The 57,671-nt window shown below is 73.1% G+C and carries 47 protein-coding genes and 1 pseudogene (1 of these 48 running past the window's edge); 22 read left to right on the top strand and 26 right to left on the bottom strand.

Going from position 1 to position 57,671, the window contains the following annotated elements:
* The 3 genes from ABVB68_RS04465 to ABVB68_RS04455 all read left to right on the top strand — a co-directional run.
* Positions 1-1,093: the 3' portion of an aminopeptidase P family protein gene (locus tag ABVB68_RS04465; protein ID WP_353599524.1), read on the top strand. Its footprint begins 35 nt before the window's first position; 1,093 of the gene's 1,128 nt are visible here — the last part of the coding sequence; its start codon lies beyond the left edge, outside the window; the stop codon is at positions 1,091-1,093.
* Between the two features lie 65 nt (positions 1,094-1,158).
* Positions 1,159-2,094 (top strand): phosphotransferase family protein, encoded by a 936-nt coding sequence (locus ABVB68_RS04460; protein WP_353599523.1) that lies wholly within the window; start codon positions 1,159-1,161, stop codon positions 2,092-2,094.
* Between the two features lie 469 nt (positions 2,095-2,563).
* On the top strand, positions 2,564-3,838 hold the full coding sequence (locus tag ABVB68_RS04455; RefSeq protein WP_353599522.1) for an APC family permease: 1,275 nt from the start codon (positions 2,564-2,566) through the stop codon (positions 3,836-3,838).
* Positions 3,839-3,969: 131 nt separating this feature from the next.
* On the opposite strand, the gene treZ is transcribed toward ABVB68_RS04455, so the two are convergent.
* The gene (gene treZ / locus ABVB68_RS04450) at positions 3,970-5,715 is read right to left on the bottom strand and encodes a malto-oligosyltrehalose trehalohydrolase (protein ID WP_353599521.1); all 1,746 of its coding nucleotides are present in this window, start codon (positions 5,713-5,715) and stop codon (positions 3,970-3,972) included.
* A 175-nt stretch (positions 5,716-5,890) separates the two neighbouring features.
* Between treZ and ABVB68_RS04445 the strand changes: the two genes are divergently transcribed.
* Positions 5,891-6,442, top strand: coding sequence for an FHA domain-containing protein (locus tag ABVB68_RS04445; RefSeq protein ID WP_353599520.1), 552 nt, complete (start codon positions 5,891-5,893; stop codon positions 6,440-6,442).
* 134 nt (positions 6,443-6,576) lie between these two features.
* The gene (locus ABVB68_RS04440) at positions 6,577-6,990 is read left to right on the top strand and encodes an SSI family serine proteinase inhibitor (protein ID WP_353599519.1); all 414 of its coding nucleotides are present in this window, start codon (positions 6,577-6,579) and stop codon (positions 6,988-6,990) included.
* Positions 6,991-7,392: 402 nt separating this feature from the next.
* Here the strand turns inward: ABVB68_RS04440 and ABVB68_RS04435 are convergent, their stop codons facing one another.
* The 4 genes and pseudogenes from ABVB68_RS04435 to glgX form a co-directional block, all read right to left on the bottom strand.
* Entirely contained in the window at positions 7,393-8,643 is a 1,251-nt protein-coding gene (locus ABVB68_RS04435) for a M14 family zinc carboxypeptidase (RefSeq protein ID WP_353599518.1), read from the bottom strand.
* 138 nt (positions 8,644-8,781) lie between these two features.
* A pseudogene (locus tag ABVB68_RS04430) lies at positions 8,782-8,922 on the bottom strand (hypothetical protein); the annotation flags it as partial.
* Positions 8,923-9,355: 433 nt separating this feature from the next.
* Positions 9,356-11,725, bottom strand: a complete 2,370-nt coding sequence (gene treY, locus ABVB68_RS04425) for a malto-oligosyltrehalose synthase (protein ID WP_353599517.1) — start codon at positions 11,723-11,725, stop codon at positions 9,356-9,358.
* Positions 11,726-11,905: 180 nt separating this feature from the next.
* Entirely contained in the window at positions 11,906-14,014 is a 2,109-nt protein-coding gene (gene glgX / locus ABVB68_RS04420; RefSeq protein ID WP_353599516.1) for a glycogen debranching protein GlgX, read from the bottom strand.
* 194 nt (positions 14,015-14,208) lie between these two features.
* Here glgX and ABVB68_RS04415 point away from each other — a divergent pair, with 194 nt between their 5' ends.
* The 4 genes from ABVB68_RS04415 (at position 14,209) to ABVB68_RS04400 (ending at position 18,600) form a co-directional block, all read left to right on the top strand.
* A complete protein-coding gene (locus tag ABVB68_RS04415) occupies positions 14,209-15,024 on the top strand; it encodes a Tat pathway signal sequence domain protein (protein ID WP_353599515.1) in 816 nt (271 codons plus the stop codon).
* A 46-nt stretch (positions 15,025-15,070) separates the two neighbouring features.
* Positions 15,071-16,402: a copper amine oxidase gene (locus ABVB68_RS04410; RefSeq protein ID WP_353599514.1), complete on the top strand. Its 1,332-nt coding sequence runs from the start codon at positions 15,071-15,073 to the stop codon at positions 16,400-16,402.
* A 116-nt stretch (positions 16,403-16,518) separates the two neighbouring features.
* The gene (locus ABVB68_RS04405; RefSeq protein WP_353599513.1) at positions 16,519-17,757 is read left to right on the top strand and encodes a DUF5919 domain-containing protein; all 1,239 of its coding nucleotides are present in this window, start codon (positions 16,519-16,521) and stop codon (positions 17,755-17,757) included.
* A gap of 120 nt (positions 17,758-17,877) precedes the next feature.
* On the top strand, positions 17,878-18,600 hold the full coding sequence (locus ABVB68_RS04400; protein ID WP_353599512.1) for a 3'-5' exonuclease: 723 nt from the start codon (positions 17,878-17,880) through the stop codon (positions 18,598-18,600).
* 16 nt (positions 18,601-18,616) lie between these two features.
* Here the strand turns inward: ABVB68_RS04400 and ABVB68_RS04395 are convergent, their stop codons facing one another.
* The gene (locus ABVB68_RS04395; RefSeq protein WP_353599511.1) at positions 18,617-19,480 is read right to left on the bottom strand and encodes a phosphotransferase enzyme family protein; all 864 of its coding nucleotides are present in this window, start codon (positions 19,478-19,480) and stop codon (positions 18,617-18,619) included.
* 194 nt (positions 19,481-19,674) lie between these two features.
* On the opposite strand from ABVB68_RS04395, the gene ABVB68_RS04390 reads away from it, so the two are divergent.
* From ABVB68_RS04390 to mgt, 4 genes are all read left to right on the top strand, one after another.
* A complete protein-coding gene (locus tag ABVB68_RS04390) occupies positions 19,675-20,583 on the top strand; it encodes a carbohydrate ABC transporter permease (RefSeq protein ID WP_353599510.1) in 909 nt (302 codons plus the stop codon).
* Positions 20,580-21,413, top strand: a complete 834-nt coding sequence (locus ABVB68_RS04385; protein WP_353599509.1) for a carbohydrate ABC transporter permease — start codon at positions 20,580-20,582, stop codon at positions 21,411-21,413. The genes ABVB68_RS04390 and ABVB68_RS04385 overlap by 4 nt, the downstream gene beginning before the upstream one ends.
* Entirely contained in the window at positions 21,413-22,687 is a 1,275-nt protein-coding gene (locus ABVB68_RS04380) for an ABC transporter substrate-binding protein (RefSeq protein WP_353599508.1), read from the top strand. Before ABVB68_RS04385 ends, ABVB68_RS04380 begins: the two co-directional genes overlap by 1 nt.
* A gap of 107 nt (positions 22,688-22,794) precedes the next feature.
* Positions 22,795-24,012 (top strand): macrolide-inactivating glycosyltransferase, encoded by a 1,218-nt coding sequence (mgt, locus tag ABVB68_RS04375; protein WP_353599507.1) that lies wholly within the window; start codon positions 22,795-22,797, stop codon positions 24,010-24,012.
* A 313-nt stretch (positions 24,013-24,325) separates the two neighbouring features.
* Here the strand turns inward: mgt and ABVB68_RS04370 are convergent, their stop codons facing one another.
* Positions 24,326-26,569: an MMPL family transporter gene (locus tag ABVB68_RS04370; protein WP_353599506.1), complete on the bottom strand. Its 2,244-nt coding sequence runs from the start codon at positions 26,567-26,569 to the stop codon at positions 24,326-24,328.
* 541 nt (positions 26,570-27,110) lie between these two features.
* On the opposite strand from ABVB68_RS04370, the gene ABVB68_RS04365 reads away from it, so the two are divergent.
* Together ABVB68_RS04365 and ABVB68_RS04360 are read left to right on the top strand one after the other, a co-directional pair.
* Positions 27,111-27,662, top strand: a complete 552-nt coding sequence (locus tag ABVB68_RS04365) for a DUF1697 domain-containing protein (RefSeq protein ID WP_353599505.1) — start codon at positions 27,111-27,113, stop codon at positions 27,660-27,662.
* 757 nt (positions 27,663-28,419) lie between these two features.
* Positions 28,420-28,722, top strand: a complete 303-nt coding sequence (locus tag ABVB68_RS04360; RefSeq protein WP_353599504.1) for a hypothetical protein — start codon at positions 28,420-28,422, stop codon at positions 28,720-28,722.
* Between the two features lie 34 nt (positions 28,723-28,756).
* Here ABVB68_RS04360 and ABVB68_RS04355 read toward each other — a convergent pair whose 3' ends face one another.
* From ABVB68_RS04355 to ABVB68_RS04285, 15 genes are all read right to left on the bottom strand, one after another.
* Complete coding sequence (locus tag ABVB68_RS04355) at positions 28,757-29,497, bottom strand: sirohydrochlorin chelatase (protein ID WP_353599503.1); 741 nt, start codon at positions 29,495-29,497, stop codon at positions 28,757-28,759.
* Between the two features lie 6 nt (positions 29,498-29,503).
* The gene (locus tag ABVB68_RS04350; RefSeq protein WP_353599502.1) at positions 29,504-30,388 is read right to left on the bottom strand and encodes an ABC transporter permease; all 885 of its coding nucleotides are present in this window, start codon (positions 30,386-30,388) and stop codon (positions 29,504-29,506) included.
* Entirely contained in the window at positions 30,375-31,154 is a 780-nt protein-coding gene (locus ABVB68_RS04345; protein ID WP_353599501.1) for an ABC transporter ATP-binding protein, read from the bottom strand. Before ABVB68_RS04345 ends, ABVB68_RS04350 begins: the two co-directional genes overlap by 14 nt.
* A 35-nt stretch (positions 31,155-31,189) precedes the next feature.
* Positions 31,190-32,293, bottom strand: coding sequence for an ABC transporter substrate-binding protein (locus tag ABVB68_RS04340; protein ID WP_353599500.1), 1,104 nt, complete (start codon positions 32,291-32,293; stop codon positions 31,190-31,192).
* A gap of 234 nt (positions 32,294-32,527) precedes the next feature.
* Positions 32,528-33,862, bottom strand: coding sequence for a sulfate adenylyltransferase subunit 1 (locus tag ABVB68_RS04335; protein WP_353599499.1), 1,335 nt, complete (start codon positions 33,860-33,862; stop codon positions 32,528-32,530).
* Positions 33,863-33,864: 2 nt separating this feature from the next.
* Positions 33,865-34,800: a sulfate adenylyltransferase subunit CysD gene (gene cysD / locus ABVB68_RS04330; RefSeq protein WP_353599498.1), complete on the bottom strand. Its 936-nt coding sequence runs from the start codon at positions 34,798-34,800 to the stop codon at positions 33,865-33,867.
* Complete coding sequence (cysC, locus tag ABVB68_RS04325) at positions 34,797-35,333, bottom strand: adenylyl-sulfate kinase (protein ID WP_353599497.1); 537 nt, start codon at positions 35,331-35,333, stop codon at positions 34,797-34,799. The genes cysD and cysC overlap by 4 nt, the downstream gene beginning before the upstream one ends.
* A gap of 26 nt (positions 35,334-35,359) precedes the next feature.
* Positions 35,360-36,073, bottom strand: coding sequence for a phosphoadenylyl-sulfate reductase (locus ABVB68_RS04320; protein ID WP_353599496.1), 714 nt, complete (start codon positions 36,071-36,073; stop codon positions 35,360-35,362).
* Positions 36,070-36,252, bottom strand: coding sequence for a hypothetical protein (locus ABVB68_RS04315; RefSeq protein ID WP_353599495.1), 183 nt, complete (start codon positions 36,250-36,252; stop codon positions 36,070-36,072). Before ABVB68_RS04315 ends, ABVB68_RS04320 begins: the two co-directional genes overlap by 4 nt.
* The gene (locus ABVB68_RS04310; RefSeq protein WP_353599494.1) at positions 36,249-37,946 is read right to left on the bottom strand and encodes a nitrite/sulfite reductase; all 1,698 of its coding nucleotides are present in this window, start codon (positions 37,944-37,946) and stop codon (positions 36,249-36,251) included. The genes ABVB68_RS04315 and ABVB68_RS04310 overlap by 4 nt, the downstream gene beginning before the upstream one ends.
* Positions 37,947-38,074: 128 nt before the next feature.
* Positions 38,075-38,158 carry a putative leader peptide gene (locus ABVB68_RS04305; protein WP_310739661.1) on the bottom strand — a complete coding sequence of 28 codons (84 nt, stop codon included), beginning with the start codon at positions 38,156-38,158 and terminating at the stop codon, positions 38,075-38,077.
* A 127-nt stretch (positions 38,159-38,285) separates the two neighbouring features.
* Positions 38,286-38,858: a GNAT family N-acetyltransferase gene (locus ABVB68_RS04300; RefSeq protein WP_353599493.1), complete on the bottom strand. Its 573-nt coding sequence runs from the start codon at positions 38,856-38,858 to the stop codon at positions 38,286-38,288.
* Positions 38,859-39,247: 389 nt separating this feature from the next.
* Positions 39,248-40,645: a hypothetical protein gene (locus ABVB68_RS04295; RefSeq protein ID WP_353599492.1), complete on the bottom strand. Its 1,398-nt coding sequence runs from the start codon at positions 40,643-40,645 to the stop codon at positions 39,248-39,250.
* Between the two features lie 423 nt (positions 40,646-41,068).
* Complete coding sequence (locus ABVB68_RS04290; protein ID WP_503006019.1) at positions 41,069-42,352, bottom strand: helix-turn-helix domain-containing protein; 1,284 nt, start codon at positions 42,350-42,352, stop codon at positions 41,069-41,071.
* An 832-nt stretch (positions 42,353-43,184) separates the two neighbouring features.
* Positions 43,185-44,822 (bottom strand): acyl-CoA dehydrogenase family protein, encoded by a 1,638-nt coding sequence (locus ABVB68_RS04285; RefSeq protein ID WP_353599490.1) that lies wholly within the window; start codon positions 44,820-44,822, stop codon positions 43,185-43,187.
* 552 nt (positions 44,823-45,374) lie between these two features.
* Here ABVB68_RS04285 and ABVB68_RS04280 point away from each other — a divergent pair.
* The 3 genes from ABVB68_RS04280 (at position 45,375) to ABVB68_RS04270 (ending at position 48,795) form a co-directional block, all read left to right on the top strand.
* Positions 45,375-46,547, top strand: coding sequence for a YihY/virulence factor BrkB family protein (locus ABVB68_RS04280; RefSeq protein WP_353599489.1), 1,173 nt, complete (start codon positions 45,375-45,377; stop codon positions 46,545-46,547).
* Positions 46,548-47,071: 524 nt separating this feature from the next.
* A complete protein-coding gene (locus ABVB68_RS04275; RefSeq protein ID WP_353599488.1) occupies positions 47,072-47,902 on the top strand; it encodes a VC0807 family protein in 831 nt (276 codons plus the stop codon).
* A 203-nt stretch (positions 47,903-48,105) separates the two neighbouring features.
* Positions 48,106-48,795 carry a helix-turn-helix domain-containing protein gene (locus tag ABVB68_RS04270; RefSeq protein ID WP_353599487.1) on the top strand — a complete coding sequence of 230 codons (690 nt, stop codon included), beginning with the start codon at positions 48,106-48,108 and terminating at the stop codon, positions 48,793-48,795.
* Here the strand turns inward: ABVB68_RS04270 and ABVB68_RS04265 are convergent.
* Together ABVB68_RS04265 and ABVB68_RS04260 are read right to left on the bottom strand one after the other, a co-directional pair.
* Positions 48,775-49,179, bottom strand: coding sequence for a VOC family protein (locus tag ABVB68_RS04265; protein WP_353599486.1), 405 nt, complete (start codon positions 49,177-49,179; stop codon positions 48,775-48,777). The two genes, ABVB68_RS04270 and ABVB68_RS04265, sit on opposite strands and share 21 nt — an antisense overlap.
* A gap of 24 nt (positions 49,180-49,203) precedes the next feature.
* Positions 49,204-50,049 carry a DUF817 domain-containing protein gene (locus ABVB68_RS04260; protein WP_353599485.1) on the bottom strand — a complete coding sequence of 282 codons (846 nt, stop codon included), beginning with the start codon at positions 50,047-50,049 and terminating at the stop codon, positions 49,204-49,206.
* A 433-nt stretch (positions 50,050-50,482) separates the two neighbouring features.
* On the opposite strand from ABVB68_RS04260, the gene ABVB68_RS04255 reads away from it, so the two are divergent.
* The gene (locus ABVB68_RS04255; protein WP_353599484.1) at positions 50,483-51,346 is read left to right on the top strand and encodes an isocitrate lyase/PEP mutase family protein; all 864 of its coding nucleotides are present in this window, start codon (positions 50,483-50,485) and stop codon (positions 51,344-51,346) included.
* Positions 51,343-51,621 carry a hypothetical protein gene (locus tag ABVB68_RS04250; protein WP_353599483.1) on the top strand — a complete coding sequence of 93 codons (279 nt, stop codon included), beginning with the start codon at positions 51,343-51,345 and terminating at the stop codon, positions 51,619-51,621. Before ABVB68_RS04255 ends, ABVB68_RS04250 begins: the two co-directional genes overlap by 4 nt.
* Before the next feature lie 113 nt (positions 51,622-51,734).
* Here the strand turns inward: ABVB68_RS04250 and ABVB68_RS04245 are convergent, their stop codons facing one another.
* A complete protein-coding gene (locus ABVB68_RS04245) occupies positions 51,735-51,938 on the bottom strand; it encodes a hypothetical protein (protein WP_353599482.1) in 204 nt (67 codons plus the stop codon).
* A gap of 222 nt (positions 51,939-52,160) precedes the next feature.
* On the opposite strand from ABVB68_RS04245, the gene ABVB68_RS04240 reads away from it, so the two are divergent.
* On the top strand, positions 52,161-53,732 hold the full coding sequence (locus ABVB68_RS04240) for a carboxylesterase/lipase family protein (protein WP_353599481.1): 1,572 nt from the start codon (positions 52,161-52,163) through the stop codon (positions 53,730-53,732).
* 72 nt (positions 53,733-53,804) lie between these two features.
* On the opposite strand, the gene mmuM is transcribed toward ABVB68_RS04240, so the two are convergent.
* The gene (gene mmuM / locus ABVB68_RS04235; RefSeq protein WP_353599480.1) at positions 53,805-54,728 is read right to left on the bottom strand and encodes a homocysteine S-methyltransferase; all 924 of its coding nucleotides are present in this window, start codon (positions 54,726-54,728) and stop codon (positions 53,805-53,807) included.
* Positions 54,729-55,502: 774 nt separating this feature from the next.
* Here mmuM and ABVB68_RS04230 point away from each other — a divergent pair.
* A complete protein-coding gene (locus tag ABVB68_RS04230) occupies positions 55,503-57,194 on the top strand; it encodes a DUF2264 domain-containing protein (protein WP_353599760.1) in 1,692 nt (563 codons plus the stop codon).
* Positions 57,195-57,671 lie beyond the last annotated feature (477 nt).

Here is a 57,671-nt window from a genome sequence, read left to right as displayed (position 1 = left end):
CGACTACAGGGCCCGCATGGAGCGTGCCGCACGCTCGGCCGCCGACGCCGGCCTCGCGGGGCTGCTCGTGGCGCCGGGACCGGACATGGTCTGGCTGACCGGGTACACGCCCACCGCCGTCACCGAACGGCTCACCGTCCTCGTGCTCACCCCCGGCCACGACCCCGTGCTCGTCGTGCCGACCCTGGAGGCACCGGACGCCCAGGAGGCCACCGGCGCCGGCGCGCTGACCCTGCGCGACTGGACCGACGGTAAGGACCCCTACGCCGTCACCGCCGCCCTTCTCGACGGCCGCGGCCGGTTCGGCATCAGCGACAACACCTGGGCCATGCACCTGCTCGGCCTCCAGCGGGCCCTGCCGGACACCTCCTACGCCGCCCTCACCGACGCACTGCCCATGCTGCGCGCGGTGAAGGACCCGGCCGAGCTGGAGCTGCTGGCGGCGGCCGGCGCGGCCGCGGACGCGACGTTCGAGGAGATCCGGAAGGCTCCCTTCGCCGGCCGCCGCGAATCCGACGTCGGCCGCGACCTCGCCGACCTGCTGCGCGGGTTCGGCCACTCCCAGGTGGACTTCACCATCGTCGGCTCCGGCCCCAACGGCGCCAATCCGCACCACGAGGTCGGCGACCGCGTCATCGAGCAGGGTGACATGGTCGTCCTGGACTTCGGCGGCCTGAAGGACGGCTACGGCTCCGACACCACCCGCACCGTCCACGTCGGCGAGCCCACCGAGGAGGAGCGCCGGGTCCACGACATCGTGCGCGCCGCCCAGGAGGCCGGCTTCCGGGCCGTACGGCCGGGCGTGGCCTGCCAGGAGGTCGACCGCGCCGCACGGGCGGTGATCACGGACGCCGGCTACGGCGAGTACTTCATCCACCGCACCGGGCACGGCATCGGCGTCACCACGCACGAACCGCCGTACATGATCGAGGGCGAGGAACAGCCCCTCGTGCCCGGCATGTGCTTCTCCGTGGAGCCCGGCATCTACCTGCCCGGCCGGTTCGGGGTGCGTGTCGAGGACATCGTCACGGTGACCGAGGACGGTGGGCGCCGTTTCAACGAAACCACCCGTGAAATGGTCATAGTGGACTGACGGGCCGACCGACAGGCCCGGGAGACCCATCCCCGACGACACCCGGAACGGCACTCGCGCGACCCATGACCCAGGCACCGACACCCACCGCGGACACCGTCCGCCGACTGGTCCGCTCGCTGCTCGAGACGGGCACCGAAGGCACCGGCGGACCCGACGTGCGGCCCGTCCGGGAGGGCCACGGCCACACCTGGTGGGTCGGCACCCGCCATGTGCTGCGCCTCGCGCCCGACCGCGAGGCCTCCGTCCGCCGCCGCCGCGAACTGCGGCTGCGCGACCTGGTGCGCCCGCACGTGCCCGTCGCCGTCCCCGCCAGCGTCGCGCACGGCGACTGGGCGCCCGGCCTCGCCTACACCCTCGACGCGCTGGTGCCCGGCGGCACGGCCGAGCGGCACGACGTCTCGGCCGTCGGCGAGGCCGACCTCGCCGGGCTGCTCACCGGACTGCGCGCGGTACCCGTACGCCAGGCGGAGTCGACGGGCGTGCCCCGGAGCGCCCCGCGCTCCCTGGAGGCACTGCGCCGGATGGCCGTGCACGCGGCCGAACGGCTCGCGGCGGCCGACGAGTTCGACGCCGCCCGGCTCCACCAGCTCACCCCGCCCGGCGCGGCCCAGCTCGCCGCGCAGCCCGGCACCGCCGTCCTCACCCACCACGGGCTGACCGGCGAGCACGTGGTGGCCAGCACGGACGGGCGGGTGCGCGGCATCCTGCACTGGACCGAGGCGGTCGTCGGCGACCCCGCCGAGGACATCGCCGGGCTCGCCGTGTCCGTCGGCTCACCGGCGGCCGTCCGCGCCGCCACCCTGGCCGGCTACGGCGCCCGGCCCTGCCTGCGCGGCCTGTGGCTCGCCCGCTGCGACGCCGTCCTGCACCTCACCGACCACCTCGAAGGGCGCGCGCCCGGCGACGCCGGCCTCCTGCGCACCCGGCTCCGGCGGGCCTGGGAGCCGATCCTGCTGGAGCGGGTGACGGACTTCAAGGACGACGAGCCGGAGCTGTGACGGCCGGCCCGGGCATCGGCCGGTAGCCGCACCGCCCGCGCCCCCGGCGGCAGGCGCACGGCCGGCGGACGACCGGTGAGATCACGCTGGACGGCGCCCCTCGGCCACCGGCCACCGGCCACCTGCCACCGGCCCCGGCTGCGCGAGGGCGAGGCCCCGCCGGGGCCGGGTCGTAGACGCCTGAAGGGGGCCGGTGCGGAGTTCGAGTCCGATGTCGTGGTGGCGCAGGGTCCTCGGCGACGGCCGGCAGCTCGGCGGCGCCGCGTCCGAGGCGCCTCATCTCGTGCACGGTGAGGACTCGTGCACGGTGAGGATGAGTACGGGACGGCCTTGACGGTGCGGGCGAAGCTGCGAGCAGGGGGCATGCGCTCGTGGCCGGGGGGTGCGGGCCGGCGGTCCGGCCCTCTCCGTATCGTCTCCCGGTAGCGGAGTGCGTAACGTACACGGCTGTCCGCCGAGGGAGTGGGCCATGAGCAAGCCATCGACCGCCGCCGGGGTGCCGGACGAACTTCAGCGGCGGCTCGGGGTGTCCGACGCCGTGGTGATCGGCCTGGGGTCGATGATCGGTGCGGGGATCTTCGCCGCTCTCGCTCCGGCCGCGCACGCCGCCGGGTCCGGGCTTCTGATCGGTCTGGCGGTCGCTGCGGTGGTCGCTTTCTGCAATGCCACTTCCTCGGCCCGGCTCGCGGCCCGCTATCCGGCCTCCGGCGGCACGTACGTCTACGGCCGTGAACGTCTCGGCGACTCCTGGGGCTATCTGGCCGGGTGGTCCTTCGTGGTCGGCAAGACCGCCTCCTGCGCGGCGATGGCGCTCACGGTCGGCTCGTACGTCTGGCCCGGTCAGGCGCACGCGGTCGCGGTGGCCGCGGTGGTGGCGCTGACCGCGGTGAACTACGCCGGGGTGCAGAAGTCCGCGCTCCTGACCCGGGTGATCGTGGCCCTGGTCCTGGCGGTGCTCGCCGCGGTGGTGGTCGCCTCCCTCACCTCCGCCACGGCGGACGCGGCCCGCCTCGACGTCGGCTCGGACGCCACGGCCGGCGGGGCGCTCCAGGCGGCGGGCCTGCTGTTCTTCGCGTTCGCCGGCTATGCGCGCATCGCCACCCTCGGCGAGGAGGTCCGCGACCCCGCGCGCACCATCCCCCGGGCCATCCCGCTCGCGCTGGGCATCACCCTGGTCGTCTACGCCGCCGTCGCCGTCGCGGTGCTGGCGGTCCTCGGCCCCAACGGACTGGCGCGGGCCGCGGCCCCGCTGTCGGATGCCGTCCGGGCGGCGGGCGTGGGCTGGCTGGCCCCCGTCGTGCGGGTGGGCGCCGCCGTGGCCGCGCTCGGCTCGCTGCTCGCGCTGATCCTGGGCGTCTCCCGCACCACCCTGGCGATGGCCCGGGACCGGCACCTGCCGCACGCCCTGGCCGCCGTCCACCCCCGGTTCAAGGTGCCGCACCGCGCCGAGCTGCTGGTGGGCGCGGTGGTCGCGGTGCTCGCCGCGACGGCGGACGTGCGCGGGGCGATCGGCTTCTCCTCCTTCGGCGTCCTGGCGTACTACGCCGTCGCCAACGCCTCCGCCTGGACGCTCACCGAGGAGGAAGGACGGCCGCACCGGCTGGTCCCGGCCGTCGGGCTGGCCGGCTGCCTGGTGCTGGCCTTCGCCCTGCCCTTCTCCTCGGTGGTCTCGGGGGCCGCGGTGCTGGCCTTCGGCGCCGCCGCCTACCGACTCCGCCGCGCGGTGACCGCCCGCAGGGCCTGACCCGCGCGGCCGCCGCTACGGGGCGTCGTCGCCGAGGACTTCGCCCAGCTCCTTGACAACCGCGTCGGTGAGCAGCGCGGTGAACTTCCTTGTCCGGGTCACGCTCCCACCAGGGGCCGGGGCCCTCCTCGTCAGGGCTGTAGCAGCACCACGCACGACTCCCCGGGGACCTGCAGCAGGCCGTCCGGGCCCGGTGCCTCGACCGGCTCCCACGCGGCGAGGACCCGGGCCCGGCCGGTGCCCAGCGGGATCGCCGCCGGCTCCTTGCCCAGGTTCACCGCCACCCGTACGTCCCCGCGCCGGAAGGCCAGCCAGCGGCCCTGCTCGTCGTACGCCACCTTCGTGTCGGCGAGGTCGGGATCGGTCAGGTCGGGCTGTTCGTGGCGCAGCGCGATCAGCCGCCGGTACCAGTCCAGCACGCGCGCGTGCGGCTCGCGTTCCGGCTCCGTCCAGTCCAGGCAGGACCGCTCCCGGGTCGCGGGGTCCTGCGGATCCGGAACCTCCTCCTCGGCCCAGCCGTGCTCCGCGAACTCCCGCCGCCGGCCTCGCCGTACCGCCTCGGCCAGCCCGGGGTCGGTGTGGTCGGTGAAGAACTGCCACGGGGTGCCCGCGGCCCACTCCTCACCCATGAACAGCATCGGTGTGAAGGGCGCCGTCAGGGTGAGCGCCGCCACGCAGGCGAGCGAACCGGGGGAGAGGTGGGCGGAGAGCCGGTCGCCCTGGGCGCGATTGCCGACCTGGTCGTGGGTCTGGCTGTAGCCGAGGAGCCGGTGCCCGGCCACCCGGGCGCGGTCCAGCGGACGGCCGTGGTGCCGGCCGCGGAAGCTGGAGTACGTGCCGTCGTGGAAGTAGCCGCCGGTCAGCGTCTTGGCGAGCGCGGCGAACGGCGCACGCGCGAAGTCGGCGTAGTAGCCCTGGGACTCCCCGGTCACCGCGGTGTGCAGGGCGTGGTGGAAGTCGTCGTTCCACTGCGCCTGCAGCCCCATGCCGTTCTGCGCGCGCGGGGTGATGAACCGCGGGTTGTTCAGGTCGGACTCGGCGATCAGGAACAGCGGCCGCGCCGTCTCCTCGGCGAAGCCGTCCACGGCCGCCGACAGCTCCTCCAGGAAGTGGCGCGCGCGCGTGTCGTACAGGGCGTGCACCGCGTCCAGGCGCAGGCCGTCGATCCGGTAGTCCCGCAGCCACGCGAGCGCGCTGCCGATGAGGAACGCACGGACCTCGTCCGAACCCGCCGCGTCCAGGTTCACGGCCGAGCCCCACGGCGTGTGATGGGTGTCCGTGAAGTACGGCCCGAACAGCGGAAGATAATTGCCGGAGGGGCCCAAGTGGTTGTGTACGACGTCCAGCACGACCCCCAGACCGAGCTCGTGCGCCCGGTCGACGAACCGTTTCAGTGCCTCGGGCCCGCCGTACGGCTCGTGCACCGCCCACAGCGACACCCCCTCGTAGCCCCAGCCGTGCCGCCCCGGGAACGGACACAGCGGCATCAACTCCACGTGGGTCACGCCCAGTTCCACCAGGTGCTCCAGGCGGCCGGCCGCCGCGTCCAGGGTGCCCTCGCGCGTGAACGTGCCCACGTGCAGCTCGTAGAGGACCGCGCCCGGCAGCGCGCGCCCCGCCCACTCGCTCCGCCACGTGTACCGGTCGTGGTCCACGACCGCGCTCAGGCCGTCGGGGCCGTCCGGCTGGCGGCGCGAACGCGGGTCGGGCAGCACCGGACCGTCGTCCAGCGCGAACCCGTAGCGGGCGCCGTCCGCCGCCTCCGCCGCCCCCGTCCACCAGCCCTCACGCCCGGGATCGCGCGTCAACGCGCGCGTGGCCCCCTCGCAATGGAGCGTCACTCGATCTGCCTGCGGTGCCCACACCTCGAACTGCACGGACGGTTCCCCTTCGTCTGTTCACCGTGATGTCCCGCGTCCCCATCGTGCCGCCCACGCGATCGTTCCGCTTTCGAATCCGGCCTTTCCGCCCGGGTGTCGCGGAAGTACGCGTGCACCGGCGACGATTCCCCGTTTCTGGACACTCGGGGTTCGCTGCCCGACAATCACGTTCGTGACGTCGTCCTTCGAGTTCTCCACGTACCCCGCACGGCTGTCCGACGCGGAGCGGGACAAGGCGCTGCAGGTGCTGCGTGACGGCGTCGCCATGGGCCGGCTGTCGCACGACACCTTCGTGCGCCGGATGGAACTGGCACTCGTGGCACGCCGCTCCGAGGAGCTCGCCGCGCTCGTCGCCGACCTGCCCCGGGAGAACCGTCTCTCCCGTGCCGTCTTCGGCACCGTCGAGGCCGTCTCGGGCTTCACCGTACGACTGCGCCGGGCCTGGCAGGCCGAACGGCTGCCCAAACTGCTGCTGCCGCACCCCGAGCGCACGCAGCGGCTGCGCATCGGCCGTGACCCCGCCTGCGGGCTGCGGCTGAACCACGAGACGGTCTCCCGGGCACACGCCGAACTCAGCCGCCGGGGCGACCTGTGGGTGCTCACGGACCTCGGCTCCACCAACGGCACCACCGTCAACGGCCGCCGGGTCATAGGCTCCGCCGTTGTCCGGGAGGGCGATCAGGTCGCCTTCGGCAGGATGGCCTTCAGGCTCGCCACGAGCTAGCCGGCCGCCGGGCCGTGCGTCCGGTGCGTGCGGCGGGCGTCCGTGCTCGAACTGGTGCTCCATCGCGGGCGCGTAGCGTTCCGATCGGGTGAGCCGGGCTGCGGAACCGGGTGCGCCGTGCCGATGCAACCGGCATGACCTACATCTCCAGAGCGACAACGGCGGCCGGCCTCCTGCTGGCGGCCGCCGGTCTCCTCGCAGCGGGCCCGGCCCAGGCGGAAGCACGTGGCACCTTCCCCGGCAACTGGCTCTACCTGACGGTCACCAAGGGCGACGCCCAGTCCAGTGACACGCGCGGCACCCTGCTGCTGTGCGACCCGCCCCAGGGCCACGCGCGCGCGGCCGAGGCGTGCGCCGAACTCGCCGGCACCGACGGTGACGTCAGCCGCATCCAGACCAAGAGCGGCTTCTGCCCGATGATCTGGGCGCCTGTCACCGCCCGCGCGCGCGGCCAGTGGAACGGGCGGCCGATTCGTTTCGAGCAGACCTACTCCAGCCGGTGCGTCATGAACGCGCGAACCGGGGCGGTCTTCAGCCTCGACGGCTGAGCACCACGGCTCGGCGGCCGGACGGTGCCGGGGGAGGGGGCGTCCCCGGGTGCTACGGGCAGCTGTTGCCGGGCGGTGGCGGGGGTGCGGCCGGGTGCTACGGGCAGTTGTTGCCGGGCGGTGGCGGGGGTGCGGCCGGGTGTTACGGCAGTTGTTGCCGGGCGGTGGCGGGGGTGCGGCCGGGTGTTACGGCACCTGTTCCCGGGCGGTGGCGGGGGTGCGGCCGGGTGCTACGGCACCTGTTCCCGGGCGGTGGCAGCGGTGCGGCCCGGTGTCACAGCACCCGTTCCCGGGCGGTGGCAGGGATGCAGCCCGGTCACCTGCTCCCAGGCGGTGGGCAGGCGCGCAGGCTGGTGCCACGGCACCTGCTCCCGTGCCGCCGCGCGGGCTCGCCGCCCGGTCTCACGGCACCTGCTCCCGGGCCTGCTGCGCCGCCACCAGCACCGTCCGGGACTGGTGCTCCACCTGGTGCTCGACGGGTACCCAGCGGGCCCGGAAACGCGTCGCGAAGGCGTCGCACCAGGTGGCGACCAGCTGCTCCAGCCGCGGCGCGGCACCGTCGTCCACCTCCCGCAGCACCCTGAGCAGCATCGCCGCCGCCCGCAGCGGCAGCCGGCGCCCGAAGGCGTCCACGCTGCCGACGTACGCCATCGTCGTGCCGGCCGGAGCGGTGTGGACCCAGTCCTCGGCGAGGCCCGGGATCAGCTCAAGCGCCCAGCGCGCGGCGCGCAGCAGCGGCCCGTCCGCGCCGTCCAGCCGGGGCAGCGCCTCTTTGAGGATCCCCTCCACCTCCAGCGAGTCCCGCAGCAGCCGCTGGGCCAGGCGCCGCATCGCCGCCTCCGGTGCCGGGTGCGGCGCCGGATCGTCCACCAGGTCGCTCGCCCACATCGGCACCTCCACCACCGCCGTCAGACCGCCGTAGCGGTGTGCGTGGTACCAGGTGCTGTGCCGCGCGTCGTCCGGCATGCTCGGGTAGGCGGCACCCGACTCCGGGCCCGGCATCACATGCACCCCGGGGCCGGAGGCCGGCCAGCCGGCGGCGTCGGAGGCGCCCGCCTCCACCGGGATGTGCAGCTGCGCCGCCGACTTGGCGAACGGCTCGGCGAGGCCCGGCACGTCCCGCGTCAGCTGCACCCAGCTGCCGCCCAGGTCGGTGCCGTGCAGCGTCACCTGGAGGTACGGGCGCAACTCGTCGATCACCCCGGTCAGCGCCCGCGTCTCGGGCGGCAGCCGGTCCGGCGGCAGCACCGACGGCGACCACTCCGGCTGCTCCGCGCCCGTCGGCCGGTAGAAATTGAGGTGGTAGTCCAACAGGCTGCGCGGCGCCGGCGTCACGTGCAGACTCGCCCCGTCCGGGTCGGCGCACAGCAGGAAGTGCCAGGAGACGTCCGTGCGCAACTCGCGCTCGGCGAGTACGCGTTCCGCCAGCACCCGCAGGGTGGAGCCGCCCGCCGGCTCATTGGCGTGTGCGCCCGCGACCACCAGCACCGCCCGGGCGGCGTGCCCCACCGACAGCAGGTGCAGGGGTCTTCCCGCGCGGGAGCTGCCCACCTGCCGCAGCGCACACAGACCGGGCTCCTGAGCCGCCATCGCGCGTGCGGAGGCGACCAGTTCGGAAACGCTGGGGTAGCGCAGCTCCGGCAGGAGACTCACCCCCCGACTTGTTTCCGCCCGGCTTCGCACTCCAAGTCCCGCACGGGACGGGTGAACTGTCAAGCAGGCGGCGTGCCGGTACCCGGGGCGCCCGGACGCAGTCGACCGGCGGTCTCCCGGGCCCTGTGTTCCCCGGGTTCACTGCTGGTGCAGCCCGCGTCCCGCGAGCGTCAGGAACACCTCGCCCACCGCCTCCGAGAGCGTCGGGTGCGCGTGCACGTGCCGGGCGACGTCCGCCGGTTCGGCGTCCCAGCCGACCATCAGCTGGCTGGAATTCACCTCCGAAGCGCCGCCGACCGTCCACGCGCGCGGAACGCCCACCGCGCAGGCCCCGGCGCCGCGCAGGCCTTTGTGGACCTCCGGTGCGCCACCCGACCCATCTCCGGCCCCCACCCGACCCATCTCCGGCCCCCACCCGGCCCGTCTCCGGCCCCCCACCCAGCCCGCCTCCGGCACCCTTCGGCCCGCCTGCCCCTCCAGCCGGCCTCTGGCCCGTCCAGTCGGCCTCCGGCCCCTCCACCCGGCCTCCGGCCCGTCTCCGGCCCCCACCCGGCCCGTCTCCGGCCCCCACCCGGCCCGTCTCCGGGCCGCCTCCGGCCCCCTTCGGCCCACCTCTAGCCCCTCCAAGGCCGTACGAGGACCAGGAGCCGTCCCCGGCGCCCTGAACCGGGGCCCGGCCCCCTCAGTGCCCCGCCGGCCCGCCGCAGCCCTCTCAGGCCTCCGCGACCCGCTCCAGCAGCGCCACCGGCAGCCGGTCGAAAAGGGCGGCCACGGGTGCGTGGCCGGTGAACTCGCGGCCCGGCGTGAGCACGTCCGCCCACCGCCCGGGCGGCAGCGGCAGCCGCGTCTCCCGCCAGCCGCCCGCCTCCGCCAGCCGCAGCGACAGCCGGGTGACCGCCGTGACCACCTCGCCCGAGCGGGCGAACGCCAGGCAGTGCTCCGCCGCCGGACCCTCCGCGGACACCGGCGCGTACGCGGCGGCCGTGCCGAAGGCGTCCGGACGCCGGGCGCGCAGCCGCAGCGCCGCCGCCGTCAGCGCGTCCTTCTCACCGGGCACCTCGGGCGGGAAGGACACCGGCCGCCGGTTGTCCGGGTCCACCAGCGCCCGGTACTCGCCCTCCGTGCCCTGGTACACGTCCGGCACGCCCGGCATCGTCAGATGGACCAGGGCGGTGCCGAGGACGTTGGCCCGGACGTGCGGTTCCAGCGCCTTGCGGAACGCGGCCACGCGCTCGCCGGGCGGACCGCAGGGCCCCGCGGTGAGGAAGGCCGTCACCGCCTCCTCGTACGGCGGCTCCTGCTCGGTCCAGCTGGTGTACATGCCCGCCTCGCGCACGTGCTTCAGCAGGGCCTCACGGACCCGCTCCTCCTCGGCCGGGCCCAGACCGAACACCGTCTGCCAGGCCGCCCAGGCCAGCTGCCCGTCCGGCATCCCCTCCTCGGGCCGGGTCACCTCGGCGAGCAGCTCCGCCCAGCTTCCGGCGCACTCGGTGAGCACCGCCAGGGCCGCGCGGACGTCGGCGCTGCGCTTGGTGTCGTGCGTCGTGACGACCGTGCCGGTGGCCGGCCAGTCGCGCTGCACGCGCGCGCAGTACGCGTGGAAGTCCTCCGGCGACACGCCGGGACTGCCCGGGTCGCCGCCCACCTCGGTCGTGGACAGCAGTGGCACGTACCGGTAGAACGCCGTGTCCTCGACCGACTTGGCGCGCAACGCGGACGCGGTCTGCGCGAACCGGGCGCGGAACTCCACCCGGTCGGCGTGGTCGGGTGCCGACGCGTCCCCGGGCGGCTCGACCAGCAGCCTGCGCACGATGTCGACGGCTTCCGCCTCCTCGGGGACCACGAAGGCCAGCCGGGCCTCCTCGGCGGCATGCTCGGTGACGACGGCGGAGGCGTCACCGCAGGCGTAGGGCCGGTAGACCGGCATCCGGACCAGCAGCTCCTCCAGGGCCGTGCGCAGCGCCCAGGGCGCCCGGTCGCGCAGCGAGAGGTCCGGCGAGGCGGCGCACAGCCGGACCGCCACCCGGGTGAGCCGGTCGGTCTCGGTGGCCAGCTCGTGCGTGAGCACCTTGTACGCCGCCCGGCGCACCGTGGCCTCCCAGTTGCCGCCGCGGTCCGTCTGCGGCGCCGCGAACGCCCGGTAGCGGCCGAGCAGCTCGTAGGCGCCGGTGCGGTCCGTGAACAGGCCGTCGACGTGCCGCAGGGCGTCGTAGCCGGTGGTGCCGGCGACCGGCCAGGAGGCCGGCAGGTGCTCGCCGTCGGCGAGGATCTTCTCCACGACCGTCCAGCGGCCGCCGGTGGCGCGGTCGAGCCGTGCGAGGTACTCGTCGGGGTCGGCCAGCCCGTCGGGATGGTCGATCCGCAGCCCGTCGACCACGCCCTCCGCGAGCAGCTGCAGGATCTTGGCGTGGGTGGCGTCGAAGACCTCGGGATCCTCCACGCGCACCCCGATCAGCTCGGAGATGCTGAAGAAGCGCCGGTAGTTCAGCTCGGTGCGGGCCAGCCGCCACCACACCGGGCGGTACCACTGCGCGTCCAGCAGCTCCGGCAGCGGCAGGTGCGCGGTGCCCGCCCGCAGCGGGAAGGCGTGCTCGTGGTGGCGCAGCACGTCGCCGTCGACCGTGAGGTGCTCCAGTTGCGAGCCGAGCGGGCCGCCGAGCACCGGCAGCAGCACCCGCCCGCCCTGCGCCTCCCAGTCGATGTCGAACCAGCGCGCGTACGGCGACCCGGGACCCTCGCGCAGCACCTCCCACAGGGCGTGGTTGTGGCGGGGGGCCATGGCCATGTGGTTCGGCACGATGTCCACCACCAGGCCGAGGCCGTGCTCGCGCGCGGTCCGCGCCAGGGCGCGCAGCCCCTCCTCGCCGCCGAGTTCCTCGCGCACGCGCGCGTGGTCGACCACGTCGTAGCCGTGCGTGGAGCCCGGGACGGCCTCCAGGACGGGGGAGAGGTGCACGTGCGAGATGCCGAGCGACGCCAGGTAGGGCACGGCGGCCGCCGCGGCGGCGAACGGGAACGCGGGCTGGAGCTGTAGCCGGTAGGTGGCCGTGGGCACCATCGGTCCGGATCGCGCAGGAGTCATGCAGACCTACGTACCCCGGCTGCCGTCTTTCCTGTCATCCGTCCCCCCACGGACCCACCCACGCGTGCCCGGTGCCCACCGGCGGGCGCCACTGGGGGACCCGCCGAAGCCGGACACGGCAGGCCCGGCCGGGGACGGGACGGTCACCGCGGTCCCGCCCCCGTCTGCGCCCTCGCTCCCCTACGCCGGCCGCTGCAGCACCGTCAGGCTGCGGGCCGGCAGCGGCAACCGCTCACCCGCGTCGACCTTGGGTCCGGTGCCGGGCGGTACGCCGTCCGGGCGGGCCGTGTCGACCACGACCTGCCACTGCAGGCCGTGGTCGACCGGCACCAGGAAGTCCAGCGGCTCGGGGGAGGCGTTGAACATCAGCAGGAAGGAGTCGTCGGTGATCCGCTCCCCGCGCGGGCCCGGCTCGGAGATGGCGTTGCCGTTCAGGAACACCGTCAGCGCGGAGGCCGGCGCGGAGTCCCAGTCCTGCTGCGCCATCTCGGTGCCCTCGGGAGTGAACCAGGCGATGTCGGACAGCTCGTCGTGGGTGCCCTCCACCGGACGGCCGTGGAAGAAGCGGCGCCGCCGGAAGACCGGATGGTCCCGGCGCAGCCACACCATCGCGCGCGTGAACTCCAGGAGATCCTCGTCCTCCCCGGGCCAGTCCACCCAGGACAGTTCGTTGTCCTGGCAGTAGGCGTTGTTGTTGCCCTTCTGGGTGCGGGCGAACTCGTCACCGTGGCTGATCATCGGCACGCCCTGGGAGAGCATCAGCGTGGCGATGAAGTTCCGCATCTGGCGGGCGCGCAGCTCCAGCACCTCCGGGTCGTCGGTGTCGCCCTCCACCCCGCAGTTCCAGGACCGGTTGTGGCTCTCGCCGTCCCGGTTGTCCTCCCCGTTGGCCTCGTTGTGCTTGTCGTTGTAGGCGACGAGGTCGTGCAGCGTGAACCCGTCGTGGCAGGTGACGAAGTTGATCGAGGCCAGCGGGCGGCGCCCGTCGTCCTGGTAGAGGTCAGAGGAGCCGGTCAACCGCCCCGCGAACTCCGCGAGGGCGCGCGGCTCGCCCCGCCACAGATCGCGGACGGTGTCGCGGTACTTGCCGTTCCACTCGGTCCACAGCGGCGGGAAGTTGCCCACCTGGTAGCCGCCCTCGCCGACGTCCCACGGCTCGGCGATCAGCTTCACCTGGGAGACCACCGGGTCCTGCTGCACCAGGTCGAAGAACGACGACAGCCGGTCCACCTCGTGGAACTGCCGGGCGAGCGTGGCCGCGAGGTCGAAGCGGAAGCCGTCGACATGCATCTCGGTGACCCAGTAGCGCAGCGAGTCCATGATCAGCTGGAGCACGTGAGGGGACCGCATGAGCAGCGAGTTCCCGGTGCCCGTGGTGTCCATGTAGTAGCGCGGGTCCTCCGTCAGCCGGTAGTACGACGGGTTGTCGATGCCCTTGAAGGACAGCGTCGGCCCCAGATGGTTCCCCTCGGCCGTGTGGTTGTAGACCACGTCCAGGATGACCTCGATCCCGGCCTCGTGCAGCGCCCGGACCGCCGACTTGAACTCCAGGACCTGCTGGCCACGGTCGCCCCAGGAGGCGTACGCGTTGTGCGGGGCGAAGAAGCCGATGGTGTTGTAGCCCCAGTAGTTGTTCAGGCCCATGTCGACGAGCCGGTGGTCGTTCACGAACTGGTGGACGGGCATCAGTTCGAGCGCCGTCACCCCGAGCCCGGTCAGATGTTCGATGATCGCCGGGTGGGCGAGCGCCGCGTAGGTGCCGCGCAGTTCCTCCGGCAGTCCCGGGTGGCGCATGGTCAGACCCTTGACGTGGGCCTCGTAGATCACCGTGTGGTGGTACTCGGTGCGCGGCGGACGGTCGTCGCCCCAGTCGAAGTACGGATTGATCACCACGGAGGTCATGGTGTGCGGCGCGGAGTCCAGGTCGTTGCGCCGGTCCGGGGCGCCGAAGTGGTAGCCGTACACCTCCTCGCCCCACCGCACGGCCCCGCTGACCGCCTTCGCGTACGGGTCGAGGAGCAGCTTCGCCGAGTTGCAGCGCAGCCCGCGCCCGGGGTCGTACGGACCGTGCATCCTGAATCCGTACCGCTGTCCCGGCATCACGCCGGGCAGGTACGCGTGCCGGACGAACGCGTCGCTCTCGCGCAGTTCCACCGCCGTTTCCGAGCCGTCGTCGTGCAGCAGACACAGCTCCACTCGGTCCGCGGCCTCCGTGTAGACCGCGAAGTTGGTCCCGGCGCCGTCATAGGTGGCGCCGAGCGGATACGCCTCTCCAGGCCAGACCTGCATAGATACGACTCTCCCAGGTGTGCCGGCCCCCTGGGCCGCGTTGACTGCCGAGTCTTCCCGAAAGTGACGGAACCTTCCGTGACTTACGTTCCTCTTACCCGTCGACCAGTGCACTCGGTGGGTCTTGTACCCACCGAGAGCCGAACCAGTGGGGCACACATACTCCCGGGGACCACGGGGAGTAGGGGGAAGACGTGCGCGGGACAGTGCACCGCCATCTGGGAAAAGTGATGGCCGGAGCGGCCCTCGCGGCGGTGGCGACCGCCGCGATGGTCGCGATCACCCTGCCGGGGACGGCGGGGGCGGGTGAGACGGGAGGAGCGGGAGGCGGCGGTACGGGAGCCGTACGGCAGGCCGCGGAGGGGCCGGACGGCGTGCGGCCCGGTGTCGTCGAGCGGGCGCCCGCCGAGGGGAGGAAGGGCACCGGCCGCGATCCGCTGACCGACGACGAGATCCGGCGCGTGGAGAAGCTCGCCCTGAGCCGGCAGCTGCTCGCCTCGGGCGAGGACGTCGACGGTGACCGCGGGCCGCAGCGGCTGAGTGTCGACCTCGCCGAGCCCGACGCCGACGAGGCCGACGATCCGGGCGCGCCCCGGCGGGCCGTGGTCACCTTCTACGACTACAAGGACGACACCCTCGTCGTCAGGACCGTCGACCTGGACACCGGGAAGGTCGAGACGACGGGGACCCGGCGGGGCGTCCAGCCGCCGCCGAGCCGTGCCGAGAACGCCGAGGCGGCCTCGATCCTGATGGCCGACCCGCTGGGTGCGGGCCTGAAGGCCGACTACAAGGACGCCACCGGCAGGGAGCTCTCCTCCCCGGACCAGCTGCTGCTGAGCGGCGGTGTCTACCGGGCCGCCCCGGGCGCCCAGCCCGCGGTCCTCGACCGATGCGGCGTGCACCGGTGCGTCCGGCTGTTCACCAAGGTCAGGAACGGGCCCTGGATCGACACCATGTCGCTGGTGATCGACCTGAGCGCGCACCACGTCGGCCGTCTCGACCGCGGCTGACCGGAGTCCTCTCACACCTGTACCCCTGCAAGGGAGTCACCTCGTCATGCCCGAACACCCCATCAGCCGCGCCCGCCGGGGAGCGGCTGTCGGACTGGCCGTGGCCGCGCTGACCGTCGGCGCCACGGCCGCCGGAGCGGCGGCCACCGCGAGAGCGGCCGCCGCCCGTCCGAAGGCCGCTCCGCCGACCGCGGCCGACTGCAGGGCCCCCTACCGGATCGAGCAGAAGCTCGCCACCGGCACCACCTGGCGCATGTGCTGGCGCTACGACGGCAAGGCCGGACTGGTCCTGGAGAAGATCTCCTACCAGCCCAAGGGCGAGGCCAAGCCGATCAAGGTCCTCAACAGCGCCCGGCTCGGCCAGATCCACGTCCCCTACGACGACGGCAAACACGAGTACGACGACCTGACGGGGCAGAACTTCGCCCAGGGACTGATGAATCTGTCCCCCGGCGAGTGCCCCGGCGGCACCATCAAGACCGTCAGGGTCCCCGACGCCTTCGACCCCGCGCACCCCGACGTCAAGGGCCTGTGCACGACGACGCGTTCGCGCGGTCACGCCTACCGCATGCAGGACTACGCCTCGAACAAGGTCTACCAGGCCCAGGGCAAGGACTTCCTCGTCTACACGGTCAACCAGGTGGGCTGGTACGAGTACATCGCCGAATGGCGCTTCCAGGACGACGGCACCGTCAACATGGACGTCGGCGCGACCGGCAGCCTTTCCTGGGGCGACTACGACGCGGGCGACGGACGGGGCTGGCCGATCGGCAAGGGGGCCAGGGACTACTCCACCAGCCACAGCCACAACGTCTTCTGGCGGCTCGACTTCGGCCTCGACGGCTCGTCGGGGACCAAGGTCGAGCAGTACGACTCCGCCGTCAGCGCGCCCGCCCGCCGGCAGGAGGGCCCGTCGACGAAGACCACACGGACCAGGGTCACCAGGGAACTCGGCGGCGATCTCAAGACCTACCGCTGGTGGCGGGTGGTCAGCGCGACGGGCAGGAACAAGGACGGGCACGCCCGTTCGTACGAGATCGTCCCCGGCCCCACCACCAGATACCCCGGGCGCGGCTTCACCAAGCACGACCTGTACGTCACCGAGTACGACAAGTGCGAGCTGTTCGCCAGCAACAACCCGACGTGCGGGCGCGGTCGTCCCACGTCCGTGGACAAGTGGGTCGGCGGTCAGGCCCTCACCCACCCGGTGGTCTGGATGAACGTCGGCTTCCACCACATCGCGCGGGACGAGGACCAGCAGCCGATGCCCGTGCACTGGCAGGGCTTCGCCATCGCACCGCGGGACGTCACGGCTATGAATCCGCTCACTCCGAGTGACCTGGCATGGCAGAACGGCCATTGGACACCACGGAGTTGAGCAAAGCACGAGAGAAACCGACCTGTCCATCCGGCTGTATCGCCGACCGCTCGCGGAGTACCCTTCCTTGATCGTTGAGACGGGAAAGGCCCGGGGGAGCGGAAGGCGGTGCACGGGTGGGCTCGGGAGGGCTGGAGCTGCCCCCTGGTGACGAGGGTCACGAGGGGGGCTCCACAGACGTCCCGCCCGGCGCGGTGTCCCTGGCGCGTCCGATGGACGCGGGGTCGATCGGGCCGGATCTGGACTGGGACGCCGACGCCTGGCGTGAGGTGCGCACCCGTGCCCAGCGGGCGGGCCGGGCCTACATCTGGCTGAACCTCGTCGAGCAGCGGCTGCGCGCGGTCGTGGCCGCGGTGCTGCGGCCGATCTACGAGCCCGTCCACGGCGACGAATGGGTGGTGGCCGCGGCCGGGCCCGCCGGGCAGGAGTGGGTGCAGCGCGCGGTCGCCGTCCGCGAAGTCAGCCGCCGCAAGGGCTACCTGCTCGACCCGGCCGACGACAACGTGATCAGCTTCCTCACCCTGCCCCAGCTGCGCGAGCTGGTGGTGCAGCACTGGCCGTGCTTCGAGCCGTACTTCGACGAGCGCCGCGACCTCGAACTCGCCCTGGACGAGCTGGAGGTGACCCGCAACGTCGTCTCCCGCAACCGGGCCCTGTCGGAAGCGGTGCTGAGCCAGGCCGAGCGTGCCTCGGCGCGGCTGCTGGAGATGCTCGGCGCGGGCGGTGACGTGCCCTCCGCGCGCCGGCTGCCGGTGGACGCGGTCGAGGACCTGGTCGGCGACCGGTACGCCGACGTGGTGGCCGTCCATCCCGACCGGGTACGCCTGCTGCGCCAGTTCCCGGCCGAGGACATCTTCGACGGCGCCCGCCGCCTGGACGCCATCGGCATCGGGCTCAACCTGCTGGTGCAGAACTTCTCCGGGCGCCGGCTGGTCCGGCTCGCCGAGTCCGGCTGCCGGGTGCGGATGCTCTTCCTGAACCCGGCCTCCAGCTCGGTCAAGCGCCGCGAGCGCGAACTGGGTATGAAACGGGGCGAACTGAGCCGGTCCGTCGAGATGAACATCCTGCACATGCGCCGGGTGCGGTCCCGGCTGCGCGACCCGGGCGCCTTCGAGATCCAGGTGTACGACGAGACGCCGCGCTTCACCGCCTACCTGGTGGACGGCGACGGGGCCGACGGCATCGCCGTGGTGCAGTCCTATCTGCGCGCGGCGAGGGGGATGGAGTCGCCGGTACTGGTGCTGCGCAACGGCAGCCGGCTGGTCAAGGCGAACGATGCGGTCAATGCCGGGCTGTTTCCGACCTATCGCGAGGAGTTCGAGCTGACCTGGGCGGATTCGCGTCCGGTGTCCTGAAGTGTCCGTACCGGCAAGCGGCATGCGATACCGGCAAGCGGAACGCCCGCCTCGGATTGTCAGTGCCGCGTGCGATGGTGGAGCCACTGGGGGAAAGCACCACGAGAAGGGGGGCCGCCCATGGGCTGGCACCGGGAGCTGCTGATCGGCTTCGACCTGGAGACGACCGGGACCGATCCGCGCGAGTCGCGCATCGTGACGGGTGCGGTGATCGAGGTCAGGGCCGGTGAGCCGATGGGGCGCCGGGAGTGGCTGGCCGATCCGGGCGTGGAGATCCCGGCCGACGCGGTCGCGGTGCACGGCATCACCAACGAACGGGCGCAGGCCGAGGGCCGCCCCGCCGACCAGGTGGCCGACGCCATCGCCGGCGTGCTCGTCTCCTACTGGCGGACGGGCGTCCCCGTCGTCGCCTACAACGCGGCCTTCGATCTCACGCTGCTCTCCGCGGAACTGCGCAGGTACGGCCTGCCGTCCCTCTCCGACCGGCTCGGCGGACTCCACCCCGCGCCGGTGATCGACCCCTACACCATCGACCGCTGGGTCGACCGCTACCGCCGCGGCAAGCGGAACCTGGAGGCGGTCTGCACGGAGTACGGCATAGCCCTCGACGCGGCGCACGACGCCTCGGCGGACGCCCTCGCCGCGGCCCGCCTGGCCTCCGCGATAGCCGGGCGCCACCCGAAGATCGCGTCGTTGGGCGCCGTGGAACTGCACCGCTGCCAGATCGAGTGGTACGCGGCCTGGGCGGCGGACTTCCAGGCCTTCCTGCGCCGCAAGGGGGAGACGGACGCGGTGGTGGACGGGATGTGGCCGCTGCGGGAGCCGGCGGGCGAGCGGGTCTGAGCGGGCCGGCGCCGGCTCAGAACGGATACCACCGCACCGTCGCGTCCCCGTACCGCAACGACGCCACCCGCCGGCGGAACTCGGCCAGCGCCTTGGGGCTGGCCGGCGCGTGCTGGGCCACCCACGCACAGCTGGCCGTCTCCCGGGCGCCCCGCAGCACCGAACAGCCCTCCCACTCCCGCACATCCCACCCGTACGCCTCGGCGAACGAGTCGTACGCCTCGCCCGGCAGCCCGTACCGGTCCCGGGAGAGGGCCATGACCACCAGGTCGTGCTCGCGCAGGTCGGCGGAGAAGGTCTCCAGATCGACCAGGACCGGGCCGTCCGGGCCGATGTGCACATTGCGGGGCAGCGCGTCGCCGTGGATCGGCCCGGGCGTCAGACGCGGGGACAGCGCCGCCGCGGCCGCAGCGAATCCGTCCCGGCGCGCACGCAGGTAGGCCGCGTCCGCCGGGTCGATCGCGTCGCCGGCGAGCCGCAGCCAGCGCTCCACGCCGCCCAGCAGCTCGCGGGGCGGCAGCGCGAAGTCGGGAGCGGGCAGTGCGTGCACGATCCGCAGCAGCAGCGCCAGATCCCGCGGTTCGGCCGGCCGTACCGGATCGGGCAGCCGGTGCCACACGGTCACCGGGTGCCCCTGGACCAGCCGTGGCTCGGACTCCGCGGCCCGCACCGCGGGCACGCCCGCCCCGGCGAGCCAGCCGGCGACGTCCAGCTCGCGCCCGGCCCGCTCCATCAGCTCCGCGCCGCGGCCCACCTTCACCACCAGGTCACCGGCGGCGAACACCGCGTTCTCACCGAGGGCGAGGAGCCGCGCGTCCCCGGCCGGGCCCGGCAGCACTCCCGCGGCGGCCAGTACGTCCCGCGCCCGTGCCTCGTCCATCCTCGTGCCTCCGTGCTGTCTTCCCGTGCCGTCTTCCCGCGCCGACCGAGGGGCCGCCGGCGTGAGCCGGACGCGGGCCGCTGCCGGTCAGTCTCGCATTCGCACAGGTCGGTCGGTGTGCGCGGTCCCTTGACGAGGTAAAGGCCCTTCACGACCATGAACACGCCAACCGGAGCGGCAAGGGGGCTGATTCCGTGACAACAGTGGCCGAAGCGCGGCGGGGCGCCCGCCGGCGGGCCGGTCCCGGGGCCTGGTTCCTGGTCCTGCCCGCCCTCATCCCGATCCTGGTCCTCAGCGTCGGCCCGCTGCTCTACGGCGTCCTGCTCGCCTTCACCGACGCCCAGTCCGGGCGGACCGCGCCCACACGGTGGATCGGGGCCCTCAACTTCCGCGACCTGCTGCACGACACCCTCTTCTGGGAGTCGTTCCGGATCGGACTCGTCTGGGCGGCCGGCGTCACCGTGCCCCAGTTCCTGCTGGCACTCGGCCTGGCCCTGCTGCTCTCCCAGGACCTGCGCCTGCGGGGGCTCGCCCGCGCCCTCGCGATCGTGCCCTGGGCGATGCCCGAGGTCGTCGTCGGCATCATGTGGCGGCTCGTCTACAACCCGGACGCGGGCGTGCTCAACGAGACCCTGCGCGACCTCGGCCTGGGCGACGGCAGGGACTGGCTGAGCGGGCTGGCCACCGCGCTGCCCGCCGTGATCGTCGTCGGCGTCTGGGCGGGGCTGCCGCAGACCACCGTCGCCCTGCTCGCCGGACTGCAGAACGTCCCGCGCGAACTGCACGAGGCGGCCGCGGTGGACGGCGCGGGCGCCTGGCGCCGCTTCCGCGCGGTCACCTGGCCCGCGCTCAGACCGGTGGCCCTCGCCGTCACCGCGCTCAACCTCATCTGGAACCTCAACTCCTTCGCCCTGGTCTACGTCCTCACCAGCGGCGGACCCGGCGGCAGGACCCGGCTGCCCATGCTCTTCGCCTACGAGGAGGCCTTCCGGTACGGCCAGTTCGGTTACGCGGCGGCCATGGGCTGTGTGCTCGTCGCGGTGGTCTCCGTCCTGCTCGCGGTGTTCCTGGCCGGCCGGCTGCGCGGCGGTGAGCAGGCATGAGGGCCCGCCGCCGGACCCGCGCCGGCCAGTACGCCGCCCTCCTCGCCTATCTGGTCTTCCTCGCCTTCCCGTTCCTGTGGCTGCTGTCCACCGCGCTCAAGTCCCCGCGCGAACTGGGCGCTCCACACCCGGCCTGGATCCCGCGCCACCCCACCCTGGCCAACGTCCGGCAGGCCTTCGCCGAGCAGCCACTGGCGCACGCCGCCCTCAACTCCCTGCTCGTGGCGCTCGCCACCGCGCTCGTCGCCGTACTCCTCGCGACCCCGATGGCCTACGTCATGGCCCGCCGGCGCACCCGGCTGGCCCGGGCCGCCACCGGATGGGTGGTGGTGAGCCAGGCGTTCCCCTTCGTGCTGGTGATCATTCCGCTGTTCCTGGTGCTGAAGAACCTGCGGCTGGTCGACTCCCTGATCGGACTGGTGCTGGTGTACGTGGTGTGGGCGCTGCCCTTCGCGCTGTGGATGCTCGTCGGCCACGTCCGGGCGGTGCCCGCCGAACTGGAGGAGGCGGCGGCCGTCGACGGTGCGGGCAGGCTCAGAACCCTCGTGTCGGTGACCGCGCCGCTGCTCGCGCCGGGCATCGCGGCCACGGCGCTCTTCGCGTTCGTCACCGCGTGGAACGAGTTCTTCTTCGCGCTGGTGCTGCTCAAGAGCCCTGGGAAGCAGACCGTCCCGGTCGTCCTCACCCACTTCATCGGCGCGGAGGGAGTCGCCGACCTCGGCCCGCTGGCCGCCGCCGCGTTCCTGGCCACGCTGCCCTCCGTGGCCCTGTTCGCACTCCTCCAGCGACGGATCACGGGCGGCCTGCTCGCCGGGGCGGTGAAGAGCTGATGCGGATCCCCGGCGCGGCGCTCGTGGTGCTCCTGCTGCTCCTCGCGGGCTGCTCCTCGCCAGGCCACCGCGGCGGCCCGATCACCCTGCGCTTCCAGTCCCTGGCCTGGCAGCAGGAGTCCGTCACCGCCAACAAGGACCTGGTGGAGGAGTGGAACGCGACCCACCCGGACGTCAAGGTCGAGTACGTCCAGGGCAGCTGGGACAGCGTGCACGACCAGCTGCTCACCTCCTTCGAGGGCGGCGAGGCGCCGGACGTCGTCCACGACGCCTCCGACGACCTCGCCGACTTCGCCCACGGCGGCTACCTCGCCGACCTGACCGGCCTCCTGCCCGCCCGGCTCAGGTCCGACATCCCGGAGAGCAGCTGGGACTCCGTCACCTTCGGGCACGGCGTCTACGGCGTGCCGTTCCTCCAGGAGCCCCGGGTGCTGATCGCCGACGCCACGCGGCTGCGGGCGGCCGGGGTGCGCATACCGACCCCGGAACACCCCTGGAGCTGGGCGGAGTTCCGGCAGGTCGCCAAGAGGCTCAGCGGGCCCGGGAGGTACGGCGTGGCCTGGCCGCTCAAGGAGCCGGTCTCCGCCACGCTCAACCTGTCCCTGTCGGCGGGCGGGCGGCTCTTCCACCGGGGCGCGGACGGCAAGGTCCGGGTGCGCTTCTCGGCCGGTGACGCGGTGGTGCCGCGCACCGCCCACGACCAGGTGGCCATCGACCACAGCGCCCCCGCCTCGACGCTCGGCAGCGGTGGCTCCGACACCCTGCCCGGCTTCTTCGGCGGCCGGTACGCGATGGTCCCGCTGGGCTTCTCCTACCGCCAGCAGATCGTGCAGCAGGCCCCCGAGGGCTTCCGCTGGCAGGTGCTGCCCGCCCCGGCCGGTGCCGGCGGACTCACCCAGGGCGTCAGCCCCCAGACCCTTTCCGTGTCCGCCGACTGTCCGCACAAGAAGGAGGCGGCCGCGTTCATCGACTTCCTGCTGCGGCCGCCGAACATGGTCCGCCTCGCGCTCGGCGACTGGATGCTGCCCACCGGCACCAAGGCGCTGCGCGATCCCGCCCTGCACACCACCGAGAACGGCTGGGCGACCGGCACCGCCCTCGCGGCCCGGCTGCGCCCGGCGCCCGCACAGTCCGTCCGCGGCTATGCGGAGTGGAAGGACAAGGTCGCCACCCCGGCCTACCAGGAGTACTACAGCGGCGCCATCGGTCTCGGTGAGCTGCGCGGCCGCCTGGAGAAGGACGGCAACCTGGTACTGGCCCGCTACCAGCGCTGAGACGGCCGGGAGCGAGGGTGCGCCGTCCGCGCGGCACGGCGGGGGCGCGAAGCCGGCGCCGGGAAACTGGTTAGACGATACGTTGCGTCTCGCATAGCGTGGCCGTCATGAACGCGACCACGACCGCACCCGCGCACATCGCCATGTTCTCCATCGCCGCCCACGGCCACGTGAACCCCAGCCTGGAGGTGATCCGGGAACTGGTCGCCCGGGGGCACCGCGTGAGCTACGCCATCCCGCCCGCGTTCGCCGGCAAGGTGGCCGCCACCGGTGCCCGCCCGGTGCTCTACACCTCCACGCTGCCCGGCCCCGACGCCGACCCCGAGGCCTGGGGGACCACCCTGCTCGACCACGTGGAGCCGTTCCTCGCCGACGCGATCCAGGCGCTCCCTCAGCTGATCGAGGCCTACGCCGGCGACGAACCCGACCTCGTCCTGCACGACATCACCTCCTACCCGGCCCGGGTCCTCGCCCACCGCTGGGGCGTCCCGGCGGTCTCCCTGTCACCCAACCTCGTCGCCTGGGAGGGCTACGAGAAGGAGGTCGCCGAGCCGATGTGGGCCGAACCGAAGAGGACCGAACGCGGACAGGCCTACTATGCCCGGTTCGAGGCGTGGCTGGCGGAGAACGGGATCACCGAGCACCCGGACTCCTTCGCCGGCCGCCCGCCACGCTCGCTGGTACTCATCCCCAAGGCCCTCCAGCCGCACGCCGACCGGGTCGACGAACGCGTCCACTCCTTCGTCGGCGCCTGTCAGGGCGACCGGGCCGAGCAGGGTGACTGGCAGCGCCCCGCCGGTGCCGCGAAGGTCGTCCTGGTGTCCCTCGGCTCGACCTTCACCAAACAGCCCGGCTTCTACCGGGAGTGCCTGCGCGCCTTCGGGGACCTGCCCGGCTGGCACCTGGTCCTCCAGATCGGCGGCCAGGTCGATCCCGCCGAGCTGGGAGAGCTTCCGGCCGGCGTCGAAGTGCACAGCTGGGTGCCGCAGTTGGCGATCCTCAGGCAGGCCGATCTGTTCGTCACCCACGCCGGCGCCGGCGGCAGCCAGGAGGGACTGGCCACGGCCACGCCGATGATCGCCGTACCGCAGGCCGTCGACCAGTTCGGCAACGCCGACATGCTCCAGGCGCTCGGCGTCGCCCGGCGGCTGGCCACCGAGGAGGCCACCGCCGACCGCCTCCGCGAGGCCGCCCTCGCCCTGGTGGACGACCCGGCAACCGCCCGCAGGCTGAAGGAGATCCAGGCGGAGATGGCCCAGGAGGGCGGCACCCGGCGGGCGGCGGACCTCATCGAGGCCGAACTGCCCGCACACCGGAGGAAGTAGAGAGCACCCGGCAGTGCGCCGCAGTGCCGGGCCACGCGCGGACCGGCATTCGGTGGTCCGCCGTCGTGCCGGGCCACCTGCGGACCGGCATCGGTGGTGCGCCGTCGTGCCGGGCCACGCGCGAACCTGCTTTCGGTGGTCCGCTGTCGTGCCGGGCCACGCGCGAACCGGCATCGGTGGTCCGCCGCCGGACTGGGCCACGCGCGGACCCCGCGCGAGCCGTCGTACGGGGGTCCGCACGGGCGCGGGACGGGACGGGACGGGGCCCGCCGGTTCCCGGAGGAACCGGCGGGCCCCGTGGTGACGGGTGTGCTCAGACCGTCAGCCGTTCGCCCTCCTCGCGCACGGGCCCCGCGATCGCCTCGGGCGCCTCGTCATGGGTGAGGTCCGGCAGCCGGTGCAGCCACCGGGGGAGGTACCAGTTGCGCTCGCCGAGCAGTGCCATCACCGCCGGCAGCAGCACTCCGCGGATGACCGTCGCGTCGATGAGGACGGCCGCCGCCAGGCCCACGCCCATCTGCTTCATGGACTGCATCGACAGCGTGCCGAAGATCGCGAAGACGGCGACCATGATGACCGCCGCGCTGGTGACGACCCCGGCCGTGGTGACCACGCCGTGCCGGATCGCCTCCCTGGTGTCGCGGCCGCGCAGCCGGGCCTCGCGGATACGGGAGACCACGAACACGTGGTAGTCCATGGACAGTCCGAACAGGATGACGAAGAGGAACAGCGGCAGCCACGTCACGATCGCGCCGACCCCCTCCGCGCCCACCAGCGAGGCACCCCAGCCGTGCTGGAAGACGGTGACGAGAATGCCGTAGGCGGCGGCCACCGAGAGCAGGTTGAGCGCGATCGACGTGATCGCGATGGTCAGCGAGCGGAACGACAGCAGCATCAGCAGGAAGGCGAAGACGACCACGAACGCGAAGACCGGCATCACCGAGCCCATCAGCTGGTCGTTGAAGTCGTGGTTGCCGGCGACCTGCCCGGTGATGGGCGCCTGCACCCCGTCGACCTTGCCGAGCGTGGCGGGCCGCACCTCGTCGCGCAGCTTCTCCAGGTTCCGCGTCGCCTTGTCCATGTCGGAGCCGCCGACCAGGGGCACGGAGACCAGGGCCACGTTCTGCGCGTCGTGCAGCTTGATGTCGACCGGGCCACGTGAGGCGCCCGAGGCGATCGCCTCCCGCTTGAAGTCGGCGAGCGCGCGGCGTACTTCGGGGGCGTTGATGTCCCTGGCCCGCACCACGACCTGGGCCGGTTCGCTGCCACCCGGGAAGGCGTCGTTCATGCGGTTGTAGGTCTGCACGATCGGCAGTGAGTCGCCGAACTCCTGGTCCAGGGTGAGCTGCTGGGTCTTCATGCCGAGTGCGGGCGCGGCGATCGCGAGCAGCGCTCCGGCCGCGACGACGACCGAGACCAGCGGCCTGGCGAGCACCCCGCGCAGTACGGCGGTCCAGAACCGGCTCCCGTCGTTCGTGCCGTGCCGCCGGCGCCGGCGGCCGAGGAAGGGAAGGCGGCCCTTCTCGACCCGCTCACCGAGCAGCGACAGCAGCGCGGGCAGCACCGTCACCGACCCGACCATGGCGACCGCCACCACCATCAGCGAGGCCAGACCCATCGCCTCGAACTCGGCGAGCCCGGTGAACAGCATGCCCGCCATCGCCACGCACACGGTGACGCCGGAGACGACGATCGCCCGGCCGCTGGTGGCGGCGGCGATCCTGAGCGCGGTGGCCGCGTCCCGCCCGGCCTCCCGCTCCTCGCGCTCACGGCGCAGGTAGAACAGGCAGTAGTCGACACCGACGGCCATACCGACCAGCAGCATCACGGAGTTGGCGGTGTCGCTCATCGGCTGCAGATGACTGACCAGGCCCATCAGGCCCATCGTCGCCATGATCGCGGTGATCGCGAGCGCCACCGGAAGCAGCGCGGCCACCAGGGCGCCGAAGGCGATCAGGAGGATGCCGAGGGCCACCGGCACGGCCGAGTACTCGGCCTGCTGGAAGTCGTCACCGAAGGCGTCCTTGTACTGCTTCTGCATGCTGGCGCCGCCGATCTCCTCGATCCGCAGGCCGCCGTGCTGCTTCTGGACCCCCGCGACGGCGCTCAGCACCGGCTCGATCCGGTCGGCGGCCGTCTTCGCGTCACCGCGCAGATCGAACTGCACCAACGCGCTGCGCCCGTCCCGGGAGACGGCGTGCGTGTCGTACGGCGAGGTCACGCCGGTGACCTCGCCGGTGCCGTCGACCGCCTCGATCACGTCGGCGACGGCCGCCCGGAACCCGCCGCTCGTGGCCCTGACCGTGCCGCCCCGCGCCTGGATGAGGACGGTCTCGGCGGCCGGCTCCTTGATCCCCGCGTCGTCGATGATCTGTGCCGCGGTGTGGGTCTCGCCGCCCAGCTGGTCGCTCTCGTCCACGTCGACCCGGCCCGCCGCCGAGCCGAGGCCCATCGCCAGGACCACGAACAGCACCCATATGCCGACGGCCGCCCAGCGGTGCCGGGCACTCCAGCCGCCGGCCCGGGCGGCCAGCCCCCGCACCTGTGTCTTCCCCATGACGGGTGTTCCCCCTCGTGTGCGGTGACGGCCCCCTGCCGCCACGCCTGTGCTTGCTCCGTTCCGACGGTATGGGCCGCACCGGCACGCCTCGTCGTGCTGCCCGGTGAAGTGCGGCGGGCGCGGCTCCCCACTGGGGAGGACGGTGGGCCCTTACATCTATCGGCGGTTCTCCGGGACGGATCTCAGGGACCCGTGCCGCACCCGACCCTCCGCGTCCGCGCCCGCGTGCCCGGTCCGGCGCACCCGGTCCGCCCCGTTCCCTCGCATCGGATCCACCGCGCCCGCTCTCGTTCCCTCGCTCCTGTCCCCTCGCCCCCCGTTCCCCCACATCCGCTCCACCGCGTCCGCGCAGCCCGTGTCCGATCCGCCGACAGAGATCACCTTTGTGATTTCGGAGCCTTGTTGAACAAGTCACAGCTGCGTGTAGGAGTTGATCCGCGGCCGGGTGATCGGCCAGAGTTTCGCCCAACCGGCGCTCGCCGGACCCGGCCGTCGTGCCCGCCCCCACGGGGCACGACGGCCGTTCTATCGTGACCGGATGACGACCTATGCGGCGCTGCTGCGCGGAATCAACGTCAGCGGCGCCAAGAGGCTCCCCATGGCCGAGCTGCGCACGCTCATGACCGGCCTCGGGCACGCCGGGGTCCGCACCCATCTGCAGAGCGGCCAGGCCGTGTTCACCACCGGCCACGACGACACGGAGTCGCTGGCGGCGGAGCTGGCGCGGGCGATCGAGGAACGCTTCGGTTTCCCGGTCGAGGTGCTGGTGCGCGACCACGCCTACCTGAAGGCGGTCATGGAGGCGTGCCCCTTCCCGGCCGCCGACCTGGAGCCCAGGCAGCTGCACGTCACCTACTTCTCCGCCGCCGTCACCCCGGACCGGTTCGCGGAGCTCGACCAGACCGCCCACCTGCCCGAGGAGTTCCGGCTCGGCGACCGCTGCCTGTACCTGTACGCCCCCGACGGCGTCGGCCGCTCCAAGCTCGCCGAGGCGCTGGCCCGCCCGCGGATCACCAGGGGCCTGACCGCCACCAGCCGGAACTGGAACACCGTGGTCAAGCTGGCCGAGCTGACGGCCACGGCGGAGTGACCCCCGGGGACGGACTCGCCCGATGCGGAACAACCCGACGCTGAGCCCCTCCGGCGATGCCGAGCAACCCGACGCTGAGCCCCTCCGGCCGCTGACAGTGGCCCCCTGACGGCTGCGCGCCGCGAACCGGAAGCCGGAGTGGCTGATAACCATCCCTCCGGCGGGCGAGCGCCGCCACAGGTGTGACGCGTGGGCAGTGACCGGCGCAGAACGAAGAGCCACCGCGGTCCGACGCCACAGGGGAGCGCCGGACCGCGGTGCCCTTTACCACGTGCCCGCCCCCACATGGCCCGGCTCACCGAACTCCGCGATAAATCCAGCACGCTGTTCCTAGGCTGGAGCGTGCGCACCCGCCGAAGCGGAACGCTGGAGCGCGCGCGATCGCCGAACGGAACGGACGGACGAAGGAGACGGGCACGCCATGGCCCACACGCGGGCGCACCCCTCACCCCCGGCGGCGCCCGGCGCCCGGTCAACGCGCACCGCTCACCCGGACGGGTGGCTGTTTTCGGCCCAGTCGGCGCCGACGCCACCGGCGCGGGAGGCCGACCAGGTAAGAGGCCGGCCACCCGGCCCGCCATCACCCGTACGGCCGAGCCGTCCCGGCCCTCCGTACCCGCACCGCCGACATCGGTAACGTCAGCGGCCCGGACCCGCCCGCATCGAACCCGCAGAGTCCCAGCCCCCGATGGCCGCCCAGGACGGGCGGCCCCTGCGGACCAGAAGCCCCCTGAGGGCCAGAAGCGAGGACAAGCACATGAGCACGTACAACTTCGGACCCGCCCACGGACCGGTCGGCTACGGCGACAACACCGAGCTGGACCTGGAGACCCTCATGGAGGCCGCCGCCCGGCTCACCGAGACCCTGCACGCCGAGTACCCGGCCCTGGTCGGCCAGGGAGAGGTGATCCAGCGCGAGTTGGCGCTCTCCGCCGAGGACGGTCTGCCGCCCAACCGGGGCCGGATCCGTTCCGCGCTGGAGAACGTCGCGATCACGGCGGCGGCCGGCACCGGCAGCCTCACCTTCACCCAGTACCTCACGAACGCCCTCGGCCTGTGACCGGCCCGGGCCGGCCCGGCCGCGCCGGCGGTGGTCAGGCGCCGAGTACGGCGAGAGCCGGCCGGCAGGCGCGGTCGTAGCGTTCCAGCAGCACCCGCGCCACCTCCGGCGCCGGGCCCAGCACCTCCGCCAGCACATCCGCCTCGGCGGCGCCGCGCGCGATGCGGTCCGGGAGGAAGCCGGGGGCCAGCACGTAGGGCGCGACGGCGACCCGCTCACAGCCGAGGGCGCGCAGCTCACGCACGGCGTCCTCGGTGCGCGGAAGGGAGGCGGAGGCGAACGCGGGCCGCACGGCGCACCAACCGGTGTGCCACCACTCCCGCGCGATGTCGGCGATCACCGCGATCGCCTCCGGGTCGGTGGACCCCGCCGAGGCCAGCACGACCCCGGTCGAGGACTTGTCGCGGGGCCTCAACCCCGCCTCGTACAGGCGCCGTTCGAGCGCCGACAACAGCAGCGGGGACGGGCCGAGCACGTCCGCCTGCCGGATCCGCAGCCGCGCCGGCGCCTGTCGCAGCACGGCCGGTATGTCGGACTTGGCGTGGAACGCGCGGGTCAGCAGCAGCGGCAGCGCGACGACGTCCCGCACGCCCTCCGCGGCCAGCGACTCCAGCATCCCCTGCACCGTCGGGACGTTGAAGTCCAGGAAACCCGTCTCCACGCGCAGCCCCGGCCGCAGCGACCGTACCCGCTCCACCAGGGCGTGCACGGTCGCGGCGTGCCGCGGGTCACGGCTGCCGTGGGCGATGACGAGGAGGACGGGTCCGGGGCGCACGGCTGATCAGCTCCTCACCAGCAGGCCGCGGCTGCGCAGCACCCACCGCTCCAGCGGACTGAAGACCAGCAGGTCGATGGCGATACCGACGAACAGGATGAGCAGGATCGCCTCGAACACCATGGCCATGTCGCTGGCGGTGCGGGCGTTCTCCAGCAACTGGCCCAGCCCCACGCCCAGGTCGGGGAAGCTCGCGATGATCTCCGCGGCCATCAGCGACCGCCAGGAGAACGCCCAGCCCTGCTTCAGGCCCGCCACGTAGCCGGGCAGGGCCGCGGGCAGGGTGACGTGCCAGATGCCCCGCAGACCCGTCGCGCCCATGGTCCGGCCGGCCCGCAGGAACAGCGGCGGCACCTGGTCGACACCCGAGACCAGGCCGTTGGCGATGGACGGCACGGCGCCGAGCAGGATCACCGCGTACATCATCTTGTTGTTCAGGCCCAGCCAGATCAGCGCCGGCGGCACCCACGCCACCGACGGCAGCGACTGCAGACCGGACAGGATCGGGCCGATGGCCGCCCGTACGAACCTCACCCGCGCCACCACGAGACCCAGCGGGGTGCCGATCAGCAGCGCGAAGAAGAAGCCCAGCAGGCCGCGCGAGACGCTGGTCCAGATGTAGTCGAGCAGGTTGCCCTGCAGCCAGTCGTTCCGGACCGCCTGCCACACCGCCGACGGCGACGGCAGCTTGGTCGGATCGTCGACGATCTTCAGCGTGATCAGACCCTGCCAGACCACCAGGACCACCGCGACCGCGAGGATCGGCGGCAGGACCTTGTCGATGAGGGTCCGCCGCAGGGACGGGCGGCTCGTGGTCGAGGTCTCCAGAGCGTCGAGGCCCGCCTCGACGCTCCCGGCGTCCTTGACCGGCGTCGTCTCAGTGCTGGCCATGGCGGCGGATCTCCCCACGCAGTACTTCGGTGATCTCGACGGACAGTTCCGCCACGGGCGCGTCCTCGATACGGCGCGGCTGCGGGATGTCGACCTCCCACGTCCGGGCCACCCGGCCCGGACGGGAGGACAGCAGGACGACCCGCTGGGCCAGCCGCACCGCCTCGCGCACGTTGTGCGTCACGAACAGCACGGACACGCCGGTCTCCGCCCAGATGCGGGTCAGCTCGTCGTGCAGCACGTCCCGGGTGATGGCGTCGAGCGCCGCGAACGGCTCGTCCATCAGCAGCAGGCTGCTCTCCTGCGCCAGCGCGCGGGCCAGTGCCACCCGCTGCCGCATGCCACCGGACAGCTCGTGCACCCGCTTGCCGTACGCGCCCTTCAGCCGGACGAGTTCGAGCAGCTCCTCGGCCTTGCCGCGCCGCTCGGGCTTGGCGACTCCCCGGAGCTTCAGGGCCAGTTCTATGTTCTTGCCCGCGGTCAGCCACGGGAAGAGCGCGTGTTCCTGGAACATCAGGGCCGGGCGGCCGTCCGTGTGGATGGCACCGGCGGTGGGCCGGTCCAGCCCCGCCACCAGGTTCAGCAACGTGGACTTGCCGCAGCCCGAGGCCCCCAGGAGGGTGACGAACTCGCCGGGCGCGACATCGAGGGTGATGTCGTCCAGCACGAGCTGCTCCCCGCGCGGAGTCGCGAAGGACTTCGAGACGTGCTCGAGGCGTGCGGCGTACTCGACCGACTGGTCGGCCTTGACGAGGGCCGTGGCCATGGTCGTCACCTCCTGGGTACTCGTCGGGAACGGGGTCAGCTGGTGCCGAGGCCGGCGGCGTCGACGGGGCTCTCACCCGCGGCCTCGAGGACCTTGTTGAGGATCGTCAGGTCGTAGATGCCCTTGAGGTCCGGCTTCTTCAGCAGGCCGGCCTTGACCGCGTGCTTCGCCTCGGTGTCGAGGGTGGCGGCCAGCGGGTCGTCGGTGATCTGGATCGACTTCCACGCCGGGTCCAGGACCTTCGCCGGGAGCGCCTTGCCCGAGTCCGCCGCCAGCTGCTCGTTGGCCGCTGCCTTGGCCTGCGCAGGGTTGGCGTTGATCCACTTGTTGGTCGTGACCGAGGCCTTGAGCACCGCCTCGACGGCCTTCGGGTGGGCCTTGAGGAACTTCTGCGAGACGATGATGTTCGTGATCACGAACTTCTTGTCCGGCCACAGCGTCGACTCGTCCAGCAGCACCTTGCCGCCCTCGGCGACCAGCTTCGACGCGGTCGGTTCCGGCACCCAGGCGCCGTCGACGGACCCGGCCTTGTAGGCGTCCGGCGTCACCTTGTTGTCGCTGCGAACGACCGTGAGGTCACCCGTGCCGCCCTGCGCGTCGACCTTCCAGCCCTGCTCGGCGGCCCAGTTGAGGAACGCCACGTCCTGCGTGTTGCCCAGCTGGGGCGTCGCGATCCGCTTGCCCTTGACGTCCTTCAGGGACTTGATCTTCTTCGGGTTCACGACCAGCTTCACACCGCCGGACGCCGAACCGCCGACGATCTTCAGGCTGTGCCCGTTCGACTTGGTGTATCCGTTCACGGCCGGGGACGGGCCGATCCAGCCGATGTCGATGGACCCGGAGTTGAGCGCCTCGATCTCGGAGGGGCCGGCGTTGAAGATCGCGGGCTTGACCTCGGTGCCGCCCAGTTCCTTCTGGAAGAAGCCCTTTCGCATGCCGACGAGCGCGGTCGCATGGGTCAGGTTCCCGAAGTAGCCGATCCTGACGGAGTCGAGACCGTCGGTCTTCTCGGCGCCGGCGGCGACCTTGGTGGTGTCGTCGTTCTTCGACTCGGACCCGTAGCCGCAGGCGGCCAGGGTCAGCAGAGGGAGCGCGGCCAGCACCGCGAAGGTTCGGCGCAAAGGGTTCGTTGCAGGCACGGGAGGTGTTCCTCTCGGAGGCCCGGCGGTCACGGTCTCTCAGGACGTGGCCGGGAATTCGGCAAGGGTCTTCGTCGCTTCCGGGACGTCGGGTGGGGGGACGGGGCGCGCAAGCGGTGCGCGTACGTCAGCGCGCACATCGCGCCACTCCGCCCTGCCCGCTGCCGAGGGCGCCGCTGCCGACGCGGCCGCCCTCCTTCGCGAACGTCGAGTAGACGTCGGTCGTCTGCACGATCAGAAGTCCCAGCCGTCTTCGTCGGCGGCGTCCTTGACCGGCTCGGGGGCCGCGAACGACTCACCGACCATGCCGGCGGTGAGCGTGGTGCCGTCCGAGGGGTCGATCAGGATGAAGGAGCCGGTGCGGCGCGAGTCGGCGTAGGAGTCGACCGGCAGCGGCTCGGCGGTACGGATCTTCACGCGGCCGATGTCGTTGGCGACGAGCTGCCCCGGGTGCGGGTGCAGGGACAGGTCGTCGAGCGTGAGCCGGGAAGGGATGTCCCTGACGATCGCCTTGACCGTGCGGGTGCCGTGCTTGAGCAGCACCCGGTGGCCGACGGTCAGCGGGGCGTCGGCCACGTGGCAGACGGTCGCCTCGACGTCCTGCGTGGTGGCCGGTGCGTCCTCGGTCGGCACGATCAGGTCACCGCGCGAGACGTCGATGTCGTCCTCCAGCAGCACCGTGACCGACTGCGTCGTCCACGCCACGTCGACCGGCTCGCCGAGCACGTCGATGCCGGAGATCCTCGAGGTCCGCCCGGACGGCAGGACGGTGACCGGCTCGCCGACCCGGAACGTGCCGGCCGCGATCTGGCCCGCGTAGCCCCGGTAGTCCGGGTGCTCGGCGGTCTGCGGCCGGATCACGTACTGCACGGGCAGCCGGGCGTGGCAGTGCGCCAGGTCGTGGCTGACCGGCACCGTCTCCAGGTGCTCCAGGACGGTCGGACCGCCGTACCAGTCCATGTTCGCGGACGGCTCCACCACGTTGTCACCGGTCAGCGCCGAGATCGGGATCGCGGTCACCTCCGGGACACCCAGCTCGGTCGCGTACGCCGTGAACTCCTCGGCGATCGCGGCGAACACCTTCTCGTCGTACCCGACCAGGTCCATCTTGTTGACGGCGAGGACGGCGTGCGGGACGCGGAGCAGGGCGGCGATGGCCGCGTGCCGGCGGGTCTGCTCGACCACGCCGTTGCGGGCGTCGACCAGGACCACCGTCAGCTCGGCCGTCGAGGCGCCGGTGACCATGTTGCGGGTGTACTGCACATGCCCGGGCGTGTCGGCCAGGATGAACCGGCGCCGGGGCGTGGCGAAGTAGCGGTACGCCACGTCGATCGTGATGCCCTGCTCCCGCTCGGCGCGCAGGCCGTCGGTGAGCAGCGCGAGGTCCGGGCCCTCCTGCCCGCGGCTCGCCGAGACGCGCTCCACGGCCTCCAGCTGGTCGGTGAGGACCGACTTGGAGTCGTGCAGCAGCCGCCCGACGAGGGTGGACTTGCCGTCGTCGACGGAGCCGGCGGTGGCGAACCGCAGCAGCGTGGTGGCCGAGAGCGCCTCGGTCGTGGTCGTCGTCATGCTTAGAAGTACCCCTCGCGCTTGCGGTCTTCCATCGCGGCCTCGGAGAGCTTGTCGTCGGCGCGGGTCGCGCCGCGCTCGGTGAGCCGCGAGGCGGCGATCTCGGCGATCACCGCGTCCAGCGTGGTCGCGTCGGAGTCGACGGCGCCCGTGCAGGACATGTCCCCGACGGTCCGGTAGCGGACCAGACGCCTGACGACGGTCTCGCCGTCCTTCGCGCCACCCCACTCACCGGCCGTCAGCCACATGCCGGCCCGCTGGAACACCTCGCGCTCGTGCGCGAAGTAGATCTGCGGCAGCTCGATGCCCTCGCGGGCGATGTACTGCCACACGTCCAGCTCGGTCCAGTTCGACAGCGGGAAGACGCGGACGTGTTCGCCCGGCGCGTGGCGTCCGTTGTAGAGGTTCCACAGCTCGGGGCGCTGGCGGCGCGGGTCCCACTGGGAGAACTCGTCGCGCAGGGAGAAGACGCGCTCCTTGGCGCGGGCCTTCTCCTCGTCCCGGCGTCCGCCGCCGAAGACGGCGTCGAACCTCTCGCCCTGGATCTTCTCCGTCAGGGGGAGCGTCTGGAGGGGGTTGCGAGTGCCGTCGGGGCGCTCCTTGAGTACACCGCGATCGATGTAGTCCTGGACGGACGCCACATGGAGGCGCAGCCCATGTGCGGCCACCACACGGTCCCGGTACTCCAGTACCTCCGGGAAGTTGTGTCCCGTGTCCACATGGAGCAGGGAGAAGGGGATCGTCGCCGGGGCGAAGGCCTTCAGCGCGAGGTGCAGCATGACGATGGAGTCCTTGCCACCGGAGAACAGGATCACCGGGTTCTCGAACTCGCCCGCCACCTCGCGGAAGATGTGCACCGCCTCGGACTCCAGCGCGTCCAGGTGCGAGAGCGCGTACGGGCTGTCCGTGCCGTTCTCGACCTTGGCGATTGTGGTCATGCCAGTCCCCTCTCGGTCAGCAGCGCATGCAGGGACGCGGCGGACTCCTGAACCGTCTGGTGCTGCGACTCGATCCGCAGATCGGGCGCCTCGGGCTCCTGGTAGGGGTCGTCGACCCCGGTGAGCCCGGACAGCTCGCCCGCGGCCTGCTTGGCGTACAGCCCCTTCACGTCGCGTTCGCTGCACACCTCGACCGGGGTCGCCACGTGGATCTCCAGGTAGGGCGTGCCGTTCTCCTCGTGCCGCTTGCGCACCGCGTCCCGGCTGTCCGTGTAGGGCGCGATCACCGGCACCAGGGCTTTGACACCGTTGCGCGCGAGTAGTTCGGCGACGAAGCCGATGCGCTGCACGTTGGTGTGCCGGTCCTCGCGGGAGAAGCCGAGGCCCGCGGAGATGAACTCGCGGATCTCGTCGCCGTCGAGGACCTCGACCCGGTGGCCCTCGGCCCGCAGCCGGGCCGCCAGCTCGTACGCGATGGTGGTCTTGCCGGCGCTCGGCAGACCTGTGAGCCAGACGGTGGCTCCGGTCGTCACGTGGTTCTCCTGAATCGAGTCGTTCGTCATCCGTGCAGCCCGCACTCGGTCTTGGCGCGGCCCGCCCAGCGGCCGGCGCGCGCGTCCTCGCCCTCCAGGACCCTCCGGGTGCACGGGGCGCAGCCGATGGAGGGATAGCCGTCCGTCAGCAGGGGATTGGTGAGCACGCCGTGTTCGGCGATGTACGCGTCCACGTCGTCCTGCGTCCAGCGGGCGATGGGGGAGACCTTCACCTTCCGCCGCTTCTCGTCCCAGCCGACGACCGGGGTGTTCGCCCGGGTGGGGGACTCGTCGCGGCGCAGGCCGGTCGCCCACGCCAGGTAGCCCTTCAGGCCCTCTTCCAGGGGCCGCACCTTGCGCAGCGCGCAGCACAGGTCCGGGTCCCGGTCGTGCAGCCGCGGCCCGTACTCGGCGTCCTGCTCGGCGACGGTCTGCTTCGGCGTGAGGGTGATGAGGTTGACGTCCATCACGGCCTCGACGGCGTCCCGGGTTCCGATGGTCTCCGGGAAGTGGTAGCCGGTGTCGAGGAAGACCACGTCGACGCCCTTGACCACGCGCGAGGCGAGATGGGCGACGACGGCGTCCTCCATGGAGGAGGTGACGCAGAACTTCTCGCCGAAGGCGTCCACCGCCCACCGCAGGATCTCCAGGGCGGAGGCGTCCTCCAGGTCGCGGCCCGCCTGTTCGGCGAGGGCCTTCAACTCCTCGGTCGTACGCTGCTGTTCCTGAGCCGTGGTCATATCCGGTCGTCCCCTCCGTCGTCGGCCCGCTGGAGCCCCCGGGCCAGCAGCCCGAGGAACTTCAGCTGGAATGCGCGGTTGCACGCCCCGCATTCCCAGGCGCCATGACCCTGTTCGTTCGGACGCAGGTCCTCGTCACCGCAGTAGGGGCAGTAGAAAGGCGCGGCACGCTCGCTCACGACAGCGCCTCCTCGGAGGCCCGGGCCGCCCAGGTGGCGAACCGCTCGCCGTCCTCGCGCTCGGCCTGGAACCGCTTCAGCACCCGCTCGACGTAGTCGGGCAGTTCCCGGGAGGTGACCTTCAGGCCGCGCACCTTGCGGCCGAAGCCGGGCTCCAGGCCGAGCGCGCCGCCCAGGTGCACCTGGAAGCCCTCGACCTGGTTGCCGTCCTCGTCCAGGACCAGCTGGCCCTTGAGGCCGATGTCCGCGACCTGGATCCGGGCGCAGGCGTTGGGGCAGCCGTTGATGTTGATGGTGATCGGCTCGTCGAAGTCCGGCAGCCGGCGCTCGAGTTCGTCGATCAGCGAGATGCCGCGCGCCTTGGTCTCGACGATGGCGAGCTTGCAGAACTCGATGCCGGTGCAGGCCATCGTGCCCCGCCGGAACGGGGACGGGCTGACCGTCAGGCCCAGCGACTCCAGACCCGCGACGAGCGAGTCGACCTGCGCCTCCTCGACGTCGAGCACGATCATCTTCTGCTCGACGGTGGTCCGGACGCGGCCCGATCCGTGTGCCTCGGCGACCTCGGCGATCTTGGCCAGCAGGGTGCCGTCGACCCGGCCGACGCGCGGCGCGAAACCGACGTAGAACCGGCCGTCCTGCTGCCGGTGCACACCGACGTGGTCGCGCCAGCGCTCCACCGGCTGCGCGGGCGCCGGCCCGTCGACCAGCTTCCGCTTCAGGTACTCGTCCTCCAGGACCTGCCGGAACTTCTCCGCGCCCCAGTCGGCGACCAGGAACTTCAGCCGGGCGCGGGTGCGCAGCCGCCGGTAGCCGTAGTCGCGGAAGATCGAGATGACGCCCTCGAAGACGTCCGCGACCTCCTCCAGCGGGACCCAGGCGCCGAGCCGCACACCGATCTTGGGGTTCGTGGACAGGCCACCGCCGACCCACAGGTCGAAACCGGGGCCGTGCTCGGGGTGCCGGACGCCGACGAACGCGACGTCGTTGATCTCGTGCGCCACGTCCAGCAGCGGCGAGCCGGAGACCGCGGACTTGAACTTGCGGGGCAGGTTCGAGAACGCCGGGTTGCCGATGATCCGGCGGTGGGCCTCCTCGATGGCGGGGGTGCCGTCGAGGATCTCGTCGGCGGCGATGCCGGCGACCGGCGAGCCGAGGATCACGCGGGGCGTGTCACCGCAGGCCTCGGTGGTGGACAGGCCGACGGCCTCCAGGCGCTCCCAGATCTCCGGCACGTCCTCGATCCGGATCCAGTGCAGCTGGATGTTCTGCCGGTCGGTGATGTCGGCGGTGCCGCGCGCGAACTCCTGCGAGATCTCGCCGATGACCCGCAGCTGCCGCGTGGTCAGCCGGCCCCCGTCGATGCGGACGCGCAGCATGAAGTACTCGTCGTCCAGCTCCTCCGGCTCCAGGATCGCCGTCTTGCCGCCGTCGATCCCGGGCTTGCGCTGGGTGTACAGCCCCCACCAGCGCATCCGGCCGCGCAGGTCGTTGGGGTCGATCGAGTGGAAACCGCCCTTGGAGTAGATCGTCTCAATGCGTGTCCGCACGTTGAGACCGTCATCGTCCTTCTTGAACTGCTCGTTGCCGTTGAGCGGGGTGAAGTGCCCCGCGGCCCACTGACCCTCACCGCGGTGACGGCTCACCCTGCGGCGGGGCGCGGAGTCGGCGGGGTTCGGTGGGGTGGCGGCCATGGTTCTACGTCCTTCGGGACAGGCGGAAAGCGGCTCTGACCTGCGCACACATGCGCGTACGGGCGCGGTCGCGCGGCCTCGCGCAGGCGGAGGATTCAGGTAAGGGGGATCTCGGCTGTGCTGGAGTGTCAGCTCGCCGGACAGATGGCGCTGGACATGCGGCCGAGGTCGACGTGCCGCCGACTCACCAAGGCAATTCCAGTTCCAGGCATGACGGAAGCGTGTCACGGCGATCTGGACACAGTCCAGCTTTATCCAACATGCGGACACCCTTGTCCCAGAATACGGAACAAGGGTGTCGTCGCTCACATGCGTCGCGGGGAGGCTTGCCCCGGCAGGTCAGGCGGGGTATGCGCCCGGCCACGGTCCCGGCGTCGCCGTTTCCGGCTCCAGCTCCACCTTGGTGTCGAAGAGCCTGAACCCGCGCCGCTGGTAGTTGTCCATCGCGTGCTCGCCGTCCTTGCTGCACGTGTGCAGCCACACCCGCTTGGTGGGCACCCGCTCCGGCCGGCGCTCGGCCAGGTCCCAGGCGCGGGCCGCGCCGTACGACAGCAGGTGGCCGCCGATGCGCCGACCGCGGAAGGCGGGGATCAGACCGAAGTAGACGATCTCGACGACACCGTCGTCCTGCGGCTCCAGCTCGACGTAGCCCGCGGGTGTGCCCCGGTCGTAGGCGACCCAGGTCTCCACGCCGGACCGGTCGAGGTACTCCTGCCATCGGGCGTAGGTCCAGCCCAGCCGGTCGGTCCAGCGGATGTCGCCGCCGACCGAGGCGTACAGGAAGCGGCTGAACTCGGGGGAGGGGACCTCGGCCCGCACGATCCGCACGTCTCCCTCGGGGGCGGCGGCGGGCAGGAGATCGGCCGGTGACGTCTGCTCCAGGGACCAGGTGGTGACAGGGGCGCTGCTCATGCGGGCCAGGGAACCATCTCGCCGGCCGATCTGTCGATCGACCGCGTCACGCCGGCCGCGGGAGGGCCGTGCCGCCCGGGACCGACCGCCTCACGCCGGCCGCGGCAGGGCTGTGCCGCCGGGGGGCGACCATGTCACGCGCCGCGGGAGGGCCGTGCCGCCCGGGACCGACCGCGTCACGCCGGCCCCGCCAGGGCCGTGCCGCCCGGGGGCGACCGTGGCAGGGCTGTGCCGCGGCGCGTCACGCCGGCCGCGGGAGGGCCGTGCGCCCGGGATCGACCGCGTCACGCCGCCTGGCAGGGCCGTGCCGCCCGGGTGTCCGGGGCTCCGGTCGCGTGCGGTGCCGTTCTCCCCTGCGCTCCGGCGCCGCCTCGCACGGCTCGGGAAGGTCACTCCGGCGATCGGTCGAGTGCGGCCAGGGGCAGGGCGAAGAGCATCCGGTCCGAGAGGGACCACACCTCTCCCGTCTCCTGCCAGTAGGAGAGGGACCCCCCTGCCTGGGCCCAGCAGTGGTGTGAGGCGTCCGCGCCGCAGCGGGCGCCCCGCGCCCCCTTGCGGTCCAGCCGCCACAGGCCGCCGTGACCGTCCCGGGAATCGGGCAGGCGTCCCACATACCAGGACGACGTGTCCGCTCCGGCGTGCCGGTAGGACAGCACTCCCAGGATCCCGCCGGCTCGGGTCCGGTAGGCCTCCGCGGCGTCCACCCACCCCGCCGCGTCGGCGGCGAGCGGGCTCCCGTGCTCCGGCTGCGTGGTCTTCCTGTCGCCCGCGCCGGCCGCGTTGTCAGCGGTGTCCGGGATGCCCATGACGTCTCTGCTGAACGCATACCGCCACAGCCTGGTCTTCCGGTCGCTGCCGGGCGCGGTCCGCTCCGCGGCGACCAGGCTGTCCGGTGCCGTGCCCCGGTCGACGGCGAGGGCGCCGGGGCAGGGCGGCCCGGAGGCGGCACAACGACCGGCGGTGAAGCGATAGGAGCCGACCGCGGGCAGTACATAGCGATAGCCGTCCGCGGACCAGCCGCCCGGCACGCGGCCGATCGCGGGCCCGTCGACCGTGGTGCGCTGGATGCGGTCGAGGTCGTAGACGTAGAGCGCTTCGGCGCCGTCGGCCGACGTGGTGACCAGCAGCCTGTTCCGGTACCAGGCCATCCCGGAGATGCCGGAGGTCAAGGCCCGGTAGTCCCGGCCGTCCCGCACCGGCACCACCGGCAGCACCCAGCGGTAGGCGAGGTGGTCGGGGTCGTCGGCGTCGGTGAAGGCGATGCGGGCGAGGCCGCGCTCGGCCGGGTGCCCGGTGGTCGTGCTGCGGGTCCAGCCGGTGAGGACCACCCGGTGCCTGCCCCAGACACCGTCGGCGGTGGCGTCGCCGGAGGTGGTCACCGCGGTCGGGCGCCAGGCGGTGGACGCGGCGTCGGCCGGGTCCCAGCAGTAGGCACGGGTGGCGGCCGGGGCGACGGGCAGGGACGCGCGGTCGTCGGCGGAGCAGGCGGAGCCCTGCCGCATGGCGCGGTCGGTGTTCTCGAGCACGGCGTCCACGCCGACCGGACCGCCCATCGCGGCGGAGAGCCGGTTCAGCGCGCGGGCCGGGACCGGTTGCTCCCGGAGCCGGAGCGGGCCCGTGTCCGCGAGGGAGGTCAGCGGTCTGAGCGGGCCCGGGTTCTGGGTCACCTCGGCCTGGGACACGCTGATCAGGGTGGCCGCCGCGGTGAGTGCCAGCGCGGTCCCGGTCAGCACCGCGCGCAGTGCGGCGCCCCGTCTGCGTCGGCGGTGTCTGCCGCGATGCTTCATGTCTCCTCCCGAGTGGGCCAACTGCGCCTGTTGGTCCGTACGTTGACCGAGGAGCAGATGGGGAGGCCCGTAGGGGATGCTACGGCAGCAAGGGGCCGCGCGGGGCTAAGACCGTGCAAATATGCGGAAGGCACGCGCGGCGAACCTGGGTCCGCCCACGTCACGGACGTACCGGCCGCCGCTCCCGGAATGACGTCGGACCCGGCCCCCCGGGGGATTCCCCGGCCGCGCTCTCCGGGTGGCGCGTCCCCCGTCACCCCACGCACGTCCGTCCGCTCCTCACGGACGGGTCGGCCGGCCGCAGCCGGTGGCAGCCCGTCTCCGTGCCACCGCCGGTGCCTCGGACGCGGCCCCCGGGGGATTCCCGGCCGCCGCTCTTCGAGTGGCGCGTCCCCCGTCACCCCACGCACGTCCGTCCGCCCCTCACGGACGGGTCGGCCGGCCGCAGCCGGTGGCAGCCCGTCTCCGTGCCACCGCCGGTGCCGTGGAGCGGGGGAGCAGCTCACGGGGGTCGTCGGGGAGCAGTACCTCGACCTCCGCGTTCTCATGGAAGCGGTAGGGGCGGTGGTGCAGGAGTTCCCCGAGGTACCGCCTGATCCGCGACATCTCCGCGCGCACGGTCACGGTCCTGGACGCATCGGCGAACAGGTCGTCCGCGAGCCTCGCCGCACTGCGCCCGGACCGGTGTTCGCAGAGCAGGAACAGCAACTCGGCGTGCCGGGGGCTGAGTTCCCGGGACCACGAGCCCGCCGGGGTCTCGACCGTCAGCGCACAGCGGCCCGGCCGGACGAGATCCAGCACGATCCGGCAGGAGCCGGTGGCGAACGGCTCGTCCTCGACCCGCAGGAGCCAGCCCCCGGCCAGCGGCTCGACCGTGCACGAGCCGAGCGCGGGCAGCCAGCGGCTGCCGGGCGCCACCGACGTGGGCAGTCCGATCCGCCGCACGTACGGCATCCCGGTCACCGCCGCCACCCAGCCGTCCCGGTCCACCGCCAGCGCCCGCCCGCCCAACCGGGCCAGCACGGGCGCCGCCACCGCACGCAGCCGCTCCAGCGCGGCCTGATGCGCCTCCCGCAGGTGGGCCTCGGCCAGCTTCGCCACCGACTCCACCCAGGCCAGCGTCGCCGGGTGCATGGTCTTCAGCGGGCCGCTGACGTCCACGACACCGAGCAGCCGGCCGTCGGTGGGGTCGGTGATCGGAGCGCCGGTGCAGGTCCAGGTCGTGTGCGAGCGCACGAAGTGCTCGCCGGCGAAGACCTGCACGGGCCGGCGTACGACGACCGGGGTGCCCACTCCGTTGGTCCCGACGACGTCCTCCCGCCAGTCCGCGCCGGGTTGGAGGCCGAGGTGGTCGGCCTTGCGCAGCACCTGCCTCGAACCCTCCCGCCACAGCACGCGTCCCTCGGCGTCGGCGATGACCATGATGTGCTGGGCGACGTCCGCGACCGAAAGCAGACCCTCGCGCAGCACCGGCAGCACCTGCCGCAGCGGTGACTCCTCGCGTCTGCGCCGCAATTCGTCACTGGACAACAGGCCCGACCTGAAGTCGTGTTCGGGGTCGACCCCGCTGCGCAGCATCCGTCCCCAGGACTGCTCGATCACCGGCCGCGGGGCTATCCGTGCACGTCGTCCGGCGAGTGTGGCCTCGCGTACCTCGTTCAGTACCCGCGCCGCACGGGTCGCGTCCATGGCGGTCAGGCGCGCCATGTTGATCGGCGGGTTCACCACTGAGGCCTCCCGGGAAGGGCGTCGAACAGATTTGTCAAGTCGTCCGGGCGGCGGTTTCCGGTCCGACGTGCCTCTCATACTGCCGCTCCCGGCAGGCCGGAGGCAGACACTCCGCGCACGTGCGCCGCCAAGTTGCAACCCCTTGCAACCCTGGTGGACCGCCGGAGGCGGACCGAGACTTGGTGGGACGCCGCCCGCGGGCGGCGTTCGCGGCCTCAACGGGCCCTGAAGGCGGGGGTGGTGCCGTGTCGGCGCAGCACCACCCCCGCCGGGCGCCCAACCACCGCCGACCGGGTGCGGATCGGGACGAGCAGCACCCGCCAGCCGTGACGCGTCGGCCGAACGCGCGTGCGTACGGCCCCACTTGGCTGGTTGCGCCTCGTCAGGTTTCTGCGCGCTGATCGAATGCGCGTGGGTGCGGCTCGTCTTGGCTGGTTGCGCTTCGTCAGGTCTCTGTGTGTCGGCCGAATGCGCGTGCGTACGGCCCCTCTTGGCTGGTTGGCGTCTCTCCAGGTCTCTGCACGCTGATCGAATGCGCGTGCGTCGGCTCGCCTTGGCTGGTTGCGCCTCGTCAGGTCTCTGCACGCCGACCGAACGCGCGTGCGTGCGGCCCCTCTCGGCGGGTTGCGCCCCTTCGGCACCAGGCTCCGGCCCAAAGCCCGTCGTACGGACCCGACTTACTGGACGCTCCACTCCGGCCGCTGCACGCCGGATGAACGCACCTCCGTACGCACCCTCCTGCTTGCGCATCGAGGTCGGGTCGTGAGCCGGGGCAGGCGCGCGCTCCTTCGGCCCTTCGTGGAGCCTGCGTTCAGGAGGTCGGGCGTGCCCGGTCCACCACCGAGGCCAGGTCCAGGCCCGTCGGCAGCGTGCCGAAGGACGCGCCGTGGTCGCCGCCCAGCCGTGAGGCGCAGAACGCGTCGGCCACCTCCGGCGGCGCGTGCCGCACCAGCAACGAGCCCTGCAGCACCAGCGCCAGCCGCTCGGCCACCCGCCGCGCCCGACCCTCGGCACCCTCCAGGTCCGCGAGCTCGGTGAACAGGTCCTTCACCGCCCGGTCCAGGCGGTGGTCGGCGCCGTGCGCCCGCCCGATCTCGGTGAGACAGGCGTCCAGCGCCCCCGGCTCCCGCTGCAACGCCCTGAGCACGTCCAGCGCCTGGACGTTCCCCGCGCCCTCCCAGATGGAGTTCAGCGGCGACTCACGCACCAGCCGGGGCAGCCCCCACTCCTCGACGTAACCGTTGCCGCCCAGGCACTCGGCGGCCTCCACGGTCACCGGCGCGCACCGCTTGGTGATCCAGTACTTGGCGGCCGGTACCGCCAGCCGCAGGAAGGCGCGCTCCCCCTCGTCGTCGTCGTCGTAGGCGGCGGCGAGCCGCAGCGCGAGCGCCGTGGCGGCCTCCGACTCCAGCGCGAGATCGGCGAGGACGTTGCGCATCAGCGGCTTGTCGATCAGCTTGCCGCCGAACGCCTCCCGGTGAGCGCTGTGGTGGATCGCCTGGGCCGCCGCCTGCCGCATCAGGCCCGCCGAGCCGAGCGCGCAGTCCAGCCGGGTGGCGGCGACCATCTCGATGATGGTCGGCACCCCGCGCCCCTCCTCGCCGACCCGGCGCGCCCAGGTGTCGTCGAACTCGACCTCGGCGGAGGCGTTGGACCGGTTGCCCAGTTTGTCCTTCAGTCGCTGGATGCGGAAGACGTTGCGGGTGCCGTCGGCGAGGACGCGCGGGACCAGGAAGCAGGTCAAACCGCCGGGTGCCTGGGCCAGCACCAGGAAGGCGTCCGACATGGGTGCCGAGCAGAACCACTTGTGCCCGGTCAGCACGTACGTGCCCGCCTCGGTCAGGGGACGCGCCGCGGTGGTGTTCGCGCGTACGTCGCTGCCGCCCTGTTTCTCGGTCATGCCCATGCCGAAGAGCGCCCCGGGCTTCTGCCCGGCGGGGCGCAGGTCGCGGTCGTAGATCGTGGAGCTGAGCCGCGGCTCCCACTCGGCGGCCAGTTCCGGGTCGGTGCGCAGGGCGGGCACGGCCGCGTGGGTCATCGACAGCGGGCAGCAGTTGCCCGCCTCGACCTGGGTCCAGACCAGGAAGGCGGCGGCCCGGCGCACGTGCCCGGCCGGCCTGCTCCAGGCACCCGTCAGACCCGCCGACACGCCCTTGCCGAGGAGCCGGTGCCAGGCCGGGTGGAAGTCGACCTCGTCGATCCGGTTGCCGTAGCGGTCGTGGGTGCGCAGCCGGGGCGGGTACTCGTTCGCCTGGACCGCCCACTCCTGCAGCTGGACGGAGCCCGAGGCCCGGCCGAGCGCGGACAGCTCCTCGCGCACCTCGTCCAGCACGCCGGGGTCGGTGTACCGCTCGACCGCCTCGGTGAGGGCCCGGTCGGCCGCGAAGACGTCGTAGCCCACCAGCGGAGGCGGCTGGTTCGTCACGGTGTGGGTGGGGGTACCTGCCATGCCTGCGAACCTACCCGGGACGGCGGCGATGATGGCCTCCGGAGCGGCATGGGCCCCGGCCGGAGTACCGCGGGCGTTCCGCCGTCCGGCAGGGAGCACGGGAACCGCTGCGGGATCCGGTCGCCGGACGGGAACGGCGGTGCGGTCCGGTCGCCGGACGCGAGCGGCGGTGCGGTCCGCTCGCCGGTAACGGGCGGCGGCGGGCTCCCGTCGCCGGTACCCCGTGCCGGCGACCGGTCGCCGGTACCGGAAGGGTGTCGGTGTCCGGCCACGTGGAAACGGCGGCGGGCCCCGGTCGTGGGTACCGGAGGAATGTCGGTGTCCGGTCGCCGGTACGCGGAAGCGGCGCCGGATCCCCGGTCGCCGGTACCGGAAGGGTCTCGGCGTCCGGTCGCCGGTAAGTGGAATGGCTGTGGGAACCGGCCGCAGGCCCCCGGAACGGCTGTGGAGACCGGCCACAGGCCCCCGGAACGGCGGCCTCGCCGCCCGCGGGGATCCGGTCCCCCGCCCCGCAAGGTGAGGGCGGTCCGCTGCTGCGGATACCTTTGGGTCGTGCAGCCAGCCAGTGAACTCCCCGAGCGGCCCGCCGGTCGTCTCCACCGGGCCAGAGCCCTCTACCGGAACGTCTCCAAGCGCAGGACCGCCTGGCTGCTGCTCAAGGACACCGTCAACTCCTGCATGGAGTACCGCATCCTGGGCCTGGCGGCCGAGGCGGCGTTCTTCACGCTGCTGTCCGTGCCGCCCCTGCTGCTGAGCCTCATCGGACTGCTCGGCTACGTCGACGACTGGACCGGCGCCGACACCATCCACAGCCTGGAGAACAACCTCCTGGAGGCCTCCCGCACGGTCCTGTCCGACAAGGGTGTGAAGGAGATCGCCCAGCCGATCCTGCACGACGTGATGAGGGGCGGCCGGCCCGATGTCATCTCCATCGGCTTCCTCTTCGCGCTGTGGTCGGGCTCGCGCGCGGTGAACGTCTTCATCGACACGATCACCGTCATGTACGGCCTCGACGGCGTCCGGGGCATCGTCAAGACCCGCATCATGGCCTTCCTGCTGTTCATCGTGGCGCTGCTGATCGGCTCGGTCGCGCTGCCGCTGATGGTGGCCGGGCCGGACGCGGTGGTGGGCGTGGTGCCCTGGTCGGAGACGGTCGTCCAAGTCCTGTACTGGCCGGTCGTGATCGTCCTGTCCATCGCCTTCCTGACGACGCTGTACCACGTCTCGGTGCCGGTCCGCTCCCCGTGGATCGAGGACGTCCCGGGCGCCCTGGTGGCCCTCGCCATGTGGGTCCTGGGCAGCTTCCTGCTGCGTATCTACCTCACCCACACCATCGAGGGCGCCACCATCTACGGCTCCCTGGCCGCCGCCGTGGCCGTCCTGCTGTGGATCGGTGTGTCCGCCTTCGCCGTGCTCGTGGGAGCGGCGGTGAACGCGGCGATCGACCGCGTCTGGCCCGCCGCGGCCACGGCGGCCGCCCGTGAGGCGAACGAGCGGCTGCGTCAGGTGCAGGTCGCCGAGTACGTCGCCCTTGCCGCGGCCGTCCGCGAGGCCGACCCCGACCCCGACGATCCCGACATGCCCTCCGAGTTCCCCGAGCGCTGGTCCCGCTTCCTGCCCCCCGAGGACGTCACGGCCCGGCTGCGCACCCACGCGAAGAACCCGCACCACTCCCACAGGGCCAACGGCACGAACACCGACGACCCGCCCCACCGGGAGCGGTGATCTCGGGCACCGGTACGACGACCGCGGGCGGCACGACGGTGGAGAAACCGGCGCTGCGTCTCCACCCGCTTTCCACCCGGTTCTCCATCCGTGCTCCGATCCGCCCGACCCCGCCCCGCACCTAGCGTTTTCCGCAGGCCGACGCCGGCCGGCATCGGTACGGCAGCCGGACGCACCCCATGCCCGGCTCGGCTACGGCACCTGGCGAGGAGGCGGAGGACATGGCACCCATGACGGATGCGCTGGACCCGAGGGACGCGACGGACGCGGTGGACGCGGCGGACGGGGCGGGCCCAGGGGACACGACGGGCCGCCCGGGGCCCCTTGGTGACCCGACGGGCCTGAGGCCCCTTGGTGACCCGACGCACCCGGGGCACCTCAGGGGCACGGACCCGCGGCACCCCGGTCACGCGACGGGTCGGAGGGGCGCGGCGGACCCGCGGCACCGCAGCCGCGCCACGGACCCGGGGCACCTCAGGGGCACGGACCCGCGGCACCCCGGTCACGCGACGGATCGGAGCGGCGTGGCGGACCCGCCGCACGGCAGCCGCGCCACGGACCCGGGGAACGCGACGGACCCGCCGTACCCCGGTCACGCCACGGACGCGACGGCTCACCCCCTACGACGGCCCGGTGCCGCCACCGCCACCCGGTCGCGCGGCACCTTCCGCGCCGCGCTGCTCCCGCTCGCCGTCGGCATCCTCCTGCCCCTCGCGGTCTACTACGCGGCCCGGGCCTTCGGCGCCGGCCAGGGCGCGGCGCTGCTGCTGAGCAGTGCGCCGCCCGGCCTGCGGGTGGTGTGGGGTGTGGTGCGGCACCGCACGATCGACGGCGTGGACCTGTTCTTCACGGTCCTGCTGGCCGCCGCCGCCCTGGGTTCCTTGCTCGGCGGTGGTCACCGCCTGCTGCTGTTCAAGGACGCGGCCCTGTCCCTCGTCGTCGGCGGCTGGGTGCTCGGCACCGGCCTCACCCGCAGGCCGCTGGCCTTCCAGCTGGGACAGCGACTGCACCGCGGTGAGGCGGCCCGCGCGCGAGCCGGGCTCTGGCAGGACCACGCCGAGTACCGCCGCAGCCTGCGACTGCTCACCGTGGTCTGGGGCGCCGAGCAGCTGCTCGACGGCGCTCTCGGCACGCTCGCCGCCGCCACACTGCCCACCGACACGGTGCCGCTGCTCGCCCGCGTCCAGTCCCTGCTGCTGCTCGCCCTGACCGCCGCGGTCACCGCCGCCTACGCCCGCCGTTTCCGCACCCGCCACGGCCTGCCGCTGTTCGGCACGCCCGCGCCGGCCGCCGGCACGAAAGCCGCACCGGGCCCGGCACCCCTCAGTCCGGCAACTGACCGGTTCCATGCCTGACGTGCACGAGCGGCAGGGCTCGAACGACCGCCCGGCCTCCTCGGTTGCGGCCCTCGCCGGCGAACGCGGCGCCACCCCTGCCGGCCGCCCCGCCCCGCTCCCACCCCGGCGCTCCCCGTACACCCACCCCCCTGCGCCCCCGACATCGACTTCAGCCCGCGTGCCCGGCGTGGCCGTGTCCGTCGCGACGTACGCTGGCGGTCGTGTACACGGAGCGGGCGTCGCGGCTGGCCGGCGCGGTGGTGTGGACGAGCACCCCGGCCGGGGCCGGGACCGCGCCGGTGCTGCCCGACGGCTGTATGGATCTGATGTGGAGCGACGGCCGGCTGCTGGTCGCCGGCCCGGACACCCGGCCCCATGCCGTCGAAGGCCCGGCCCGTTCCTGGGCGGGTGTCCGTTTCTTCCCCGGCACCGCACCCGCCCTGCTCGGCGTACCGGCGTGCGAACTGCTCGATCACCGGGCGGACCTGGCGGACCTGTGGCCCGCCGTCCGGGTGCGGCGCCTGCGCGACCGGGTGGAGGCGGCGCCCGACGCGGCCACGGCGCTGGAGGAGATCGCGCTGGACCGCAGCGTATGGTCGGCGGCCCCCGATCCATGGGTGCACCGGCTGGTGGAACGCCTGGAAGAGGGGCGGGCGGTGTCCGCGGCAGCCGCCGAACTGGGTATCGGCGCCCGCCAGTTGCACCGCCGCAGCCGGGCCGTCTTCGGCTACGGCCCCAAGACCCTGGCCCGCATCCTGCGGCTGCGACGGGCACTGGCGCTGGCCCGCTCCGGGGTGCCCTACGCGGAGACGGCCACGCGTGCCGGGTACGCGGACCAGTCCCACCTCGCGCGGGACGTGCGGGAGCTGGCCGGCAGGCCGCTGGGGGAGCTACTGCGCGGGGGCGGGTAGCGGGGCGAACAGGTCGACGCCGTTGCCGTCGGGGTCGTGCACGGTGGCGTACCGCTGGCCCCAGAAGGCGTCCCACGGTTTCAGCTCCCCGTGGTGCCCCGCGCCGATCAGGTCCTGGTACAGGGCGTCGACGTCGGCCGGTGAGTCGCACCGGAAGGCGAGTGCTACCCGGCCCGTGCCGGCCGGTGGCCGCCATCCGGGGTGGAAGGAGCGGACGGTCTCCTCGGTGTCGAGCGCGAGGACCAGCCCGCCGGGCAACTCGGCCTCGACGTGGGGCTGTTCCTCGGCTCCGGCGGGGAACACCAGGCCGAGGCGACGGTAGAAGGCGAGCGAGGCGGCGAGATCCGAGGCCACCACGCCGATCACGGCGAATCGTGCGGTCATGAGGCGACCGTAGGCGGGAGCCGGTCAGCCGGTCTTGAAGGAATCGGACACCCGGGGCGAACGCCGGTCCGGCTCCGGGCGGCCGGTGTCCCGCTCCGGTCCCGCCGACGAGAGGTGTTCGACGAGCACGAACGTCACGCTGATCAGCAGGGACCAGGCGCCGAACTTGGCCGGTGGGACCGGTTGCCAGCCCGTGAGCTGCTGCGGGTAGCTCCAGGCACCGGCGTAGGTGGCGGCGTTCTCGGCGACCCACAGGAAGAACCCGATCAGTACGAAGGCGACGGCCAGCGGCATCCGGTAGCGGTGCGTGCCGACGCTGAAGCCGACCCAGGTGCCGGCGGTCGCGGCGGCCATCGCCAGGGCCAGCGGCCAGCGCAGGTCGGGTATCCAGTGGTGGGTGAGGAAGTTGAGGTACACGGCGGCGGCCACCAGGGTCGTGGCGGCGGCGCGGTAGCGGGTGAAGCGCAGCCGCATCAGCCGTCTGGACCGGCAGACGTAACTGGCGACCGCCGCGTACATGAAGCCCCCGTACAACGGCACCCCGGCGACCTTGGTGATCGCCTCCTCCGGGTAACTCCACGAACCCATGCGCACCTTGACCAGTTCGAACAGCAGCCCCAGCAGGTGGCACACCGCGATCGCGGCGGTGTCGCGCCGGGACTCCCAGCCCGCCTTCCGGGCGACGAGGGTGAGCAGCACGCCGTAGGCCAGCACCAGGTCGTAACGCGCCACCGGCAGAGGGGGCAGCAGCCGGGAGGCGGCGATGCCCGCCAGCAGCGCCGCGGCGAAGGCGCAGCACCGGGCCTGGACCACCCCGAACCGCACCAGCTGCTCCGTGCCATGGCGGAGCCCCCTCATCGTGCGACGCATGCCCCCTCCTTCGCGCACCGGCGAGGCCCTGATCCTAGAGGCACAATTGAACGTGTTCAAACACGGCGGTGGCGGCGGTCCGGCGACAAGGGGGCGTCGCGGTGGCGACCGCCTGCGCACGCCATGCGGGCAGGGGGAGTCGAGAGGGTCGCGGCTGGGAGGCGGCCGGTCGTCGTCGCCCGACGGCCGCCCGTCAACCGCCGACGCCTTCCGTGACCGGGGCGGCCTGCACCACCTCGGAGGCGGGCTCGCGTGGGCGGCAGGGCTCATCGAGTGACGTTTCTGCGGTGAACCGGTTCGGCCATTGGAGTGAGTAAAGCTCGCGCACACGGAAGGTCACGTGAGTATCTAGAGATGCTCTTGAGTTGGCAAAGGGCGTAGAGACGCGGAGACCTACCCCGCCGCGTCACCCACCCACAGGAGGAGCCGGACCTTGACTTACGGTAAGAAGTTGCGCGAGCGCATCGCCGGGCCCGGAACGACCCCGCTGATCGGCGTGTACGACATGTACTCGGCGTCGATCGCGGCCAAGCACTACGACGGAATGTTCGTCTCGGGCTTCGGCTTCGCGGCCTCGTACTACGGGCTGCCGGACATCGGTTTCATCGCTTGGCCGGACATGGTCGCCTTCGTCCAGCGGCTGCGGGGCGCGTTCCCGCACCACCACCTGCTGGTCGACATCGACGACGGCTACGTCGACCCCGAGGTCGCCTGTCACGTCGTCGAGGGACTGGAGCGGATCGGCGCCTCCGGGGTGATCCTGGAGGACCAGAAGCGGCCCCGCCGCTGCGGGCACGCCGACGGCAAGCAGGTGCTGCCGCTCGAGGAGTACCTGGAAAAGCTGCACAAGGTCCTGGAGACCCGCAAGGACCTGGTGGTCGTCGCCCGCACGGACGCCACCGACGAGCACGACATCCTGCACCGGGCCGAGCGGCTGGCCGCGACCGAAGCGGACGTCGTCCTGGTCGACGGGGTGCGCAGCGTCGAGTGGATCAAGCGCATCCGCGAGGTCGTCGGTGACAAGCCGCTGCTGTTCAACCAGATCGCCGGCGGCAAGTCGCCGCGCCTGTCCCTCGGCGAGCTGTCCGACCTCGGCGTCGACGTGGCGATCTACAGCACCCCCTGCCTGTTCGCCGCGCACCAGGCGATGGACTCCGCGCTCTCCGGACTGAAGGCGGCCGACGGACGGCTGCCGGAGGTGGATCCCACGAGCGGGATCGGCGTGAAGGCGTCCACCACCCTGCTGGAGCGCAACATCGCCCGCGAGCGGCTCACCCCCGAGGGCGTGGGCGTGTGACCCGTGTCCTGCCCCGCCTCCGGACGGCGGCGGTGCTCACGGCGGCGTTCCTGGCCGCCGGTGCCGTACCCGCCGCCGCATCCGGGAGCGTGATCACCGTCATCGACAACTCCCGGACGGGCACCGACAGTTCGGAGACGGACTCGCTCCTGGAGGTCGACCGCGCGGGCAACGTCCAGTCCGGCAGCGGCACCGCCGGCAGCGACCACGACGGCAGTGCCGTGGACGTGGTCCAGGCCCTGGTCCGGGCGGCCGGCCAGGACGAGGAGGACTGACGGCGCCGGCTCCGGGGAGCAGCGCGCGACGACCACCGGGCGATCCGGGGACAGCCGCGTACGGCGACGGCCGGGCACCCCTGCGGGAGGTGCCCGGTCGGTCACCTGTGTGTTCAGTCCTCGTCGAGATCGGGGCGGCCGTTCTCGTCGACCTCGACGTCCTCCTTCGGGCCGTGCTCGTCGACGGGCACGGCGAAGGTGGCGCGGGGCTTGCCCGGGGCGAGGGTGCGGCAGGCCGCGTGCGCCGTGCCGTAGGCGGCGACCAGGGTGACTGCGGTCGCGGCGAGGGCCGCTGCGATACGCGTGGTGTGCTTCATGACCGGCAAACGATCATGACGGGTCCGGGTCACCGCCGGGCCCCGGACCCCCGGTGGCGCCCGGCGGTCCCGGGCCGCGCGAAGTGGCCGGTGGTAGCCCGAACGGCCCAGTGCGGGGGCCGTGCACCGGAATACCTCCGCGCACTGTGATGCTCTGTTGTGAACGGTGCACCGGCGCGGCCGTGCGCAGTGCACACGAACGCGGCGAAGAGGTGGCGGGCGATGGCGGCAGAGGACCGGGCGGCCCCCGTGATCAGGACGCCCCACGGAGCCGTACGCGGCCGGTACGAGCGGGGCGTCGCGGTCTTCCGTGGCATCCCGTACGCCGCCCCGCCCTTCGGACCCCGCCGGTTCCGCCCGCCCGAGCCGCCGGAGCCCTGGGACGGAGTGCGCGACGCGACCGCCTTCGGGCCGACCGCGCCGAAACCGCCGTACTCGGAGGCGTTCGCCCCGTACCTGTCCGACCCGGAGATAGCCGGCGACGACTGCCTCAACCTCAACGTCTGGACTCCCGAGCCGGCCCGCGGCGCCCGGCTCCCCGTACTGGTGTGGCTGCACGGCGGCGCGCTGACCCGGGGTTGCTCGGCCGTGCCCGTGTACGACGGCAGTGCCTTCGCCCGGGACGGCGTCGTCTTCGTCTCGGTCAACTACCGGCTGGGGGTGGAGGGCTACGGGCTGTTCCCGGACGCGCCGCCCAACCCCGGCCTGCACGACCAGCTCACCGCCCTGCGCTGGGTCCACGAGACGATCACCGGCTTCGGCGGCGACCCCGGCCGCATCACCCTGTGCGGCCAGTCGGCCGGCGCGATCAGCGCCGGCGCCCTGCTCGCCGCGCCCCAGACCCGCGGCCTGATCCGGCGGGCGGTACTGCAGAGCGGCCCACCCGAGTCCGCGGACCGCGACAAGGTACGGCGCATGGTCCGCCGCATGGCCACCCGGCTGAAGATCCCGGCCACCGCCGAGGCCTTCGCCACCGTCGACCGCGACGTGCTGCTGCGCACCCAGGCCGAGGCGGGCCGGCTCAGCAGCCCGGTGCTGGGCGGCCCCGCGTTCGGCATCGTCGTCGACGGCGACCTCGTCTCCCGCGACCCGCTCAAGGCGCTCGTCGAGGACGGGGCGGCCCCGGGCGTCGACCTGCTCATGGGCTGGACCCGCGACGAGTACCGGCTGTGGCTGGTGCCCGGTGGCCTGATCGAACGCGTCGACCGGCTCGGCCCCGTCGCCCTGGCCGGAGCCATGGCCCGCTGCCACGCCGGCCACGACGTCCCCCGCGGCTACCGAGCCCTCCACCCGGACGCCGGCGCCGCCGAGATCGTCGGCCAGATGGTCACCGACCACCTGCTGCGCCTGCCCCTGCACCGGCTCGCCGACGCCCGCCCCGGCACCTCCCACCTGTACGAGTTCGCCTGGCCCTCCGGCCTTCCCGGCCTGGGCGCCTGCCACGCCCTGGAGCTGGGGTTCGTCTTCGACACCGGGACGGTGCCCGAATCCAGGAAACTGGCCGGCGACGGCGCGCCGCAGGAGCTGAGCGACGTCATGCACGCGGCCTGGGTGCGCTTCGCGACGACCGGCGACCCCGGCTGGCAGGCCTGGGACGCCTCACACCCCGTGCGGATCCTCGGCGAGGGCAGACCGTACACCGCACACGGTCCGCGCGACGCCGAACTGGCCCTCTGGTCCACGGCGCCCGCCGTCCCCGAACCGACGGGCGCCGCCGACTTCCGTGCGCCCGGCGCCGAACTGGCGGCCGCGGTGCGGCGCCTGCGCCGCTCGGTCGGCGCCCGGCGCCGCTGACTCCCCGGCCACCCGCTGCCAGGGCGCCGGGCCGGCCGGCGATTCGGCGGGGAGCCCGCAGAGAGACGAACGTCAGCCCACGTCCGAGGCGATCGCGGTGATGGTCTCCGGGCCCACCCGGCAGCACCCTCCGATCAACCGGGCCCCGGCCTCCCGCCACGCCTGGACCCGCTCGGTGCCGAACGTCGCACGCCCCGTCCAGTCCCGGGCCCCGGCGTCCCACGCCTCCCCGCTGTTGGGGTAGGCCACGACCGGTTTGCCGGTCACCCGGGCCGCGATCTCCACCGCCGCCTCCACGTCCCCGGGCGCGCAGCAGTTGACACCCACCGCGATCACCTCGTCGACATCGGCGGCCGCCGCGAACGCCTCCTCCAGGGGCTGTCCGGCACGCGTGTGCCGCCCCTCGACGGTGTACGACAGCCAGGCCGGCACCCCGAGCCCGCGCACCGCCCTGAGTAGCGCGGCGCCTTCGTCGGCATCGGGCACGGTCTCCAGCGCGAGGACGTCCGGCGCGGCGGCGGCCAGCACCTCGAGGCGCGGCCGGTGGAACCGTTCCAGTTCCGCGACGCCGAGCCCGTACCGGCCCCGGTATTCGGAGCCGTCGGCCAGCATCGCCCCGTACGGCCCGACGGAGGCCGCCACCCACAGGGGCCGTTCCACACCGGCGTCGCCGGCCTGCCGGGCCGCCTCCCGCGCGAGGTCCACGCTCAGCGCGATCAGCCGCGCGGCCTCCGTGTGGCCGATGCCGCGTTTCGCGAAGCCCTCGAAGGTGGCCTGGTAGCCGGCGGTGATGGCCACGCTCGCGCCCGCGAGGAAGTAGGCGAGGTGCGCCTCGGTGACCGCTTCGGGCCGCTCGGCGAGCAGCCGCGCCGACCACAACTCGTCGTCGCCCAGGTCGTGCCCGGCCGACTCCAGCTGGTTGGACATGCCGCCGTCGAGCACGACCGTTCCGGTGGCGAGGGCGTCGGCGAGACGGGGGGAGGTGTTGCCGGTCATGCCACGACGCTAGTCGAACCGGGACGGTCGCGAGCCGCGGTGTCCAGCAGACGAATACGTCGGGCCCCCACTGCCACGCTGCGGGAGCCCGGGGGTGCCCGGGGGCGCCCCGGAGGTGCCGGGGGTGCCCGGGGGTGCCCGGGGGCGCCCGCAACGGTGTCGGGGCCCGCGTCCGGCGGCCCCGGAAGGCCTGTCGGCCGGTCGGGAGAGTCGGGCGGCCCCGGAAGGGTCGGAAGGCCCGGCGGTTCGGAAGCTCCGGCGGTCCGGCGGACGGGAGGGTCCGACGGTCCGGAAGGTTCGGCGGCGGGAGGGCCCGGCGGTCCGGAAGGTTTGGCGGTCTGGAAGGTCCAACGGTCCGGCGGTTCGGTAGCTCCGGCGGTCCGGAAGCTCCGGCGGTTCGGTAGCTCCGGCGGTCCGGCGGTCCGGCGGTCGGGAGGGGGCGGCGGGCTGGAAGGTTCGGCGGTCCGGAAGGGTCGGCGGCGGGAGGGCCCGGCGGTCCGGAAGGTTTGGCGGTCTGGAAGGTCCGACGGTCCGGCGGTTCGGAAGGTTCGGCGGCGGGAGGGTCCGTACGGTCCGGAAGGTCCGGCGGCGGGAGGACCCGCCGGCCGGGAGGGCCCGGCGGGTCCGGGCCCGGAGGACTCCGCACCCGCCGCCCCGTGGACTTCCCGCCCCGCATCTGGTGCCCGTGGGCAAGGTCCGGGTGGGATGAGGCCCGGGCGCCGCGACGGAACCGGGGCGCTCCCGGACCCCGTAGGAAGGAACGCCACCGCCGTGATCGAACTGCCCGCCGACAACCGCGAGTCGAGCCCGTTCACCGGCTGTACCCGCGCCCACTGGGAGACCGCGGCCGACGCCCTGCTCGCCGCCGTGGCACCGTACGCCACCCCCGACCGCGCCCTCTACCACCTCCCCGGCGACCATGTCAGCCACACCGGCCCCCTCTCCGACGGCCTGGAGGGGTACGCCCGCACCCTGCTGCTGGCCGCCTTCCGCGGGGACGAGACGGTGCTCGGCCGGTACGCCGAAGGCCTCGCGGCCGGCCCCCTCGGGGTCTGGCCGGCCGTCGCGGACCGCAGCCAGCCGCTCGTCGAGGCCGCCTCCATCGCACTCGCCCTGCGGCTGACCCGGCCGCTGCTGTGGGACCGCCTCGACGACCGCGTGCGCCAGCGCACGGCCGACTGGCTCGCGGACGCGCTGACCGCCGAACCCTGGCCGAACAACTGGGAGTTGTTCCCGGTCACCGTCGGCGGCTTCCTCCAGGAGATCGGCCACCGGCCGGAGGCGGCCCGCAAGGCGGTCGACCGCGGCCTGGAACGGATCGAGAACTGGTACGTCCGGGACGGCTGGTACACCGACGGCGACGGCCGCAGGTTCGACTACTACAACGGCTGGGCCATGCACCTGTACACCGTCCTGCACGCGTGGCTTGCCGACGACGCCGAACTGCTCTCGCTCTACGGCGGTCGGCTGTCCCGGCATCTGGAGGACTACGCCCGCCTGTTCGGCGGCGACGGCGCCCCCCTCTACCAGGGCCGCTCCCTGACCTATCGCTTCGCGACCACGGCCCCGCTCTGGCTCGGCACGCTGACCGGCCACACCCCGCTGTCCCCGGGCGAGACCAGGCGGCTGGGTTCCGGCGTGCTGCGGTACTTCCTGGACGGCGGCGCGGTGGACCGGCGGGGCCTGCTCACGCTCGGCTGGCTCGGCCCCGACACCTCGCTGGTGCAGTACTACTCGGGCCCGGCCTCGCCGTACTGGGCGAGCAAGGGCTTCCTCGGCCTGCTGCTCCCGCCGGAGCACGAGGTGTGGACGGCACCCGAGGAGCCGGCCCCGGTGGAGCGCGCCGACGAGGTGCGTTCCCTGCCCGCACCCAACTGGCTTCTGCAATCGACCCGTTCGGACGGCCTGGTCAGGCTGCACAACCACGGCAGTGAGGACACCCGCTTCGACCCCCACTACACCCGGCTCGCCTACTCGACCGCCACCGTGCCGGCGCCGTCGTACGACAACAGCGTGATCGTCGGCGGGGACGCGAGCCGCGCGGAGATCGAGCCGCTCGGCACGGGCCCGGGGTGGATCGCCTCCCGGCACACCGTGCGCGACGGGATCACCGTGACCAGCGTGGTGCTCGCCGAGGGCGCGGCGGAAGTACGCGCCCATCTGGTCGCCGGGGCCCCGCCCGGGACGCCGGTACGGATCACGGGATGGGCGCCGCGCGACGGCGTCCGGGCCGAACTCCTGCCCGCCGTGGGCCTGTCCGGCACCCTGACCGGAGTGGTGGGGGAGGGGGACACCCTGTTCGCCGCGGTGGCCCGGCTGACCGCCGAGCCGCATCCGGTGCCGCTGTCCGGGCTGGTGTCCGTACGCGCGGACGGCGCCGGGGAGTTGGAGGTCCGCTGGAGCGGGGGAGCCGGGGCCAGGGTACGGCTGGACGCATCGGGCGTGCGGGTCACCGCACGGGAATGAGACCGAGAGCCGGTGCCCCGGTGCGGCCCTTCGTCCGGCAGCCTGATCACCACGCGGGGTGGGGGAGAAGAGCTCGGCGAGCGAACGCCGACGTCCGGTAGCGGGCGGCCCGTGACCCGCGGTTGTCCGCCGTCGCCGCCGCCCGGCTCGTGGAAGGCCCGTACGAGCGCATACGCCACGCGGCAGCCCGCCACCCCGCCCTGCCGGCCCGCCGCGGCAGCCCGCCACCCCCCTGCCGGTCCGCCTCCTGGCCCACCTGCTCCGCCACGGCCCGGCACCGGAGCCCGCCGCCGGCATCCCGGCCCTGCCCGTCGAGGTCAGGCGCCGCATGGTGGAGGCGATGCATCACCCGGACCGGTGAACACGCGGCGGTGCGGCCGGGGGGGGGTGCCTCTATGTCTTTAGTCAAGCAAGCCGTGGGGTTCTGGGTTCGTAGAAGGTTCCGTCGCGGAGCATGGCGAACAGGACGCTGATGCG

Source organism: Streptomyces sp. NPDC096012 (assembly GCF_040426375.1).
Lineage (GTDB): Bacteria > Actinomycetota > Actinomycetes > Streptomycetales > Streptomycetaceae > Streptomyces.
Note: the sequence above shows the minus strand (reverse complement) of the source record. Positions and strands in the feature narration are given on the sequence as shown.

Excerpts from the sequence above, each read along its gene's own strand:
- ABVB68_RS04460 (WP_353599523.1), top strand. The coding sequence starts at position 1,159 with ATGACCCAGGCACCGACACCCACCGCGGACACCGTCCGCCGACTGGTC.
- ABVB68_RS04455 (WP_353599522.1), top strand. The coding sequence starts at position 2,564 with ATGAGCAAGCCATCGACCGCCGCCGGGGTGCCGGACGAACTTCAGCGG.
- ABVB68_RS04440 (WP_353599519.1), top strand. The coding sequence starts at position 6,577 with ATGACCTACATCTCCAGAGCGACAACGGCGGCCGGCCTCCTGCTGGCG.
- treY (WP_353599517.1), bottom strand. The coding sequence starts at position 11,725 with ATGACTCCTGCGCGATCCGGACCGATGGTGCCCACGGCCACCTACCGG.
- glgX (WP_353599516.1), bottom strand. The coding sequence starts at position 14,014 with ATGCAGGTCTGGCCTGGAGAGGCGTATCCGCTCGGCGCCACCTATGAC.
- ABVB68_RS04410 (WP_353599514.1), top strand. The coding sequence starts at position 15,071 with ATGCCCGAACACCCCATCAGCCGCGCCCGCCGGGGAGCGGCTGTCGGA.
- ABVB68_RS04400 (WP_353599512.1), top strand. The coding sequence starts at position 17,878 with ATGGGCTGGCACCGGGAGCTGCTGATCGGCTTCGACCTGGAGACGACC.
- ABVB68_RS04395 (WP_353599511.1), bottom strand. The coding sequence starts at position 19,480 with ATGGACGAGGCACGGGCGCGGGACGTACTGGCCGCCGCGGGAGTGCTG.
- ABVB68_RS04385 (WP_353599509.1), top strand. The coding sequence starts at position 20,580 with ATGAGGGCCCGCCGCCGGACCCGCGCCGGCCAGTACGCCGCCCTCCTC.
- ABVB68_RS04380 (WP_353599508.1), top strand. The coding sequence starts at position 21,413 with ATGCGGATCCCCGGCGCGGCGCTCGTGGTGCTCCTGCTGCTCCTCGCG.
- mgt (WP_353599507.1), top strand. The coding sequence starts at position 22,795 with ATGAACGCGACCACGACCGCACCCGCGCACATCGCCATGTTCTCCATC.
- ABVB68_RS04370 (WP_353599506.1), bottom strand. The coding sequence starts at position 26,569 with ATGGGGAAGACACAGGTGCGGGGGCTGGCCGCCCGGGCCGGCGGCTGG.
- ABVB68_RS04365 (WP_353599505.1), top strand. The coding sequence starts at position 27,111 with ATGACGACCTATGCGGCGCTGCTGCGCGGAATCAACGTCAGCGGCGCC.
- ABVB68_RS04360 (WP_353599504.1), top strand. The coding sequence starts at position 28,420 with ATGAGCACGTACAACTTCGGACCCGCCCACGGACCGGTCGGCTACGGC.
- ABVB68_RS04350 (WP_353599502.1), bottom strand. The coding sequence starts at position 30,388 with ATGGCCAGCACTGAGACGACGCCGGTCAAGGACGCCGGGAGCGTCGAG.
- ABVB68_RS04345 (WP_353599501.1), bottom strand. The coding sequence starts at position 31,154 with ATGGCCACGGCCCTCGTCAAGGCCGACCAGTCGGTCGAGTACGCCGCA.
- ABVB68_RS04335 (WP_353599499.1), bottom strand. The coding sequence starts at position 33,862 with ATGACGACGACCACGACCGAGGCGCTCTCGGCCACCACGCTGCTGCGG.
- cysD (WP_353599498.1), bottom strand. The coding sequence starts at position 34,800 with ATGACCACAATCGCCAAGGTCGAGAACGGCACGGACAGCCCGTACGCG.
- ABVB68_RS04320 (WP_353599496.1), bottom strand. The coding sequence starts at position 36,073 with ATGACCACGGCTCAGGAACAGCAGCGTACGACCGAGGAGTTGAAGGCC.
- ABVB68_RS04310 (WP_353599494.1), bottom strand. The coding sequence starts at position 37,946 with ATGGCCGCCACCCCACCGAACCCCGCCGACTCCGCGCCCCGCCGCAGG.
- ABVB68_RS04305 (WP_310739661.1), bottom strand. The coding sequence starts at position 38,158 with ATGCCTGGAACTGGAATTGCCTTGGTGAGTCGGCGGCACGTCGACCTC.
- ABVB68_RS04300 (WP_353599493.1), bottom strand. The coding sequence starts at position 38,858 with ATGAGCAGCGCCCCTGTCACCACCTGGTCCCTGGAGCAGACGTCACCG.
- ABVB68_RS04295 (WP_353599492.1), bottom strand. The coding sequence starts at position 40,645 with ATGAAGCATCGCGGCAGACACCGCCGACGCAGACGGGGCGCCGCACTG.
- ABVB68_RS04290 (WP_503006019.1), bottom strand. The coding sequence starts at position 42,352 with ATGGCGCGCCTGACCGCCATGGACGCGACCCGTGCGGCGCGGGTACTG.
- ABVB68_RS04285 (WP_353599490.1), bottom strand. The coding sequence starts at position 44,822 with ATGGCAGGTACCCCCACCCACACCGTGACGAACCAGCCGCCTCCGCTG.
- ABVB68_RS04265 (WP_353599486.1), bottom strand. The coding sequence starts at position 49,179 with ATGACCGCACGATTCGCCGTGATCGGCGTGGTGGCCTCGGATCTCGCC.
- ABVB68_RS04260 (WP_353599485.1), bottom strand. The coding sequence starts at position 50,049 with ATGCGTCGCACGATGAGGGGGCTCCGCCATGGCACGGAGCAGCTGGTG.
- ABVB68_RS04245 (WP_353599482.1), bottom strand. The coding sequence starts at position 51,938 with ATGAAGCACACCACGCGTATCGCAGCGGCCCTCGCCGCGACCGCAGTC.
- ABVB68_RS04240 (WP_353599481.1), top strand. The coding sequence starts at position 52,161 with ATGGCGGCAGAGGACCGGGCGGCCCCCGTGATCAGGACGCCCCACGGA.
- mmuM (WP_353599480.1), bottom strand. The coding sequence starts at position 54,728 with ATGACCGGCAACACCTCCCCCCGTCTCGCCGACGCCCTCGCCACCGGA.